General features: G+C 61.6%; 57 protein-coding genes, 1 tRNA gene and 1 riboswitch (2 of these 59 cut by a window edge). Of the genes, 31 read left to right on the top strand and 27 right to left on the bottom strand.

What is annotated here, in order from left to right; translation table 11 throughout:
* Nucleotides 1-243: the end of a GlxA family transcriptional regulator gene (locus EK369_RS14435; RefSeq protein WP_127114971.1), read on the top strand. The gene continues 747 nt to the left of window position 1, outside the view; only the last 243 of its 990 coding nucleotides appear in the window; its start codon lies beyond the left edge, outside the window; the stop codon is at nucleotides 241-243.
* 183 nt (nucleotides 244-426) lie between these two features.
* Here EK369_RS14435 and EK369_RS14430 read toward each other — a convergent pair whose 3' ends face one another.
* Entirely contained in the window at nucleotides 427-807 is a 381-nt protein-coding gene (locus tag EK369_RS14430; protein WP_127114970.1) for a thiol-disulfide oxidoreductase DCC family protein, read from the bottom strand.
* A 299-nt stretch (nucleotides 808-1,106) separates the two neighbouring features.
* Complete coding sequence (rimO, locus tag EK369_RS14425; protein ID WP_127114969.1) at nucleotides 1,107-2,492, bottom strand: 30S ribosomal protein S12 methylthiotransferase RimO; 1,386 nt, start codon at nucleotides 2,490-2,492, stop codon at nucleotides 1,107-1,109.
* Between the two features lie 138 nt (nucleotides 2,493-2,630).
* Between rimO and EK369_RS14420 the strand changes: the two genes are divergently transcribed.
* The 3 genes from EK369_RS14420 (at nucleotide 2,631) to EK369_RS14410 (ending at nucleotide 6,758) form a co-directional block, all read left to right on the top strand.
* Nucleotides 2,631-4,550 carry an AsmA family protein gene (locus tag EK369_RS14420; protein WP_127114968.1) on the top strand — a complete coding sequence of 640 codons (1,920 nt, stop codon included), beginning with the start codon at nucleotides 2,631-2,633 and terminating at the stop codon, nucleotides 4,548-4,550.
* A gap of 16 nt (nucleotides 4,551-4,566) precedes the next feature.
* Entirely contained in the window at nucleotides 4,567-5,766 is a 1,200-nt protein-coding gene (locus tag EK369_RS14415) for a multidrug effflux MFS transporter (protein WP_127114967.1), read from the top strand.
* A gap of 188 nt (nucleotides 5,767-5,954) precedes the next feature.
* Entirely contained in the window at nucleotides 5,955-6,758 is an 804-nt protein-coding gene (locus EK369_RS14410) for a prephenate dehydrogenase/arogenate dehydrogenase family protein (RefSeq protein ID WP_127114966.1), read from the top strand.
* 12 nt (nucleotides 6,759-6,770) lie between these two features.
* Here the strand turns inward: EK369_RS14410 and EK369_RS14405 are convergent, their stop codons facing one another.
* Nucleotides 6,771-7,346, bottom strand: coding sequence for a GcrA family cell cycle regulator (locus EK369_RS14405; RefSeq protein WP_127114965.1), 576 nt, complete (start codon nucleotides 7,344-7,346; stop codon nucleotides 6,771-6,773).
* A 123-nt stretch (nucleotides 7,347-7,469) separates the two neighbouring features.
* Here EK369_RS14405 and EK369_RS14400 point away from each other — a divergent pair, with 123 nt between their 5' ends.
* Nucleotides 7,470-8,270, top strand: coding sequence for an ABC transporter permease (locus tag EK369_RS14400; protein WP_235871430.1), 801 nt, complete (start codon nucleotides 7,470-7,472; stop codon nucleotides 8,268-8,270).
* A gap of 97 nt (nucleotides 8,271-8,367) precedes the next feature.
* Here EK369_RS14400 and EK369_RS14395 read toward each other — a convergent pair whose 3' ends face one another.
* The gene (locus tag EK369_RS14395; protein WP_127114964.1) at nucleotides 8,368-9,246 is read right to left on the bottom strand and encodes a DMT family transporter; all 879 of its coding nucleotides are present in this window, start codon (nucleotides 9,244-9,246) and stop codon (nucleotides 8,368-8,370) included.
* A gap of 304 nt (nucleotides 9,247-9,550) precedes the next feature.
* On the opposite strand from EK369_RS14395, the gene EK369_RS14390 reads away from it, so the two are divergent.
* Both EK369_RS14390 and argF read left to right on the top strand, forming a co-directional pair.
* Complete coding sequence (locus tag EK369_RS14390; RefSeq protein ID WP_127114963.1) at nucleotides 9,551-10,732, top strand: aspartate aminotransferase family protein; 1,182 nt, start codon at nucleotides 9,551-9,553, stop codon at nucleotides 10,730-10,732.
* 4 nt (nucleotides 10,733-10,736) lie between these two features.
* The gene (argF, locus tag EK369_RS14385) at nucleotides 10,737-11,663 is read left to right on the top strand and encodes an ornithine carbamoyltransferase (RefSeq protein WP_127114962.1); all 927 of its coding nucleotides are present in this window, start codon (nucleotides 10,737-10,739) and stop codon (nucleotides 11,661-11,663) included.
* A 2-nt stretch (nucleotides 11,664-11,665) separates the two neighbouring features.
* Here argF and EK369_RS21825 read toward each other — a convergent pair whose 3' ends face one another.
* On the bottom strand, nucleotides 11,666-11,863 hold the full coding sequence (locus EK369_RS21825) for a hypothetical protein (protein WP_164727006.1): 198 nt from the start codon (nucleotides 11,861-11,863) through the stop codon (nucleotides 11,666-11,668).
* 36 nt (nucleotides 11,864-11,899) lie between these two features.
* Here EK369_RS21825 and EK369_RS14380 point away from each other — a divergent pair, with 36 nt between their 5' ends.
* Entirely contained in the window at nucleotides 11,900-12,934 is a 1,035-nt protein-coding gene (locus EK369_RS14380; RefSeq protein WP_127114961.1) for a 2-dehydropantoate 2-reductase, read from the top strand.
* Nucleotides 12,935-13,003: 69 nt separating this feature from the next.
* Entirely contained in the window at nucleotides 13,004-14,410 is a 1,407-nt protein-coding gene (gene gnd / locus EK369_RS14375; protein ID WP_127114960.1) for an NADP-dependent phosphogluconate dehydrogenase, read from the top strand.
* Between the two features lie 9 nt (nucleotides 14,411-14,419).
* On the opposite strand, the gene EK369_RS14370 is transcribed toward gnd, so the two are convergent.
* From EK369_RS14370 to EK369_RS14355, 4 genes are all read right to left on the bottom strand, one after another.
* Nucleotides 14,420-15,904, bottom strand: coding sequence for an inorganic phosphate transporter (locus EK369_RS14370; RefSeq protein WP_127114959.1), 1,485 nt, complete (start codon nucleotides 15,902-15,904; stop codon nucleotides 14,420-14,422).
* A 91-nt stretch (nucleotides 15,905-15,995) separates the two neighbouring features.
* On the bottom strand, nucleotides 15,996-16,454 hold the full coding sequence (locus tag EK369_RS14365) for an NUDIX hydrolase (RefSeq protein WP_127114958.1): 459 nt from the start codon (nucleotides 16,452-16,454) through the stop codon (nucleotides 15,996-15,998).
* Nucleotides 16,455-16,568: 114 nt separating this feature from the next.
* Nucleotides 16,569-19,016: an ATP-dependent helicase HrpB gene (hrpB, locus tag EK369_RS14360; RefSeq protein WP_127114957.1), complete on the bottom strand. Its 2,448-nt coding sequence runs from the start codon at nucleotides 19,014-19,016 to the stop codon at nucleotides 16,569-16,571.
* A gap of 96 nt (nucleotides 19,017-19,112) precedes the next feature.
* On the bottom strand, nucleotides 19,113-19,901 hold the full coding sequence (locus EK369_RS14355) for a DUF3108 domain-containing protein (protein WP_127114956.1): 789 nt from the start codon (nucleotides 19,899-19,901) through the stop codon (nucleotides 19,113-19,115).
* Here EK369_RS14355 and meaB point away from each other — a divergent pair.
* From meaB to EK369_RS14335, 4 genes are all read left to right on the top strand, one after another.
* Nucleotides 19,900-20,883: a methylmalonyl Co-A mutase-associated GTPase MeaB gene (meaB, locus tag EK369_RS14350; protein ID WP_127114955.1), complete on the top strand. Its 984-nt coding sequence runs from the start codon at nucleotides 19,900-19,902 to the stop codon at nucleotides 20,881-20,883. The two genes, EK369_RS14355 and meaB, sit on opposite strands and share 2 nt — an antisense overlap.
* Nucleotides 20,884-21,120: 237 nt before the next feature.
* A complete protein-coding gene (gene rpmB, locus EK369_RS14345; RefSeq protein ID WP_127114954.1) occupies nucleotides 21,121-21,411 on the top strand; it encodes a 50S ribosomal protein L28 in 291 nt (96 codons plus the stop codon).
* A gap of 106 nt (nucleotides 21,412-21,517) precedes the next feature.
* Nucleotides 21,518-21,865 (top strand): hypothetical protein, encoded by a 348-nt coding sequence (locus tag EK369_RS14340; RefSeq protein ID WP_127114953.1) that lies wholly within the window; start codon nucleotides 21,518-21,520, stop codon nucleotides 21,863-21,865.
* Between the two features lie 68 nt (nucleotides 21,866-21,933).
* Nucleotides 21,934-22,401: a copper chaperone PCu(A)C gene (locus tag EK369_RS14335; RefSeq protein ID WP_127114952.1), complete on the top strand. Its 468-nt coding sequence runs from the start codon at nucleotides 21,934-21,936 to the stop codon at nucleotides 22,399-22,401.
* Nucleotides 22,402-22,491: 90 nt separating this feature from the next.
* Here EK369_RS14335 and EK369_RS14330 read toward each other — a convergent pair whose 3' ends face one another.
* Nucleotides 22,492-23,220, bottom strand: a complete 729-nt coding sequence (locus EK369_RS14330; RefSeq protein WP_235871429.1) for an NAD-dependent deacylase — start codon at nucleotides 23,218-23,220, stop codon at nucleotides 22,492-22,494.
* A 106-nt stretch (nucleotides 23,221-23,326) separates the two neighbouring features.
* Here EK369_RS14330 and EK369_RS14325 point away from each other — a divergent pair, with 106 nt between their 5' ends.
* Entirely contained in the window at nucleotides 23,327-23,923 is a 597-nt protein-coding gene (locus tag EK369_RS14325; RefSeq protein WP_164727005.1) for a 2-dehydro-3-deoxygalactonokinase, read from the top strand.
* On the top strand, nucleotides 23,920-24,354 hold the full coding sequence (locus tag EK369_RS14320) for a low molecular weight protein-tyrosine-phosphatase (protein ID WP_127114950.1): 435 nt from the start codon (nucleotides 23,920-23,922) through the stop codon (nucleotides 24,352-24,354). Before EK369_RS14325 ends, EK369_RS14320 begins: the two co-directional genes overlap by 4 nt.
* Before the next feature lie 108 nt (nucleotides 24,355-24,462).
* On the opposite strand, the gene EK369_RS14315 is transcribed toward EK369_RS14320, so the two are convergent.
* On the bottom strand, nucleotides 24,463-26,865 hold the full coding sequence (locus EK369_RS14315) for a GcvT family protein (protein WP_127114949.1): 2,403 nt from the start codon (nucleotides 26,863-26,865) through the stop codon (nucleotides 24,463-24,465).
* A gap of 184 nt (nucleotides 26,866-27,049) precedes the next feature.
* Between EK369_RS14315 and EK369_RS14310 the strand changes: the two genes are divergently transcribed.
* Nucleotides 27,050-28,579, top strand: a complete 1,530-nt coding sequence (locus EK369_RS14310; protein WP_127114948.1) for a trimethylamine methyltransferase family protein — start codon at nucleotides 27,050-27,052, stop codon at nucleotides 28,577-28,579.
* A gap of 14 nt (nucleotides 28,580-28,593) precedes the next feature.
* Here EK369_RS14310 and EK369_RS14305 read toward each other — a convergent pair whose 3' ends face one another.
* Entirely contained in the window at nucleotides 28,594-29,559 is a 966-nt protein-coding gene (locus EK369_RS14305) for a LysR family transcriptional regulator (protein ID WP_127114947.1), read from the bottom strand.
* Nucleotides 29,560-29,648: 89 nt separating this feature from the next.
* Between EK369_RS14305 and hisD the strand changes: the two genes are divergently transcribed.
* A complete protein-coding gene (gene hisD / locus EK369_RS14300) occupies nucleotides 29,649-30,923 on the top strand; it encodes a histidinol dehydrogenase (protein WP_127114946.1) in 1,275 nt (424 codons plus the stop codon).
* A 7-nt stretch (nucleotides 30,924-30,930) separates the two neighbouring features.
* Here hisD and EK369_RS14295 read toward each other — a convergent pair whose 3' ends face one another.
* Together EK369_RS14295 and EK369_RS14290 are read right to left on the bottom strand one after the other, a co-directional pair.
* Nucleotides 30,931-31,251: a hypothetical protein gene (locus tag EK369_RS14295; RefSeq protein WP_127114945.1), complete on the bottom strand. Its 321-nt coding sequence runs from the start codon at nucleotides 31,249-31,251 to the stop codon at nucleotides 30,931-30,933.
* A 134-nt stretch (nucleotides 31,252-31,385) separates the two neighbouring features.
* Nucleotides 31,386-32,045 (bottom strand): hypothetical protein, encoded by a 660-nt coding sequence (locus tag EK369_RS14290; RefSeq protein WP_127114944.1) that lies wholly within the window; start codon nucleotides 32,043-32,045, stop codon nucleotides 31,386-31,388.
* 135 nt (nucleotides 32,046-32,180) lie between these two features.
* Between EK369_RS14290 and EK369_RS14285 the strand changes: the two genes are divergently transcribed.
* From EK369_RS14285 to EK369_RS14265, 5 genes are all read left to right on the top strand, one after another.
* Nucleotides 32,181-32,501: an antibiotic biosynthesis monooxygenase family protein gene (locus EK369_RS14285; RefSeq protein WP_127114943.1), complete on the top strand. Its 321-nt coding sequence runs from the start codon at nucleotides 32,181-32,183 to the stop codon at nucleotides 32,499-32,501.
* A gap of 86 nt (nucleotides 32,502-32,587) precedes the next feature.
* A complete protein-coding gene (locus tag EK369_RS14280) occupies nucleotides 32,588-32,995 on the top strand; it encodes a universal stress protein (RefSeq protein ID WP_127114942.1) in 408 nt (135 codons plus the stop codon).
* A gap of 23 nt (nucleotides 32,996-33,018) precedes the next feature.
* Nucleotides 33,019-33,426 (top strand): universal stress protein, encoded by a 408-nt coding sequence (locus EK369_RS14275; RefSeq protein WP_127114941.1) that lies wholly within the window; start codon nucleotides 33,019-33,021, stop codon nucleotides 33,424-33,426.
* 12 nt (nucleotides 33,427-33,438) lie between these two features.
* On the top strand, nucleotides 33,439-33,948 hold the full coding sequence (locus EK369_RS14270; RefSeq protein WP_127114940.1) for a hypothetical protein: 510 nt from the start codon (nucleotides 33,439-33,441) through the stop codon (nucleotides 33,946-33,948).
* A 21-nt stretch (nucleotides 33,949-33,969) separates the two neighbouring features.
* Complete coding sequence (locus tag EK369_RS14265; protein WP_127114939.1) at nucleotides 33,970-34,785, top strand: sugar phosphate isomerase/epimerase family protein; 816 nt, start codon at nucleotides 33,970-33,972, stop codon at nucleotides 34,783-34,785.
* Nucleotides 34,786-34,861: 76 nt separating this feature from the next.
* Here EK369_RS14265 and EK369_RS14260 read toward each other — a convergent pair whose 3' ends face one another.
* The 4 genes from EK369_RS14260 to uvrB form a co-directional block, all read right to left on the bottom strand.
* A complete protein-coding gene (locus tag EK369_RS14260) occupies nucleotides 34,862-35,125 on the bottom strand; it encodes a hypothetical protein (protein WP_127114938.1) in 264 nt (87 codons plus the stop codon).
* 44 nt (nucleotides 35,126-35,169) lie between these two features.
* The gene (locus EK369_RS14255) at nucleotides 35,170-35,598 is read right to left on the bottom strand and encodes a hypothetical protein (protein WP_127114937.1); all 429 of its coding nucleotides are present in this window, start codon (nucleotides 35,596-35,598) and stop codon (nucleotides 35,170-35,172) included.
* Nucleotides 35,599-36,210: 612 nt separating this feature from the next.
* Nucleotides 36,211-36,432 (bottom strand): hypothetical protein, encoded by a 222-nt coding sequence (locus EK369_RS14250; protein ID WP_127114936.1) that lies wholly within the window; start codon nucleotides 36,430-36,432, stop codon nucleotides 36,211-36,213.
* Nucleotides 36,433-36,545: 113 nt separating this feature from the next.
* The gene (gene uvrB, locus EK369_RS14245; RefSeq protein ID WP_127114935.1) at nucleotides 36,546-38,732 is read right to left on the bottom strand and encodes an excinuclease ABC subunit UvrB; all 2,187 of its coding nucleotides are present in this window, start codon (nucleotides 38,730-38,732) and stop codon (nucleotides 36,546-36,548) included.
* Between the two features lie 107 nt (nucleotides 38,733-38,839).
* Between uvrB and EK369_RS14240 the strand changes: the two genes are divergently transcribed.
* The 4 genes from EK369_RS14240 (at nucleotide 38,840) to EK369_RS14225 (ending at nucleotide 41,013) form a co-directional block, all read left to right on the top strand.
* Complete coding sequence (locus EK369_RS14240) at nucleotides 38,840-39,124, top strand: hypothetical protein (RefSeq protein ID WP_127114934.1); 285 nt, start codon at nucleotides 38,840-38,842, stop codon at nucleotides 39,122-39,124.
* A 457-nt stretch (nucleotides 39,125-39,581) separates the two neighbouring features.
* Nucleotides 39,582-39,893 (top strand): ETC complex I subunit, encoded by a 312-nt coding sequence (locus EK369_RS14235; protein ID WP_127114933.1) that lies wholly within the window; start codon nucleotides 39,582-39,584, stop codon nucleotides 39,891-39,893.
* Between the two features lie 358 nt (nucleotides 39,894-40,251).
* Nucleotides 40,252-40,328 (top strand) — tRNA-Arg (locus tag EK369_RS14230).
* Nucleotides 40,329-40,341: 13 nt separating this feature from the next.
* Nucleotides 40,342-41,013 (top strand): hypothetical protein, encoded by a 672-nt coding sequence (locus tag EK369_RS14225; protein WP_127114932.1) that lies wholly within the window; start codon nucleotides 40,342-40,344, stop codon nucleotides 41,011-41,013.
* Here the strand turns inward: EK369_RS14225 and EK369_RS14220 are convergent.
* From EK369_RS14220 to EK369_RS14210, 3 genes are all read right to left on the bottom strand, one after another.
* Entirely contained in the window at nucleotides 41,010-41,924 is a 915-nt protein-coding gene (locus EK369_RS14220; protein ID WP_127114931.1) for a tyrosine recombinase XerC, read from the bottom strand. The genes EK369_RS14225 and EK369_RS14220 overlap by 4 nt on opposite strands.
* Nucleotides 41,921-42,628, bottom strand: coding sequence for a DUF484 family protein (locus tag EK369_RS14215; RefSeq protein ID WP_127114930.1), 708 nt, complete (start codon nucleotides 42,626-42,628; stop codon nucleotides 41,921-41,923). The genes EK369_RS14220 and EK369_RS14215 overlap by 4 nt, the downstream gene beginning before the upstream one ends.
* A gap of 122 nt (nucleotides 42,629-42,750) precedes the next feature.
* The gene (locus EK369_RS14210) at nucleotides 42,751-43,209 is read right to left on the bottom strand and encodes a GNAT family N-acetyltransferase (RefSeq protein ID WP_127114929.1); all 459 of its coding nucleotides are present in this window, start codon (nucleotides 43,207-43,209) and stop codon (nucleotides 42,751-42,753) included.
* A gap of 76 nt (nucleotides 43,210-43,285) precedes the next feature.
* Here EK369_RS14210 and EK369_RS14205 point away from each other — a divergent pair, with 76 nt between their 5' ends.
* Entirely contained in the window at nucleotides 43,286-43,618 is a 333-nt protein-coding gene (locus EK369_RS14205) for a DUF1636 family protein (RefSeq protein ID WP_127114928.1), read from the top strand.
* 104 nt (nucleotides 43,619-43,722) lie between these two features.
* Here the strand turns inward: EK369_RS14205 and EK369_RS14200 are convergent, their stop codons facing one another.
* Both EK369_RS14200 and EK369_RS14195 read right to left on the bottom strand, forming a co-directional pair.
* A complete protein-coding gene (locus EK369_RS14200) occupies nucleotides 43,723-44,412 on the bottom strand; it encodes a CbtA family protein (protein ID WP_127114927.1) in 690 nt (229 codons plus the stop codon).
* Nucleotides 44,413-44,431: 19 nt separating this feature from the next.
* On the bottom strand, nucleotides 44,432-44,602 hold the full coding sequence (locus tag EK369_RS14195; protein WP_127114926.1) for a CbtB domain-containing protein: 171 nt from the start codon (nucleotides 44,600-44,602) through the stop codon (nucleotides 44,432-44,434).
* Between the two features lie 38 nt (nucleotides 44,603-44,640).
* Nucleotides 44,641-44,845, bottom strand: a riboswitch (cobalamin riboswitch).
* A gap of 208 nt (nucleotides 44,846-45,053) precedes the next feature.
* On the opposite strand from EK369_RS14195, the gene smc reads away from it, so the two are divergent.
* The gene (gene smc / locus EK369_RS14190; protein WP_127115004.1) at nucleotides 45,054-48,509 is read left to right on the top strand and encodes a chromosome segregation protein SMC; all 3,456 of its coding nucleotides are present in this window, start codon (nucleotides 45,054-45,056) and stop codon (nucleotides 48,507-48,509) included.
* Between the two features lie 136 nt (nucleotides 48,510-48,645).
* On the top strand, nucleotides 48,646-48,993 hold the full coding sequence (locus tag EK369_RS14185) for a hypothetical protein (RefSeq protein ID WP_127114925.1): 348 nt from the start codon (nucleotides 48,646-48,648) through the stop codon (nucleotides 48,991-48,993).
* A 314-nt stretch (nucleotides 48,994-49,307) separates the two neighbouring features.
* On the opposite strand, the gene EK369_RS14180 is transcribed toward EK369_RS14185, so the two are convergent.
* The 3 genes from EK369_RS14180 to cobD all read right to left on the bottom strand — a co-directional run bounded on the left by EK369_RS14180 (nucleotide 49,308) and on the right by cobD (nucleotide 52,395).
* Nucleotides 49,308-50,477 (bottom strand): lytic murein transglycosylase, encoded by a 1,170-nt coding sequence (locus EK369_RS14180; RefSeq protein WP_127114924.1) that lies wholly within the window; start codon nucleotides 50,475-50,477, stop codon nucleotides 49,308-49,310.
* A 62-nt stretch (nucleotides 50,478-50,539) separates the two neighbouring features.
* Nucleotides 50,540-51,448 carry an adenosylcobinamide-phosphate synthase CbiB gene (gene cbiB, locus EK369_RS14175; RefSeq protein WP_127114923.1) on the bottom strand — a complete coding sequence of 303 codons (909 nt, stop codon included), beginning with the start codon at nucleotides 51,446-51,448 and terminating at the stop codon, nucleotides 50,540-50,542.
* Entirely contained in the window at nucleotides 51,445-52,395 is a 951-nt protein-coding gene (gene cobD / locus EK369_RS14170) for a threonine-phosphate decarboxylase CobD (protein WP_127114922.1), read from the bottom strand. The genes cbiB and cobD overlap by 4 nt, the downstream gene beginning before the upstream one ends.
* A gap of 172 nt (nucleotides 52,396-52,567) precedes the next feature.
* Between cobD and EK369_RS14165 the strand changes: the two genes are divergently transcribed.
* Complete coding sequence (locus tag EK369_RS14165; protein WP_127114921.1) at nucleotides 52,568-52,930, top strand: response regulator transcription factor; 363 nt, start codon at nucleotides 52,568-52,570, stop codon at nucleotides 52,928-52,930.
* Nucleotides 52,931-52,957: 27 nt separating this feature from the next.
* On the opposite strand, the gene fsa is transcribed toward EK369_RS14165, so the two are convergent.
* Nucleotides 52,958-53,611 (bottom strand): fructose-6-phosphate aldolase, encoded by a 654-nt coding sequence (fsa, locus tag EK369_RS14160; protein ID WP_127114920.1) that lies wholly within the window; start codon nucleotides 53,609-53,611, stop codon nucleotides 52,958-52,960.
* Nucleotides 53,612-53,736: 125 nt separating this feature from the next.
* Between fsa and EK369_RS14155 the strand changes: the two genes are divergently transcribed.
* Nucleotides 53,737-54,156, top strand: the start of a protein-coding gene (locus EK369_RS14155; RefSeq protein ID WP_127114919.1) for a primosomal protein N'. Its footprint extends 1,776 nt past the window's final position; 420 of the gene's 2,196 nt are visible here — the first part of the coding sequence; the start codon lies at nucleotides 53,737-53,739; its stop codon lies beyond the right edge, outside the window.

Below are 54,156 nucleotides of genomic sequence, written 5' to 3'. Positions count from 1 at the left end.
GGGGTCTCGATCCGTCAGCTCGAACGTCTGTTCCAGACCGTGCTCGGCACCTCACCGGCGCGCTACTACAAGGAGCTGCGCGTCAAGAAGGCCCATATCCTGATCACCGGCACCAAGATGCCCCTGATAGATGTCGCGATTGCCTGCGGCTTCGGCTCGACCGGCACCCTGTCCAGCGCCTATAAATCCCACTACGGCCTGTCCCCGAAAATGGTCCGCACCGGGGGCGTGCTGCGCCGCTGAATGCCTGCGCTCTGTGGGCGGTCGGACAAACTGTCCGACCTACGGGGACGGCGTTACGCCAACCGCCAAGACAGCTCTTCCGAGACCTTGGCCGAAGACACACCCGATCCCTTCGGGGGTCCGTCACAAACACGCCCCAAGGGGGAGTTCCCCGACCGGGTAGGGACCTTCCGGGCGATTGAGTTACCGGGGCTGCGAGGCGCGCGCCTGCCGACGCACGTGCCGTCGATAAAGCCAGGGCGCCAAAACGTGGTCATAAAGCGCGCTGAACACCCGGTATAGCCCCGGCACCCCGGTGACCCTGGCCAGCCAGCGATAGCGCGGCATCTGGCCCCAAAGGATGCGAAAGGCATCCAGCCCGGCAAAAACCTCGCCGTTCTGCATCACGTGCAACCGCTTGGCCGCGGTTTCCGTATCGATCCCCCAGTCGTCACGCGCGTCTGTGTTCAGATCGTCATAGCGCACCGGCAGATCACGTTTTGCCGTGTAGGTTTCATAGTGGCAGATTTCTGCATCACATATCGGGCACGCGCCATTGAACAGCACGCGGGTCTCGTCGGGCATGCTTGCACTCCGTAGATAGGGTTGTCAGATTCTGAGATGATGTGGAGAGGCGCAAAATCAAGGCCGCAATTCTGACCTGAAGCCCCGCGCGCCAGCCCTGATCCTGTCGCGCCGGGCAACCTCGGGTGGCGGCATGTAGGTCGGACAGTCTTGTCCGACCTCGCCCCGGGCTTCAACCCGGACTACGGTGCGAAGATCCTTAACAAATCCTTGCCAAAACAGGGACTCTCCATGTTGTACAACATGGAGAAAGCGCCGCAAAAATGTTGTACAACATGGTCATTTCGGCTTTTTGCCACCTAGCCCCGCAAGGCGCCCCACAGGTCGTACTCTCCGGCTTCGTCCACCTCGACCGACACGATTTCGCCCACGGACAAAGCCTCGGTGCCTTCGTCAATGAACAGGTTGCCGTCGATCTCGGGTGCGTCCGCCTTGGTGCGGCAGGTGGCAATGCCGTCGGCGTCAATCTCGTCCACGATGACGTCCATGACCTGCCCGACCTTGGCCGCCAGCTTGGCTTCCGAGATGCCTTGGGCCTTTTCCATGAAACGGTTCCAGCGGTCCTGTTTGACCTCTTGTGGCACATGATCCGGCAGCGCGTTTGACCGCGCGCCATCGACATTTTCGTATTGAAAACAACCCACTCGGTCCAGTTGCGCCTCGTCCATCCAGTCCAGAAGGTGCTGGAATTCTTCCTCGGTCTCGCCGGGGTATCCAACGATAAAGGTCGACCGCAACGTGATCTCCGGGCAGGTCTCGCGCCACTTGGCGATCTCGTCCAGCGTCTTGGCCCCCGCCGCCGGACGCGCCATGCGTTTCAGCACATCCGCGTGTGAATGTTGGAACGGAATGTCGAGATAGGGCAGGATCAGCCCTTCGGCCATCAACGGAATGAGGTCGCGCACATGCGGGTAGGGATAGACATAATGCAGCCGAACCCAGGCCCCGAACTGCCCCAATTCTCGTGCTAAATCAGTGACATGGCTGCGAACTTCGCGGTCTTTCCACGGGTGGGTCGAGTACCTGCGGTCCAGCCCATAGGCCGAGGTATCCTGACTGATCACCAACAGCTCCTTGACGCCGCTCTCAACCAGTTTTTCAGCCTCGCGCAGCACCGCATGCACCGGCCGCGAGGCCAGCTTACCACGCATGTCAGGGATGATACAGAATTTGCAGGCGTGGTTGCAACCCTCTGAAATCTTTAGATAACTATAGTGGCGCGGGGTCAGCGAGACATTGCGCGCGGGCAAGAGGTCGACAAAGGGGTCCGGGTCCGGCGGCACCGCGGCATGCACCGCATCCAGCACCTGTTCATACTGATGCGGGCCTGTGACGGCCAATACCTTGGGATGCACCCCGGTGATATACTCTGGCTCGGCCCCCAGACACCCGGTCACGATCACCTTGCCGTTCTCGTTCAGTGCCTCGCCAATGGCCTCAAGGCTCTCGGCCTTGGCACTGTCAAGAAACCCGCAAGTGTTCACGATCACCGCGTCCGCACCGGTGTAATCCCCTGATATTCCATAACCTTCCGCCCGCAGCCGTGTCAGGATGCGCTCACTGTCCACCAACGCTTTGGGACAGCCAAGGCTGACCATCCCCACGGTCGGCTGACCGGGGCGAGAGGTCTCGGAAACTTGGGCACGGGCGAGGTCGGGGCGCAGATCGGGCGGGTTCTGGGTCATGGGGGGCCGTATAGTGGAACGGCTGAGATTGCGCAAAGGATTTGAAGCTCTGCTCACCGCCCCGTGACCCATCCCCCATTGCCTCTCTGCCCTGCCCGGGGCTAGGCTACGCTTGAGCGGTAAAAGTTGAGGTGCCCCATGCGTTTGATCCGGGTTTTGATTGGTGCGGTCGTTCTGTTGGTGATCGGCCTCGTGGTGTTGGTCATCGCCTTGCCGGGAGAGCGGATCGCCAAGATCGCGGCGGATCAGGTGAAATCCTACACCGGCCGTGATCTGGTGTTTGACGGGGATGTCGGCATCAGCTGGTATCCGGTCTTTGGGGTTTCAACCGGACCGGTGAGCCTGAGCAACGCCGACTGGTCCGACGCAGGCCCGATGTTCAGCGCCAAGAGTGCCGCGATCGGCGTCAATGTCATGAGCCTGATCAGCGGTGACATCCGTGTGACGCGGATCGAGGCGATCAGCCCGGATGTGCTGTTGGAGGTGCATAAGGACGGGCGCGCCAACTGGGACCTGTTTGGCAGCGAAGTTCCTGCGCAAGCGCCTGAAAATGCAGGGAAAAATGAAAGCGGCGGGGCGCTTATCCTGGAAAACCTGATGATCCGCGATGCGCGGTTGCGCTATGTCGATCACGGCGGGGACAGCTTTGAGATTGCTGATGTCGATGCCAGCCTGCAATGGCCTGACCCGCGCAAACCGGCCGATATCGCAATGACCCTGCGGCCTGCCGGCGAGGATGTGGTGCTGACGGCAACGATCAGCGATCTTGAAACGCTCATGGGCGGCAAGGTGTCGGGCGTAAAAGCCGAGGTCGAGACCGCCGGGGCGCGTATCGCCTTTGACGGGCGCGCCGGGATTGCGCCGCAGCTGGGCGGCTTGCTGGATGCGAGCGTGCCTAGCCCGGACAAGCTGATGGCCGCGCTGGGATTGCCAGCTGCCGGGGTCGCGGGGCCTGCCTCGGTGCGGGGGCAGATCACCTATACCAAGGACGGGGTGTTCACGCTGCGCGACGGCAGCCTCACGGCGTTGGGCAATTCGCTGAGTGCACAGGCGGATGTGGCGACGGCGGGGGCCAAGCCAGTTGTGACAGCGCAGTTCGTGGCGGGCAAACTGGACCTCAGCCAGTTCGGCGGCGATGACCCAGAGACCGGCGGCGGTGAGAGTGCGGGCGGCGACACGGGCTGGTCCAAGGCGCCGATTGATGCCAGCGGACTGGCGGCGATAGATGGCGAGATCGTGCTGGCGGCTGAGGCAATTGATCTTGGCAACCTCAAGCTGGGGCGCTCGCGCATGTCGGTGAACATCGACAATGCCCGCGCGGTGTTTTCTCTTAATGAAATCAACGCCTATGACGGTTTGATCACCGGGCAATTCGTCGCCAACAACCGCAGTGGCCTGTCGGTGGGGGGCAAGATGAAAGCTGAAAACATGCAGCTGAAAGGGTTGCTGACCGACACGATGGACATCAGCCGCTTTACCGGCAATGCCGGAGTTCAGTTTTCTTTCCTTGGTGTGGGCCAATCGGTGCATGCGATCATGAATTCGCTCAAGGGCGATGCCGCGGTCACCGTGGGGCAGGGCACGATCTCGGGGATCGATCTCGACAAGCTCCTGCGCGGCAGACCGGGCGGCGGCACCACGGTGTTTGACGCGCTGACCGGCACCGCAGTGATCGAGCAGGGTGTGCTGACCAATGACGACCTGTTGCTGGAACTGCCAAGTGTCGTGGCCAAGGGCGAAGGCACTGTGGGATTGGGGGAACGCCGGATCAACTTTCTCTTCACGCCGCAGATCAAGTCGAGTGATGAACAGGGTCTGGCCGTACCGATCCGCATCAAGGGCAGCTGGGATGATCCTTCGATCCGGCCCGAACTGGCCAAGGCCCTGGGCATTGACGAAAAACAGCTGAAAGAAGACGCGAGCAAAGCCCTGGAAGACTCAGTACGCAAGGAACTGAACCTGTCCGAAGACGATGCGCGGTCCACGGAAGATGCGGTCAAGGACGCCGCAGAGGATGAAGTCAAAAAGCAGCTGTTAAAGCTCTTGGGCGGGAACTGATCGTGACGACCTTTCGATGCTAAGCGCCGCCACCTCACCGCCGCGGCTGACGACGCTGGTGCTTTTGACTGCCGTTTCGGTGCTGTCGACCAATATGTATCTGCCGTCGCTGGGACATATCGCGGCGGATTTTGATGTCAGCTATGCGATGGCGAACCTGTCGATCTCGCTGTACCTCGCCATCACGGCCGTATTGCAGATCCTCATGGGCCCGCTGTCGGATCGCTATGGACGCAGACCCATCCTGATGAGTGGCCTGGTGATCTACGTGGCGGCCTCGGTCGGCTGTTTGTTGGCACAGGACATCGTAGTGTTTCTGGTGTTTCGGATGTTTCAGGGCGCCATCGTGGGCGGCATGGCGCTGAGCCGTGCAGTGGTGCGCGATATGCATGACGAGCGATCTGCCGCATCGCTGATCGGGTATATTTCACTGGCCATGGCAATTGCGCCCATGACCGGGCCGATGATTGGTGGGTTTCTGGATCAGTTGTTCGGCTGGCGCGCGAACTTTGTCTTTTTTACCGTGGTCGGTGCGGCGCTGACGCTGTTGTGCTGGTGGGATCTGGGCGAGACCAATACACAGAAATCAGCCACGATCCGTGATCAGTTCCGCACATATCCCGAGCTTTTGCAGTCCCGTCGCTTTTGGGGTTACGCGATTTGCCAGACGTTCTCTCTTGGGGCGTTTTACGTCTATATCACCGGTGCTGCACTGGTCGGCGCGGATGTTTTCGGGCTGAGCACAACCCAAATCGGGATTGCCATTGGCGCCATCACCGGCGGGTTTGCCATTGGCAGTTTCCTGTCAGGGCGGTTTGCCAGCCGGTTCCCGCTGTTCGTCATGGTCTTGGCCGGACGGGTGGCGGCCATGTTTGGGCTGTGCCTGGGATTGCTGCTGATGGCCTTTGGGATCCTGAACCCGATCACCTACACGGCGGCAATCATGTTTGTGGGTTTCGGCAACGGGCTGACGCTGCCCTCGGCGGCGAGCGGAGCGATGTCGGTGCGGCCCAAACTGGCGGGCAGTGCCTCGGGGCTGTCTGGGGCAATGGCTGTGGCGGGAGGGGCGTTTCTGACCAGTCTGACGGGCGCGCTCCTGGTGCCGGAAAACGCGGCAGAGCGGTTGGTGCTGATCATGCTGGGGTCTGTGCTGGTCTCGTTGCTGGCGGCGCTCTACGTGCGCCGGATTGATCTGCGCGAAGGGGCGACCTATTGACAGGCTCGGTTCAGGCGTGGGAAGAAGCGGCATGAAACGGACCTGCCTCATCGCAAACGTCTATTATACCCTGTCCACATAGGTGGCGGGGCTTTCAACATGTTCAACCGCCGCGTGACGGTCGGTTGAGCAACATCCAAGCACATCATCCCATCTGAAACGCGGCCCTGAAATAGGGAGCCTATGGAATGGGCACACGACACCACCCCACGCTGGGCCTGTTTGGCTTTGGCGCCTTCGGGGCGCTGGCAGCAGGCGTTCTGGCAGACCACTTTGACATCAAGGTGTTTGACCCGGCCTACGGGCAGGCCGCCTTGCCGGATGGCCGGGTGTTGCCGATGGCGTCACTAGAAGAGGTCGCGGCAGCAGAGGTCGTGGTGCTGGCAGTGCCGGTGGCGCGCATGCGACACCTGTGCGGTGAAATCGCGCCGCTTTTGCTGCCCGGAACCGTGGTGGTGGACGTGGGATCGGTAAAGCTGGCCGCGGTAGAGGCGATGGTTGAGAGCCTGCCAGAGCATGTACAGATTGTCGGCACCCATCCCCTGTTCGGCCCGCAGAGCGCAGCAGGCGGTATTCAGGGGCGCAAGCTGGTGATCTGTCCGGTGCGCGGGACGGCCTGGCGGCAGGTGGGGGCCTTTCTGCGTGGACTGGGTTTGGAGGTGATCGTCGAAACCCCCGAAGCCCATGACCGCGAGGCTGCGATGGTGCAGGGGCTGACGCATCTGATTGCCAAGGTACTGGTGGGCATGGGGCCTTTGCCGAAGCGGATGACGACGGCGAGTTTCGATCTCTTGGCCGAGGCCGTGGGCATGGTGCAGGATGACCCGCCAACAGTGCTGCACGCCATCGAGGCCGCCAATCCCTTTGCCGCCGAAGTGCGGGCCGCATTTTTCCAAGGTGCCGAAGAGTTGCGGGCGCGGTTTGAGACCGAGGAGGGTCGGTATCAAAAGGAACCCCCCGCGGTCCAGGGACCACGGGGGGTACAGGTTTAGTGTGTTTTGGTCTTAGCGCTTGCGGTCGCGGCGCGCGCTCATCGGCTGAAAGGCAACGCCGACATGGGCTTCGCAATAGGGTTTGCCAGCTTGAACGGGCAGGCCGCAGAACCAGAAGTCATCCGTCGCCGGATCGCCAACCGGCCACTTGCAGGTGCGCTCGGTCAGTTCCATCAGCGTCAGCTTTTTGGCGGATTTCTCGATCTCGCTGACCTTGGCCAGAGCCTCTGGGCTGATCTCGTTGGCAGACGGTTGCGGTGGCAGCGGTTGGCCAGCCGGAATGATTGCCTTGCGCGCCGGTGACATGGCGGGTTTGGCCGGTGCCGTGGCGACCGGTTCAGGCTTTGGCTCAGGTTTGGGCGCGGCAGGTTTTGCTGCGGCCTTGGGCTTGGGCGCTGGTTTCGGCTTGGCCTCGGCCTTGGGTTTGGTGTCGGTCTTGGTGGCGCGGTTCGACAGGCCAAGGCGATGCACCTTGCCGATCACCGCGTTGCGGGTCACGCCGCCCAACTCTTTGGCGATCTGGCTGGCCGACTGGCCCTCGCCCCACATCTTTTTCAAAAGCTCTACGCGCTCGTCGGTCCAGGACATCGAAAGTTCCCTAAGTAAAAAACGGCCCCCGAGAGCCGCCTGCATTTCTTGGTCAGGGGCCTATTGTAATCACACGGGGCCGAGTTACAAGGCAGAGAATCAGCGAAACGGGGCAGGGACGTCATGAATCAGCGTGAAATGGGGGTGCGTCGCTTTGGGCGGGTGAACTGGCTGGGGCTTTACACCCTTGCCATGCGCGAAATCACGCGGTTTGCCGTTGTGTGGACGCAGACGCTTTTGGCCCCGCTGGTGACGGCGGGCCTGTTCCTGATGATCTTTACCATTGCCGTTGGCGCGCGGCGTGGGGACGTGATGGGCGTGCCCTTTGTCGAGTTTCTGGCGCCTGGCATCCTGATGATGACCGTGATCCAGAACAGCTTTGCCAATACCTCGTCTTCCATCGTGATATCCAAGGTGCAGGGCAATATCGTTGATACGCTGATGCCGCCACTGGCCCCGCTGGAAATGGTGCTGGGATACCTGGCGGGCGGCGTGGTGCGGGGTCTGTTTGTGGCCTTGGCGATTGCGCTGGGGCTCTGGCTGTTTCTTGGTATCGGTGTGGTGCACCCATTGTGGGCCTTCAGCTTTGCCGTGCTTGGGGGCGCGTTGATGGGGGCAGTGGGGGTCATCGCGGGCATCTTTGCCAACAAGTTTGATCAGATGGCAGCGATCACCAACTTTATCGTGACGCCTTTGGCCTTTCTGTCGGGGACGTTTTATTCGGTCACAGCCCTGCCGCCCGTGTTGCAGACAATCACCCATTTCAATCCGATCTTCTACCTGATCGATGGTGCGCGTCATGGGATGATCGGAGTTTCGGACGGGTCGCCCGTTCTGGGTCTGGCGGTTGTTGGAGGGGTGACCCTGGCGTTGATGGCTTTGGCCTGGGGAATGCTGAAGACGGGGTATCGGCTGAAAGGGTGAAGGTGCGGGGGCCAGCCCCCTCTTGGCCGCGTGCGGCCAATTCACCCCCGGGATATTTTTGGCCAAAAGAAGCTGGGGGTGGTTTTCCGCGGTGCGCTCAACGCCTGAGACGGGTTTCGCGCCAGGCGAGGATGGCCGCGCTGGCAAGAACAAGAGCGGCGCCGGCCCAGCTGATCGCGTCAGGGTGAACACCAAAGATGAGGGCATCATACAGGGCGGCAAAGGCCAGGGCGCAATAGAAGAACGGTGAGACGAAGCTCGCGTCAGCCCGGCGCATGGCATTGACAAAGCACACCTGTGCCATCGCCATGAGCCCGCCGATCCCAGCCAAGGCGAGCCACTGCATGGGCTCTGGCGAGTGCCACACAAAGAGCGCGGCAGTGGTGGCTATGACAAGACCGACGGCGTTGTTGATCAGCAGGACCTGAAACGGGCGTTCGCGCCCTGTCAGCAGCTTGATAAAGATCAACTCGGCCCCCATACAGAGGGCCGCGAGCAGGGCAATCAGCGCGCCAACCTGCATTGCGCCAGCCCCCGGGCGCATCAGGATAAGCGCCCCAAGAAAAGCCATGGCAGCCGACCCCCAGCGCCAGGGGCCAATGCGTTCCCCCAGAAAGGGAATTGCCAGCAACATGCCAAAAACCGGATTGAGGAAACTGATCGCCGTGGCGTCGGACAGCGGGATAAACGTTGCGGCGGCAAACATCAGCGACACACCACCCCACCCAAGGCCCGAGCGTCCCACGTGCAGGGTCAGGTTGGGCTTTGTGAACCTCGGGCGCAGGATCAACGCCGCGATGGCAAAGCCGAGAAAGGCAAACAGGAACCGGCCAAAGCTGATTTGCAACGCATGCAATGGCGCGCCCAAAGCGCCGGTGCCAATGGCCTTGGCCAAGAGCGTCGTCCCGGCCGCAAAGCCCGAGGCGGCTACGGTCAACAGGGCGGCCAAAAGTGGGTTCTGCGGAGGCTGATCCATCAGGCGAGCATTGGAGATGCCAGCAGCCGAGATCAAGCGGATTTTTGGCGGGGGCGCGGATTTGGGGTTCTCAAACCGGCAATGACTGGCTAAAGGGGCTGCATGGAAACCACATTCGCATACACGGGCCTCCGACGCCTGCGCACCGACCGCCGCCGATAACCCTCGGCTGCGACAGGTTTGTTGCGCGAAAAGCGCGACGGTTTCCCACAAATTGCGCCTGATGCGCGCATCTCTCTTTCACATTGTTGACTTGATCGCCCGCGTGGGGCAACCACAGGGCTTCCTAAACGAGGACAGGACCATGATCCCATCTGTTTTGCCGACCTATAACCGGGCACCGCTGACCTTTGTCAAAGGCGAAGGCGCGTGGATGATCGAGGCAGATGGCCGACGTTTTCTGGACCTTGGGGCAGGCATTGCCGTGAACGTGCTGGGCCACGCCAACCCGGTGCTGGTCGAGGCGCTGACCGATCAGGCCAATACGCTTTGGCATGTGTCGAACCTCTATAATATCTCACAGCAAGAGGCGCTTGCCGACAAGCTGGTGGATGCGACCTTTGCCGACACTGTGTTCTTTACCAATTCGGGCACCGAGGCCTGCGAACTGGCCGTCAAGATGGCGCGCAAGTACTGGTATGAAAAGGGGCAGCCCGAAAAGGTCGAGATCATCGGCTTTGACGGTGCCTTTCATGGCCGGTCTTCGGCAGGGATTGCGGCCGCTGGCGGTGACAAGCTGACCAAGGGCTTTGGCCCCTTGCTGCCAGGGTTCAAACATCTCACCTGGGGTGATGTTGCCGCAGTCAACGACGCTATCACCCCCGAGACTGCCGCCGTGATCGTCGAGCCTGTTCAGGGCGAGGGCGGCATTCGCCCGATGGATGACGGCGACCTGCAGGAACTGGCGCATATCTGCAAGGAAAACGACGTGCTGCTGATCCTTGACGAGGTGCAATGCGGTGTCGGGCGGACCGGCAAGCTGTTCGCGCACGAATGGGCGGGTGTTGAGCCGGACATCATGATGGTCGCCAAGGGCATTGGCGGGGGCTTTCCTCTGGGCGCGGTCCTGGCGACGGAAGAGGCGGCCAGCGGCATGACAGCAGGCACCCATGGCTCGACCTACGGCGGCAATCCCCTGGCCTGTGCCGTGGGCTGTGCCGTCATGGACACGGTTGCGACACCGGCCTTTCTGGAAGACGTGAACCGCAAGGCGGGCCTGTTCCGTCAGAAACTGGAGGGGTTGGTGGCCACTTATCCGGACCTCTTTGAAGAGGTGCGGGGAACCGGCCTGATGCTGGGCCTCAAGTGTTACACCGCGAACATGGACGTTGTGAACGCAGGCTATGACAATCAGGTCGTGACCGTGCCTGCGGCGGACAATGTGGTGCGTCTGCTGCCCCCGCTGAACATCACCGAAGACGAGATTTCCGAGGCCGTGCAGCGGCTGGAAAAAGCGGCGGCCCAGGTTGCCGCGAAACAGGATTGAGCCAATGAACCATTTTCTTGATATCAATACGACCGGGGTTTCTGATCTCCGGGGCATGATCGACAGTGCATTGGCGATGAAAACCGCACGCAATGGCCGTCCCAAGGGCGCGCTGGACGATGATCAGCCGCTCAAGGACCATATGGTTGCGCTGATTTTTGAAAAACCCTCGACCCGGACCCGTGTCAGCTTTGATGTTGGCGTGCGTCAGATGGGGGGGCAGACCATGGTGCTGTCGGGCAAGGAAATGCAGCTGGGTCATGGCGAAACCATCGCCGACACCGCGCGCGTGCTCAGCCGCTATGTTGATCTGATCATGATCCGGACCTTCGAAGAACAGGTGCTGCATGAGTTGGCGGAATATGCCGACGTGCCAGTGATCAACGGCCTCACCGACCGGTCGCATCCCTGCCAGATCATGGCGGATATCCTGACCTATGAAGAGCACCGCGGCCCGATTGCAGGGAAAAAGGTGGTCTGGTCCGGCGATGGCAACAATGTCTGCGCGTCGTTCCTGCATGCCGCGGGCCAGTTTGGCTTTGACCTGACTTTTACGGGTCCCGAGGTTTTGGATCCCGAAGACGTATTCGTCGCCGAAGCGCGCAGCAAAGGCGTGACCGTCACGCTCGAACGTGACCCGGCCAAGGCTGTCAAAGGGGCTGACCTCGTGGTCACCGACACCTGGGTCAGCATGCATGACGCGCAATCGGCGCGCGAGCGTCGCCATAACCAGCTGCGCCCGTATCAGGTCAACGAAGAGTTGATGGCACATGCCAATCCGGATGCCCTGTTCATGCATTGCCTGCCTGCCCACCGTGACGAGGAAGCCACCAGCACAGTCATGGATGGTCCGCATTCGGTGATCTTTGACGAGGCTGAAAATCGCCTGCATGCGCAAAAAGCAGTCATGCGCTGGTGCCTTGGCAAGTAAGGTCAGGTATTTCTGCAAGACACCCCAAACGCCTCGCCCACAGCGGGGCGTTTTTCATTTTGCGGAAATGTTGGTGTCAGAGCCAAAAAATCGTCGAAAAAGCCACATTTTTGCCCCAATCTCTTCCCATTCTGCGGCTTGCTGGGCTGCCAACCCGTCTGTTTCTTTTGACCAGTGTCCTGTTTCTTGGTTTTCTGCATGTGAGTAGCCGGTGATCCGGACTTTGGGGGAGCACGATGGGTGACACGCCTAAGAACAGGCACGGGGGGCCGCAGATTGTTGTGGCCGGCGCGGGCAGCGTAGGCTGTTTCGTGGGCGGCCTCTTGGCGCGCGGCGCCTATGACGTCACGCTGCTGCTGCGCCCACGGTTGGCCGAAGAGCTGTCCCGCCAGGGCCTGAATCTCACCGATTTCAATGGCATGGATGAAGAGCTGTCACCGGACATGTTCGGGCTGGACACTGAACCGTCGTGTCTGACGCAGGCCGATATTATCCTGGTCACGGTCAAAAGCGGCGCCACCGAAGAAATGGGGCGCCTGATCCGGCGCAATGCCAAGGAAGACGCGGTGGTCATCAGTCTGCAAAACGGCGTTGGCAATGCGGGTATTCTGAAAGACTTGCTGCCTGGGCGCGATGTGCGCGCGGGCATGGTGCCGTTCAACGTGGTCAACATGGGCGGAGGCCGGTTTCATCGCGGCACCAGTGGTGACATTCTGATCGAAAAGGGGCCAAAACACATTGCCCGCACGCTCAGCGTCACCGATCTTGCCTTTCACGAGCGTGCCTCCATGACCCCTGTGCAATGGGGCAAGCTCTTGATCAACCTCAACAATGCGCTCAATGCCCTGTCGGGGCTGACCCTGCGCGAGCAGTTGGACAGCATGCCATGGCGGCGCCTGATGTCGGACCAGATGGCCGAGGCCATAATGGTTCTTGAAAAAGCCGAGATCGAGATAAAGCCGCCGCTTGGCACACCGATCCCGATGCGCTTTGTGCCCAAAATTCTCCGCTTGCCCTCGCTTCTGTTCAACCGCGTGGCGCGATCCATGCTGACCATTGATCCCCGCGCCCGCAGCTCAATGTGGGAAGATCTGGAATTGGGGCGGCCCACCGAGATCGATGAGCTGCAAGGGCTGATCGTTGAACTGGCGCGGGAAAAAGGCATCAAGGCCCCCCTGAACCTGGCTGTCGCCAACCTGATCCGGGATGCCGAGGGACGCGGCGAAGGATCGCCGGGCCTGACCCCGCGAGACATCCGCCGCATCGGCTGAGCTTGCGCTTGCAGCCCCCGGCATTCCGACGCAAACTTGGCCTGTGGAAACAACGGGCGGGACAACGGGATGACCAAGGCGGATATCGGGGTCTATGGCCTTGGCACGATGGGCAGCGCTCTGGCGCTAAATCTTGCGGAACAGGGCTTTGACGTCGCCGTCAGCAATCGCGAACCCGAGTGGATACCGGAGTTTGTGAAAGAGGCCGGGGCGCTTGCCGCGCAGATACACCCCTCGGAGACATTGCAAGACTTCGTGGCCGCGCTGAAAGCGCCGCGGGTTGTGTTGTTCCTGATCCCTTCTGGCGCGCCAATGGATCAGATGATTGACCAGATATCACCGCTCTTGGCCGAGGGTGACACGATCATTGATGCGGGCAATGCTGACTTCAACGACACCCGCCGCCGCGCTGCCGCACTCGAGGCTCAGGGCCTGCATTTTGTCGGCATGGGGGTCTCGGGAGGGGAAGAGGGCGCGCGCCATGGTCCCAGCATGATGGTTGGTGGCACCCCCCACAGCTGGTCGCGATTGCGTCCGATGGCGGAAGCCATCGCCGCAAAGTTCGAGGGCACCCCATGTGTTGCCCATCTGGGGTCGGACGGGGCCGGGCATTTCGTGAAAACGGTGCACAACGGCATCGAATATGCCGACATGCAGGCCATCGCCGAAATCTACGGGCTGCTGCGCGATGGCGGTGGCTGGGAGGCTCCGCGTATCGCGGGCGTGTTCGAGCGTTGGAATGCCGGTCCCCTGCAAAGCTATCTGGTGGACATCACGGCTCAGGCGCTGCAGGCGGTTGATCCGCAGACTGGCCTGCCGGTTGTGGATGTGATCGAAGACCGCGCCGGGCAAAAAGGCACCGGGCGCTGGACCGTGATTGAGGCGCTGAAACTGGGCCAATCCGCCAGCGGGATCGAAGCCGCCGTAGGTGCGCGCGGCTGGTCATCGGACAAAGCCCTGCGGCTTGCGGCCTCTGACATCCTGGGCGCCGGGACGCAGCACTATGACAAACCCTCTCTGGATGACATGGAACAAGCTTTTGTCGCGGTGCGTATTCTGGCCCATGCACAGGGGTTTGCCGTGATGCAGGCCGCATCTGAAGAGTTTGACTGGGCATTGGATCTGGCCCGCGTGGCCGAGATCTGGCGCGCAGGCTGCATCATCCGCTCGGCCCTGCTGGATGATCTTGCCGAGGCAATTCGATCAAAGCCCCCGCAAGGTGCGCTGGTTCTGGCTCCGGACATTGCTGCGCGCCTGAACGCTGCGATCCCGGCACTGCGCCGGGTTGTCGCGTCGGCGGTTCTGGCGGGGCTGCCAGTCCCTGTGATGAGCGCATCGCTCACATGGTACGACAGCCTGCGCCATGCCCGCGGTACGGCCAACCTGATCCAGGCGCAGCGCGACTTTTTCGGACGTCATGGGTTTTTGCGGGTGGATAAGCCCGGGGCCCATCACGGCCCCTGGGCGGAAAGCTAACGCCGTGGGTCAGACGACGATCGAGTTGAGAAGCAGGAAGATAACGCCCGACATGATCGCCGCGGCGGGCACGGTGATGACCCAGGCGGCTACAATCGTCATAAAGTGACTGCGGCGCACCAGTTTACGACGGCGACGCTCCTCAGGCGCGATACGCTTGGTTTCGGGCCGTGTGGCGGCAGATTTGCGCAGGCGACGCTCGGCGTCCCACTCCCGGAAGAACCCAACACCAAAGACGCCACCAACCGCAATATGCGTGGACGATACCGGCAGACCCAGCCAAGAGGCGACGATCACGGTGATGGCCGCTGACAGGGCCACACAATAGGCGCGCATCGGGTTCAGCTTGGTGATCTGCTCACCCACCATGCGGATCAGCTTGGGGCCAAACAGGAACAGGCCAAACGAAATCCCGAAGGCACCGATGATCATCACCCAGGTCGGGATGGCCACCTTGGCGGCAAAGTCTCCGAACTCCGAAGCATGCACGATAGCGGCCAGCGGACCCACGGCATTGGCCACGTCATTGGCACCATGGGCAAAGGACAGCATGGCGGCCGAGAAAACCAGCGGCAGGCCAAACAGGACCTTGAGCGACTTGTTGCGGTTCTCAAGACCTTCGGACTGTTTCTTGATCAGCGGAGCGGTGATCACATAGGTGATTGCGCCCACCACGATGCCAATCATCAGCGCCGTGGTAATGTCGATCTTGATGATACGTTTCAGACCCTTCAGCGCCAGATAAGACGCAAATGCGGCGGCCATGATGCCCACCAGCACCGGCACCCATTTGCGCGCGGCAGCGATCTTGTCGTCCTGATAGATGATCTTGACCTTGATAAAGGCAAGGAACCCCGCAGCAATCGCGCCACCCAGAACCGGCGAAATCACCCAAGAGGCGGCGATCTTGCCCATCGTGGGCCAGTTCACGGCAGCAAAGCCCGCCGCGGCGATGCCCGCACCCATGACGCCCCCCACAACCGAGTGGGTTGTCGACACCGGCGCGCCAAACACAGTGGCAAGGTTCACCCAAAGCGCGGATGAAATCAGCGCTGCCATCATGGCCCAGATGAAAACCTGCGCATCGGCAATGCCCGCAGGGTCAATAATGCCCTTGGAAATCGTCGACACCACGTCACCGCCCGCCAACAGCGCACCAGCGCTCTCACACAGGGCGGCAATGACAATGGCGCCCCCCATGGTCAGCGCATTTGCACCAACTGCAGGCCCCATGTTGTTGGCGACGTCATTGGCGCCGATGTTGATCGCCATATAGGCGCCAAAGGCCGCGGCCGTGACCACAATCAAATTCGAGGGGTAGTCGCCGTAGAACATGCCAGCAACCAGCCCGGCGATGACAATGAACACCAGCGCGATGCCCAGGCCCACCAGAGGGCGTGACACGTATTGGGTTGCGGTTTCCAGATGCGAAAAGCGGTGCAGGTCGCGATCAAGTGTTTCCAGATGATCGGCGTCGTTGGATGGGTTGCTCACCAGATGTCCCCCTTGGCAGCCTAGTTGCGCTCGCACTAGGCGAGCCGCCCCGGCATATCAAGCGGGTTGTCATAAAATTTTTACGAAAGTGTCACAAACCGCGCAGCAGTTCCTGCAGTTCCGGTTCCTGAACCATGTTGGCAGCAGCCTGGGGTGTGACCCATTTGCGATCCCGCTCGTCCGCTTCGGGATACCGGTCGCTAAGCTTGTTGACCTTCACAGGGAAAACCACGGTCTCAACCCGCACGGGCAAGCCGCTCTTGAGTTCCTTGTCGTAATCATAGGTGCCCAACGCTTCGTCCGTGATCTCGCCCTGTTTGACGCCAGCCTCTTCCCAGGCCTCTTGCAGCGCAGCCTCGGCGGCATCCTTGCCATCAATCGGCCAGCCCTTGGGCAGAACCCAACGGCGTGTATCCCGGCTGGTGACCAGCAGGACCTTTTTCTGTGCACCCTCTTGGCGAAAGCACAAAGCGGCCACCTGAAGTCGCTTCGGGCGTCGCAAAAGAGGGCCGACCACATTGGTCAGCGCGGATTTTAGAGCGTTTGTCATTGTCTTATGAGGGGGCTTCTGCTCGCCGTCCTTTTTTTGTCTGTGCAATGTATATACATATTTTCAGGAGCGAGTTCAACCCCATACCTGAAGATCTCTGCTTGAACGGTGTTTTTACGGCGCTTTGCGTCGCTTGGCACGCAAAGTGGGGTCGGCTTTTGTCGGGTCTTCGGGCCAGGGGTGTTTGGGATAGCGGCCGCGCATGTCCTTGCGCACATCTGCATATGAGGTGGCCCAGAAACCGGGGATATCCATGGTAGTTTGAACCGGGCGACCGGCCGGGGACAACAGCGTCACGCGCAAAGGTGTCTTGCCAACCATCGGGTGCGTGGTCTGCCCAAAGAGCTCTTGCAGGCGCAACGAGATTTCCGGGTGCTCACCGGAATAGTCGATCGGAATGCGCCGATCCAGCGGCGTGGTGAAATGCGCCGGGGCCAGCCGGTCCACCAGTTGCATCTGGGTCCAGTCCAGGCGCGCGCGCAGGGCCTCTAACACGTCAAAGCGTTTCCAGTGGTCTGCGGTCTTTACGCCTTGGAGATGCGGCAAAAGCCAGGTTTCAATGCTGTCCGTCAGGGCTTCGACAGTCATATCGGGAAGATCGTGCCCGGCATCTCGGATCAGCTCGACCCGCGCCACAAAGCGCCGCGCTGCATCTGAGAAACTGAGGCCCAAATCACGCACCCCATCCAACATGGCCATGGACACAGACTCTTTGGGGGCGTCCTTCCAGATGCGGTCATCCAGAGCGATGGCGCCAAGCATTTCCTGCCTGCGCGCCACCACGCGACGCTCGCGTTTGGACCATATACACCTGTCCGCCCAAATGATCTGGTCACCAAACAGATTGCGCACCTCACCTTCGGTGATCTGGATCGCCTGACGAATACGGGCCTCGCGCGGGTTGCCGTCGGTATCGGTGACAACAATCAGTCGTGCGCCTGCCAGCGGATCCGCCTCGTCCAGAATGCCGCCCTTGCCACCCGACAACAAAAAGCGCGGCGTGTCGCCCTTGCGCCGTAAACCAATGCGGTCGGGATAGGCCAGTGCGGCCATCTCCGCCACGCTCAATCCGCCCCTCGCGGGCGTCTTCGCGGCCCGGGCAAGGCGTTTGGCCTCGTCACGTATGGTGTGCAGTGCCGCGCGGTTGATGCCATAGGGGCGGCGCTGGGCAAACAGGCGGGCATCCTGCACGGCCTCAAGCCGCAGCGACAGGTCCACCGGTGCGCCCCGGTGCAGCGGATCGCGCGCCGCCAGAAGGGCTGCCAGCGGGGCTGCATCCGGTCCGGCAACCTGCAGCATATGCGCCAGACGCGGGTGTAACGGCAGGGCGGCCAGCTGGCGGCCATGGGCGGTGATGCGGTCCTGGGTGTCCAGGGCGCCCAGCATTTTCAGCACGGTTTGCGCCTCGCGATAGGCACCGGGATTGGGCGGCGTCAACAGCCCGAGGTCCGCGGGGCCTGTGCCCCAGAGCGCCAGTTCCAATGCCAGCCCTGTGAGATCGGCGGCTTCGATCTCGGCAGGCGGGTAGGGCAGCATGGCGCCGTCCTCTCCCTTGCTCCAAAGCCGGTAACACAGACCTTCAGCGACACGACCAGCGCGGCCTTGCCGTTGTATCGCCTCGGCGCGTGTCACGCGCTCGGTCACCAGCCGTGACATGCCTGATCCGGGGTCAAACCGCGCCCGCCGCGCCCGACCGGCATCCACGACAACGCGGATGTCCTGAATGGTGAGCGAGGTTTCCGCGATGGAGGTGGCCAACACCACCTTGCGCCCCTGTTCCGCAGGGCGAATGGCGGCCTGTTGCTCCTTGAAGGGCAGGGCGCCGTACAGCGGGCGGATATCGCAGGTCTGCGGCAACTTCAGCAAGGATTGCACGCGGCAGATTTCACCTTCGCCGGGCAGGAACACCAGAATGCCCCCCTCGGTTTCGTCAACAGCCTGTGTGATCAGACGCGCGGTGGCCTCTTCCAGCCGATCCTCTTTGCGCAGGGGCTTGTCCAGCCAGCGGGTCTCGACCGGGTAGCTGCGCCCCTCAGAGGTGATGACGGGGGCGTCTCCCATCAGGGCGGCCACCGGCTCAGCGTCCAACGTGGCCGACATCGCCAGCAGGATCAGGTCATCCCGCAGAGCCTCGGCAATTTCCAAGCACAAAGCGAGCCCCAGGTCCGCATTCAGCGAACGCTCGTGAAATTCGTCAAAGATCACCGCGCCAATGCCCGTCAGCTCGGCGTCGGATTGAATCATGCGCGTCAGAATGCCCTCGGTCACCACTTCGATCCGCGTGGATTTGCCAACGCGTGACTCGCCGCGGACCCGGTAACCTACGGTATCTCCCACGTTCTGACCCAGCGTATCTGCCATCCGCTCAGCGGCCGCGCGCGCCGCAAGGCGCCGGGGTTCCAGCATCAGGATACGCCCCTGACACAGCCCCGCCTTGAGCATTTCCAACGGCACCACCGTGGTCTTGCCCGCACCGGGCGGTGCCTGCAGCACGGCGCGGCCCCGGTGTTTCAACGCGTCGAGCAGGGGCGCAATGGCGTCATGGATGGGCAGGCTGGTCATGTTGTCCTTATCCGGCAGGAGACGCGCAAGGTCCAGAGCCGGGCGATCAAGCGGTTTGGAAACCGCTTGCCAAGGCGTTTTCAAACGCCTTGATCCTCACGGCTGGGTGTCGCGGCGTTTGAGCGTCGCAGGTCCGTGGCGTGTTTTGACCCAGACTTTCTCTGCGCGCCACACTTCCCCCGAGCGCACAAAAGTCACCTCGAGCGGCGTCACCGTGATCTCATCCAACTCTTCCTGTGTATATCCGCCCAGGCGATGGTATGCGCCTTCGCAGACCAGATTTTCACCCTCTTGGCGCGATCGAAGCAAGCGGATCGCGACGAGGCGTGTTCCGTCATACTGCCTGCCATCTACCCGGCACGGTGTGGCCCGGCTGCGCAGCACCTGCCACATCATCGTCATCGGATCGACGGCCCCTCTCAGCGCCGCATCGTCAATCGGTACTGCCGGGGCGTCGTCGCCTTCTGTCTTGCGCGGCACCGCGCCTGAGAAATCCAGCGCCGTGACCGATTGCCGGCGCCCGGTGTGGATGTTGCCCCGGTAGAGGGCCGGATCAAAAACATCGCCCGAGCGCGCGCCCGAGACTTGGATGTCAAATCGGATTGTGGCCACAACCCCTGCCAGCCCGGTTGTCTTGAACTGGCTCTTGGCCCTGTAGCGGGCGCCGCTTTCCTGCATATCCACCGTCAATTCACCGACACGCAGGCCAAAGGCATGCACCGACCACAGCTGATCGGCCTGTGCCAAAAGCGGCAAAAGCGCCAAAACAGCCGCAATCAGCACCATGCGACCGTGATGCACTGGACTTTTGCGAGGCAGGCAAGGCATGTAATCACCGCGGAAACGATTTGGCGCGCGCGCCGGGACAGTATGGATTTTGCTCATGAATATTGCAGAGCTGCGTGACAGGATATTGAAACAGGAGCGGCGGGCGCTGGCAAGGGCGATCACGCTCGTGGAAAGCGGTCGAGCGGACCACCGCGCACAGGCGGCCGAGCTGCTCGAAGCGTTGCGCAGCGCGGGCAAACAGGCGCTGCGTATCGGCCTGTCGGGCACGCCGGGGGTGGGTAAGTCCACGTTTATCGAAAGCTTTGGCATGATGCTGACCGCCCGGGGTTTGCGCGTCGCGGTGCTGGCCGTGGATCCCTCGTCGGCGCGCTCGGGCGGCTCGATCCTCGGGGACAAGACACGGATGGAACGCCTCAGCCGCGACCCCAACGCCTTTATCCGCCCATCGCCCAGCCAGTCACATCTCGGCGGCGTGGCGCGCCGCACCCGCGAGGCGGTCGCCCTGTGCGAAGCAGCGGGCTTTGACGTGGTGTTGATCGAAACGGTCGGCGTTGGGCAATCCGAAACCGTCGTGGCCGAAATGTCCGATTTGTTCCTGCTGCTGCTGGCCCCGGCCGGCGGTGACGAATTGCAGGGCGTCAAGCGTGGCATCATGGAGATGGCTGACATCATCCTCGTCAACAAGGCCGACGGAGACCTCAAACCCACGGCGATGCGGACCTGCGCCGATTATGCCGGTGCGCTGCGCCTGTTGCGCAAACGCCCGCAGGATCCACAGGGGTTCCCCAAGGCGATGACGGTCTCAGCGGTCGAAGAGCATGGGCTGCAAGAGGCCTGGGAAGAGATGAACACCCTGACCGACTGGCGCCGCGAAAATGGCCACTGGGAGGCCCGCCGCACCCAGCAGGCGCAATTCTGGTTCCACGAAGAGGTCAAGCAGGGCCTCTTGGCGCGGCTCAACCAGGGGCGTGTGAAAGACGCGCTGACGCGGCTCGAGACGCGCGTGGCCTCGGGCGAAGTGACACCTTCAAGTGCCGCTGATGAGGTTCTGTCGATTCTGGATATCTCAGCGCAATAACGCGCCATCTTTCCGGAAATACTCCGGGGTGCCTGGCCTTTGGCTGCGAGGGGCAGGGCCTCTGAATGCAAAATGAGAAAACGGCAGGGTCCTGCCAAAAACCTTGCCTTGAATCACTTGACGCCCCCTCAAATTCGGCCTAATGACCGCGAACGAAATTCCGGGCGCTGCCACGGCGGCGCCCTTTTGCATTGACGGGGCAAAAGTCCCCGTGGACCGAAGAACGAGGATGAACCCATGTCGCGCCGTTGCGAACTGACCGGAAAAGGCCCGATGACTGGCAACAATGTCAGCCACGCCAAAAACAGAACCCGCCGTCGTTTTCTGCCAAACCTGAACGACGTGACCCTGCAGTCTGAGTCGCTGGGCCGTGGCGTTAAGCTGCGCATCTCGGCAGCCGCCCTGCGCTCGGTCGATCACCGCGGTGGCCTGGACGCGTTCCTGGCCAAAGCCAAGGACGACGAACTGTCGGCCAACGCGCTGAAAGTGAAAAAAGAGATTGCCAAGGCACAGGCCGCAAGCGCCTGAATACTTTGACGATCGGACAGTGAAGACAGCCCCGCGCGGATCATCCGCCGGGGCTGTTTCCTTTTGTCGCTATGGCTTCCCGTGCAGGAAGGTTTATCTTGCGCCCATGACGTGGATGCATCGGCAAATCGCGATTCTCTTGGTGGCTGTGCTGGTCCTGACCGGGCACAGTATGGCCATTGCGCGCGGTATGCAGACCAATGCGGGCCTGATGGAGCTGTGCACCGGCACGGGCCCTGTCATGATCGCGGTCGACGCCGACGGCAATCCAACGGGTCACTCCCATATTTGTCCGGAATTCAGCCTCTCGCTTTTGGATGCGGTCGCGCCCGTCCCTGCGCTGGCCGTGCCCGTCGAGATGCGTGGACAAAAAATCTCCAGCCTGCATGAGGTGTCGCTTGGTGTGATTCGAGCCATCGAGACCTCGGCCCGTGCGCCTCCTTCGGTATCCTGAGCCCACCCAGGGCTCCTGTTTCTACTCTTCGACAAAATACAGACCAGATACCACTCCGGAGTGACAAGATGTCCCTGAAATCCCTCGCCGCTGTTGCGGCTGCCACCGTCGCCTTTGCCTTGCCTGCCTTTGCCAATGACATGATCATGGTCAAAGACCCCTATGCGCGCAGCGCGACCGCGAACGCCAAAACCGGCGCCGCCTTCATGATGCTGATGAACACGGGCGCCGAAGATGACCAGCTGATTGATGCGCGGTCCGACGTTGCCAAGAAAGTGGAACTGCACACCCACAAAGAGAATGCCGACGGCGTCATGCAGATGATGCACGTGCCCGAAGGGTTTGCCATTCCCGCCGGAGAGTCTCACATGCTGATGCGGGGCGGTGACCATGTGATGTTCATGGGGCTGAACCGCCCGCTGGAACATGGCGATACCGTCGACGTGATCCTGGTGTTCGAAAAGGCGGGTGACGTCAAAGTATCGATCCCTGTCGATCTCGAGCGCAAGCCGAAGCATGGTCAGATGAACCACTAAGGGGCGCGTTCCGCCTCAGGCTCCCCAAGGGAGCCCTCGCCAAAACGCAGGCCGGGGGAAACCCCGGCCTGTTTGCCGTTGTGCCAGTGCTTAGCGTTTCAGTTCCTGTTCCACCCAGCGGGGCACGATCTCTGTCGCTGGGCCAAAACAGGTCTCGGCAAAATCGGACACGCGGGACGAGGGGGCAAGGTTCAGCTCGATCGTATGGGCGCCAGCACGCTGGGCCTCTTGCACGAAGGCCGCTGCGGGGTAAACCTCGCCCGAGGTGCCGATGGCGACAAACAGATCGGCGCTGTCGAGGTGATCCCAAATCACATCCATGAAATAGGGAATTTCGCCGAACCAGACGATATCGGGCCGTGTGGACTGATGACTGCACTTTGGGCATCTGTCGGCCTTGTGCATCCTGTCCGGGGCCTCCCACCGGTGATCGCAAGCCGCGCATAAGGCGCCGTCAAGACGTCCGTGCATGTGCAGAACGTTTTTCGAGCCCGCCTGTTCGTGCAGGCCATCCACGTTCTGGGTCACGATGATCACCTCGCCCGGGTGATCCTGTTCGAGGGTTGCCAGGGCCTTGTGGGCGGCATTGGCCCGGGCCTCAGCCGCCTGCACGCGACGCGCGTTGTAGAAATCATGCACTAGATCGGGGTTCCTGTGAAAGCCTTCCGGGGTGGCGACATCCTCGATCCGGTGCTGCGCCCACAGGCCGCCTTCGTCGCGAAACGTGCCAAGGCCGCTTTCAGCAGATATCCCTGCGCCGGTCAGGATGACGATCTTGTCATGGGCCATGGCTGATGTCTCCGCTGCGGTGTTGGACATTGGGCCAAGAAAGCGCTGATTGGATGGAAAAGGCAAGGGCCGGGTTCGGGAACATTCTTGACCCGTGGGCGCTGCTTGCCCAAACAAGGACCAAAGGAGAAACGCGTTGAGCATATTGCAGACAGCCAGACTATCGGGGCCGGTGCGAAAGGTCCCGTGTAAAGTGATTGTGCCCTTCACAGGCGACGTGCCGGGGTTGATTCAGGACAGTCCGGCCAGCCGCGCCACCGGTGCGCAGGTGGTTCAGATCGCGGGTGTGATTGCGGGTCGGCCCAATTGGGACGGTGTGATCTGTGTTGTTGGGTCACGCACGGTTTGGGCACATGTGAGTGTGGGCGAGGTTGTGAGCTTTGCCAGCTTTGTCAGCGTTGAAGTGGCAGAGGGCCTGCGCGCCATGGCTGAAGAGGGCTTTGAGGACGGGTTGCAGGCGACCCTCTCGCGGCCTGAACGGCTGGCGGGGGAACTGGCTGAGGCGGATGTGACGCCGGGGCGGGCCTGGGGGGCGCTCCTGGGGGCAGAACTGGCAGCGGCGCGGCCCTATTGGCTGGGGCAAGAGGTTATTCTTGTCGGCGACTGGCCTGTGCAAGGGTTCTATGCACAGGCCCTGCAGAGCCAGGGGGCAATGCTGCAGCAGGTGGAAAGAGACGTGGCGTTTGATCAGGGACAGGCTGCGCTGATCGCGGAAAAAGGAACCTTGTCATGAAGGTCTTGTTTGTGTGTCTCGGCAATATCTGCCGCTCGCCTGCGGCCGAAGGCGTGTTTCGCGCCATGGCGCCCGGGGTTCAGACCGACAGCGCAGGCACCGGCAGCTGGCACGTAGGAGAGCCGCCTTATGGCCCCATGCAGACCGCAGCGCGGGATCGCGGCTATGATCTTTCGGATTTGCGCGCACGTCAGTTCACGGCGGCGGATTTTGCGCGCTTTGATCTGATCATCGGCATGGATGACAGCAATATCGCCAATATTGAGCGTTTGCGCCCGGCGGGGAGTGCCACGCCGGTGCGGCTGTTCACGGCGTATGCGCCTGAGAGTGGGGTCAGCGAGGTGCCGGACCCCTATTACACGCGGGACTTTGACGGCGCGCTGACCCTGGTTGAAGCCTGCGCGCGGGGCTTGCTGGCCGAGATCGGCTAGGGGCTGCGCCCGAGGCCCGGGCAGGAGCCTCCGGCGGGAGTATTTTTGGCAATACGAAGCCTGATGCGGTTGGAGAAAAACCTGAACCACCATGTTTTTCGGAACGCTTTAGATGCGCACCCTTGTTCCGTCGGGATCATAGCGACAGGCCGGAACACTCTCGGCAGGGACGGTCTGGCCAAGGATATCGATGCTAAGCGCACCGTCGGTCTGGTCCAGGAACCCCATGGCGAGGTTCTCGCCAACTCTATGGCCCCAGTCGGCCGAGGTCACCGTACCGATGATCCGCCCATCTGCGCGGATCGAGGCGCCGGGCTGGGCCGGGGCGTCGGTGGTGGCGATCTTCAGCGTGGCAAAGGTCTTTCCAGACGGGGTCTCCAACCGCTTTTGCAGGGCCGTCTTGCCGATGAACGTGGGTTTGTCCAGTTTCACAAACCGCGCCAGATCGGATTCGAAAGGGTCAAACTCGGTGATTAGGTCGGCCTTCCAGTGGCGATAGCCCTTTTCGATCCGCATCGACTCGACCGCGCGCGCGCCAAACAGGCTGAGGCCATGGTCCGCCCCCGCCGCCCGCAACGCGTTCCATGCGGCAAAGAGCGCCGTATTGAGGACGTGGATTTCATAAGCCAGCTCGCCTGAGAAACTCACCGCCATGACAACGGCTGGGGCGATGCCGATAAAGGCCTCGCGCACCGAGAGCCAGGGGAAGGCCGCGGCCGACCAATCGCCACGCGAAACCGCCGACAGCACGTCGCGCGATTTTGGCCCTGCAAGCACCAGAATGGTCATGTCGTTTGTGAGGCTCTTGATCGTGACCCCTTTGGGCGCATGGGCGGTGAGCCAATCCATGTCGTGAAATTCTGAGGCGGCGGCAGAGCCGTACCAGATGCGCCCGTCGGGCAGGTTGGCGATGGTGGCCTCGGATTTGATACAGCCGTGGTGGTTCAACAGATACCCCAGCCCCACGCGCCCGGGTTTGCGGGTGACAGAGCCGCAAAACATGGTGTCGAGCCAATCGCGCGCACCATCACCCGAAACCTCGAACCGGTTGAACCCGTTGACCTCGGTCAGGCCAACGCCGCTCTGCACCGCCCGCACCTCGGCGCCAACGACGTCAAAGGCCTCGTTGAACCGGTAGCCGTGGGTTTCGTGAAAATCCGGCGATGGCTTGATGTAATCGGTGCGTTCCCAGCCGTTGACCGGGGTGAACGCGGCCCCTTCGGCCTGCAGCACCGCCGTGAGTGGTGTGGTTTTCGCAAATCGCCCCGCAGGCCGGTGTTCGTGGGGAAAGTGAAAGCGAAACTCGTTCTGGTAATCTTCGATAGCCTTCAGCGCGGTCAGTTCCACATTTGCATGGCCCGTAAAACGGCGTGGATCCAGACACCAGGTGTCATAACAGGCCTCGCCATGTACGATCTGTTGCGCCAGCAGCCAACCGTGACCGCCGCCTTCGCCAAGTCCGGCGCGCAGGCCGATGATACAAAAGGCGTTGCGTTTGCCCGGAATCGGCCCCACCAGCGGCGCGCCGTCAATCGTATAGGTGATTGGCCCGTTCACAATGGCACGAATGCCGGTTTCACTGAGCGCGGGCATCCGGGCAAAGGCCCCTTCGAGCACGTCCATCACCCGCTCCAGATCATCCGGGCACAGCGCGTTGACAAAGTTCGGATCGATCCCGTCCATGCCCCATGTCTTGCAGTCCTGCTCGTAGAACCCCACCAGCAGCCCGTTCTTTTCCTGACGGCAGTAATAATCGCTGATCGGGCACCGCAAGAGCGGCATGCGGTGACCGGCTTCGACAATGCCGGGGATGTCTTCGGTCAGAAAATACTGATGCTCCATCGAGGTCACCGGATGCTGTACCCCCATCATCGCACCGACCTCGTTCACCCGGTAACCACAGGCGTTCACCACGATTTCGCAATCGATGTCGCCATGTTCGGTATGCACCGTCCAGCTGTCATCGGCATGTTGAGTCAGGCTCGTGACCGGCGTGTTGCGATAGACTTCGGCGCCTGCCTTGCGGGCGTGATAGGCCAGCGCCTGACACAGTTGCGCCGGGTCAATGTCGCCATCATGCGGATCCCAGAGACCGCCCACCAGGTTCTCGGTCGAGATCAGCGGATGACGGCGCGCGCATTCCGCGGCGTCGATGACTTCGAATTCGACCCCCATGCCCGCAGCCTGACTGACGAAGTGGTGATAGCCGTCCATCTGCGCCTGCGTGTTGGCCAGTCGAATGCCGCCGTCACCATAGTGGTAGCCCACCGGATAATCGGGATTCGCTGCCAACTCGCGGTAGAGTTTGATCGAATGCGACTTTAGCCCCAGCATGGTCTGGTTCATGCCAAAGTTCGTGACCTGCGCGGCGGAATGCCAGGTCGTGCCGCTGGTCAGCTCATTGCGCTCGACCAGCACCACATCGCTCCATCCCTCTTGTGTGAGGTGATAGAGCGTCGAGCAGCCGGCAATGCCGCCGCCGATAACAACAACCCGTGTGGTGGACTTCATGGGAGCCTCCGAAAAACCAGTTTGACATGACATCACGGCAACCGGGGCGGTGCCGCAACGAAGATTTTGTGAATTAAGAAAAATGAAAAAGGCTGATTTGTGATCCTGAAACAAAAGAAACCCTCTTGCCGGAACGGGCGGCGCAGTCTCTCTGGGAAGAGAAACGCAGGATTCGGATTGTTTGATGACCACCACTGGCCGCAAAAATCGCCGTTCAGGCCGCAAGGAAAAGCTGGCGCAACGCGCCGCGCCCGTGGCTGTGAACCCCTGTCCGCCGGGACAGCCGGGGGGGCACTACACGCCGCTGAGTGACGCCGAGTGCCGCGCCATCTATGATACCGCGCTGCGTTTGCTGGATGATCTCGGCATGGGCGAAGTGCCTCAGGCCTTGCGCGATCAGCTTGTGTCACAAGGTGCGCGCGTCAGTGGCGACCGGGTGCAACTGCCGCCTGCGCTGGTCGAGGCTGCCATTGCGGCGGCGCCGTCGTCCTTTACGCTCTATGGCCGCGATCCGTCGCGGTCGATCCGTGTCGGCGACGACCGGGTGCATTTCGGCACCGGAGGTGCTGCGGTGCAGGTGCTGGATCTGGACACTGGCGACTACCGCCCGACAACCCTGCGCGACCTCTATGATTTCACCCGGTTGCAGGACGGTCTGGACAACGTCAGCTGGTTCACCCGCTGTTGTGTGGCAGGCGATATGCCGGATGAATGGACGCTCGACGTCAACACTGTCTTTGCATTGTTGAAAGGTACGACCAAACCGGTGGCAACGTCCTTTACGCTGGCCGAGCATGTCGCGCCGATCATCGAGATGGTCGAAATGGCCGATGGCGCAGGCAGTTTCGCCCGCAATCCGTGGATCAAGGCGCATATCTCGCCGGTCATTTCTCCGATGCGCTATGGCGAAGACGCGGTAGAGGTCACGCTGGAATGCATCCGGCGCGGCATCCCGATGAGTTGCATCACCGCGGCCCAATCCGGCGCCACCGCGCCTGCGACCCTGGCGGGGTTTCTGGCGCAGTCGCTCGCAGAAACCCTGGCCAGCCTTGTCATGGTGCATGTCTATCAACCGGGCTACCCGATGGTGTTTTCCAACTGGCCGTTGGTCATTGATCTGCGCACCGGGGCCTTTTGCGGCGGTGGCGGCGAGATCAGCGTGATGAACGCGGCTTCGGCGCAGCTGATCAACGGTTTGGGGCTGGTGTCGGGTGTGGCCTCATCCATGACCGATGCCAAGGCGCTCGATGCGCAATACGGCATGGAAAAGGGCATCTCGGCCATGGCGGCCGGGCTGGCGGGCGGCAACCTGATCTATGAAAGCGCAGGTATGACCGCCTCGCTCCTCGGGGCCTCTTTCGAGGCCTTCCTGTTGGACAATGAGATGCTGGCCCATATCTACCGGGCCCTGCGCGGGGTCGAGGTGACCGAGGACACGCTTGGCTACGACGCCATCGTCGAGGCGGTGACCGGAGAGGGGCATTTCCTCGGGGGCGCGCAGACCATGGCGGCAATGGAGCGGGACTACTTTTATCCCGATCTTGCGGATCGCGACGCGCCGATCACCTGGTCGGAAAAGGGCCGGAAACAGGCCTGGCAGCGGGCCAATGCCCGGGTGCGTGACATCCTGTCCCAACCCGATCCCGGCTATCTGGACAGTACGGCTGAGCGCGCCATCCGCGCACGTTTTGATATCCGGTTGGATGCATCATGAACCCCTTGTCCACCTCAGCCGTCGAGCACCCTCAAATCCCCTTCCAGCCAGGGCAAAGAGCGCAGCGCCGGGTCAATCATCTGGGTCTGCACCAACCGGCGCACCGTGCCCGCCACATCGCGCGGCACCCGGTCGGCCCAGTCAGAACTGGCATAAAGCGAGATGTTGCGGCTAAAGGGATTGAACGGCAGGCGATGCGCCTCGATCTGCTCGTGAAAGCGGGCCGCGCGCATGTACCCCAGCGGCGTGGTCACCGCCCAACCGATGCCGCGCGCCACCAGCGCCATCAACGACAGGTGGCTGCCAATTTCAAACCGCTCTACAAAGCTGAGCTTTTGCCGGGCCAGATGGGCTTCGATCTGGCGGCTGATCAACTGTTCCTTTTCATAGCGCAGCAACGGCAGTTCGTTCAGCGCGGATTTGTCGAACCCGCCCTTGGGCAAGCGTCCGCGCGGCGCGACAATGATGAACGGGTCCCGCACCAGCGGGTATTCGGTCACCCCGTCCAGCATTTCTCCGGTCGAGGCCGACACGCCGATATGCAGCCGACGTTCCTTCATCGCCTCGGTGATCTCGTGGCTGGGGGCGGTGATCAGCTTGAACCGGCAGCGCGTCAGGCTCTCGGCCAGGATGGTGACAAGCCGCGGCGTCAGGTCGTTGTCGAAATCGTCAATGATGCCGATGCTGAGTGTGCTGAGGTGCGTCAGATCCATCACCGTCAGCTCGGATTGCGCCAGCCGCAACTCAGACAGCACGCCCGCCGTCCGCGTCAGGAAACTGCGCCCCGCCGGGGTCAGCTGCATCGGCCGCTTCCCATGGTCCAAGAGGTCGGTGCCCAATGCGGTCTCGAGGTTGCGGATCTGCTGGCTGACCGCCGGTTGCGACAGGCCGGTCACCTCGGCAGCCTGCGCCACCGAACCGGACGCCGCCAACGCTTCGAACACTTCCAGACCCCGCAAGGTCACGCCTTTCATCAACATGACAGATCCCTCTCTATATTTGCCTTTTGTGAATGTAGGGCGTCATCAGGTCAAGCTCAGAATTCACCCTTCGCACAGGATAATCCGCCATGCCAGTAACGTACCTCAAGCAATCAACCGGGTTGCCGCCACAGGAAAATACCGAAACCAGCGCCCGTGTTCAGGAGATCCTGACAGAGATCCGACAGGGCAAAGAGGCCGCAGCCGAGGGGTTTGCCCGCCAATTCGACGGGTGGGACGGTCCCTTTGTCGTGCCTCAGGCCGAGGTCGAGGCCGCCGTACAAAAGGTGCCTCAGGCGCTTCAGGACGACATCCGCTACGCCCATGACAACATTCGCCGATTTGCCGAGGCTCAGCTGGACAGTATTTCAGAGTTTGAAATGGAGCTGAAACCGGGCCTGGTGACCGGTCAAAAGCAGATCCCCCTTAGGGCGGCAGGCTGTTACGTGCCCGGCGGGCGCTACAGTCACATCGCCAGCGCCCTGATGACCATCACCACCGCGCGGGTGGCGGGCGTGTCTCATGTGGCGGCCTGCTCGCCGCCAAATGCCGAGACCGGCCTGCCGCCCGCCATCCTGTTTGCCATGCATCTGGCCGGGGCGGATCGCATCCTCGCCATGGGCGGTGTACAGGCGGTTGCGGCCATGAAGCACGGCTTGTTCGGCACCGAACCCGTCGACATTCTCGTCGGCCCCGGCAATCAGTTCGTCGCCGAGGCCAAGCGGCAGTTGTTCGGCGAAGTGGGGATCGACATGTTTGCAGGCCCCACCGATTGCATGGTGCTGGCCGACGCCACCGCAGACCCCGAGATCGTCGCCTGGGACCTTGTGGGGCAGGCCGAACATGGGCCAAACTCGCCGGTCTGGCTGGCCACGGACCACGACCCCCTGGCGCGCGCAGTGATGGCGCAGGTGCACCAGTGCATCGCAGAACTGCCCGAACCCAACCGCTCCAGCGCCGCCGAAGCCTGGGCCACCTTGGGCGAAGTCATCCTGTGCGACACGCGCGAAGAAATGGCGCAGGTGGCCGATGACTACGGTCCCGAACACCTTCAGGTGCAGGCGGAAGACCTCGATTGGTGGAAGGCGCGGCTGCGTTCCTATGGCTCGCTGTTTCTGGGCGAACACAGCACGGTCACCTTTGGCGACAAGGCCTCAGGCCCGAACCACGTGCTGCCCACCTCTGGCGCGGCGCGCTATACCGGGGGGCTTTCGGTGCACAAGTTCCTCAAGACCGTGACCTGGCAGACCGCCACCCCCGAAGCGCTGCCCGAAATTGCTGGCGTCAGCGCCTCGATCTCGCGCCACGAGGGCATGATCGGGCATGCCCGCAGCGCCGAGATGCGGTTGGAGAAGTTCTGCTAGGCGTGGTTCAGCTCACGTTCTTGCAGGACGCGGCAAACTTGGAGCCAAACGTCTTGTAGCGCTTCCAGAATTGTTCGTGACTTGCGCGGTCAGACTGGCGGATGTCCTGCGCCTTTTGCGGGTCACTGAAAAACGACGCGGCGAGCTTTTGATCGCGCCGCGACAATTCCTTGTTGGCGACCGATTGCATGCAGCGGCACAGCTTGCGCGACTTGGCCTTGCGATCCGATTTCAGACAGGCGCTGGACATCGGTCCGGCCTGTGCCGGCGCAGGGTCAACAGATATCAAAAGGGACGCTGCCAGCAGCGCATAGACCAGGGTTTTCATTGATCTGCCTCGATCAGATTGGTGCCACACGCCCCGATTGGCCGGGATCTTTTTGTGGCCTGCTACCCCTTAGCATACCCCGTCCGCCGGTGTGGTCAATTTCAAATCCCGGTGAACACGGGCTGACGGGGCGCTCAGAACTCGCGCCAAAGCCCAAGTTTCAAGGCGGTGCTGCCGTCGCTGCGCAGGATCACCCCGCCCAATAGGTGCGAGGTTTGGCCGATGCGCCACGCCACACCGGGGGTGGCAGTGAACAGGTCGTCCTGTTTCTTGGGCTTTTCGGCCGTGACCTGGAGCAACAGTTTCATCTGCTCGCCACGATTCAGGCCCAGGGTGCCTTCAACCTTGGCAAGCGCCTGTTTTGTTTTTGGGACATAGTCATAAGTGGCCGTCAGCGACAGCCACCCTCCCTGACCAAAATGCAACGGGCGCCCCCAGGACAGGCCGGGGCGAATGGCAAATTCGGTGTCCGAGCCGTTGCCGTAGCTGCCCATAGCCATCTCTGCGGCCATCCGCGAGCCCGAGTCATGGACCATCAGCGGTATGCGCGCAAAGGCCAGCGCCGTTGACTGCCCCCAGCTATCGCGCCCCGCGTCAAGCCCAAGGGTCAGATTGGGTCGCAGGCCGTACTCATAATAAATCGACCCATAGGCGCTGGGGCGTGTATCCTCTTGGCCCCATTCAACACTCAGCGACAGGAACTGAGACCCCGGCGCGCGCAGCCATGGGCCCGCATGGCCGGGTCGGCCCATGAAGCTCAGAACAATCACGATAAGGGCCACCACATACGACATGCACAAACCTCTGAACAAACCCTTCAGAAGTTTCGTAAAAATCTCGTTAATTCTTATACTCTGCGGCTTTCTTTCTGCTGCCCCTAGCCAGTTTGCAAGTCGCTGGTCTAAGCTGGACCAACGAAGGAGAAAGCCATGCCCAGTATTTCCAAGGACGCAAAGCTGCAAACCGTGATCACCACCTTTGAGATGACCCCCGGAACCTGTCAGGATCTGATGGACGCGCTGACGGTGGCCTATGAAGAGTTCATTTCCAAACAACCCGGGTTCATTGCCGCCGGGCTGCATGTGAACGATGCCCAGACCCGCATCGCCAACTATTCGCAATGGGAGCGCCGCGAAGATTTTCAGGCCATGCTGCGCACCCCCGAAATGCGCGAACGCAACCGCAATATCAACGCGCTCTGCCGCAGCTTCGAGCCGGTGATGTACGAGGTCGAAGCCGCCTTTGATTAGGCTGATCTGCCTCTGCGGTCTGACCTGAATCAAGGCCCGGCCGCGCAACTGACCCTAGGATACCCCCAAGTGTCAGGAGGCTTTTGATGTATAAACATATCCTTGTTCCGGTGTCTTTTGAGGACGACCGAAACGCACCGCAATCGGTATCGGTTGCCAAGAAGCTGATCGCCCAGGGCGGGCAAATCACCTTGCTGCATGTGATGGAGCAAATTCCCGCCTATGCGGTGAATTACGTGCCCGAGGGCTTTCACGACGAAGCCAAAAGGGCAATTACCGCGTCGTTAAGCGATATGGTGCAAGATGTTGAGGGCGCGAGGGCCCTGGTGGTTGAAGGTCACTCGGGTCGCACTATCCTTGATTGGGCAGAACAGAACGGCGCGGATCTGATCGTGATCGCCTCGCACCGGCCCGGCCTTCAGGACTATTTTCTGGGCAGCACGGCCGCACAGGTGGTGCGGCACGCGCAATGCTCGGTTCATGTGCTGCGCTAAGGGCGCGGCGAAAGGAGAGAAAGATGTACAAGAACATTTTGATTCCCGTGGCCTCTGACCACGATCCGGAAACCGAAAAAGCCCTGACCGTGGCCCGCCTGTTGGCGGATGAGGGGGCAAAAATCACCGCACTGACCGTGGTCGAGGCGATCCCGGAATACATCGTGCAACAACTGCCCGAAGGTCAGATTGAAAAGAACATCAAGGCGGTCGAAGGCGGTTTGCATGACGAGCTGGACAATGCAGGTGACGTTGACGTCGCCGTGGTTTCCGGGCATTCCGGTCGGACCATCCTTGACTGGGCCGAGGATCACGGTGTTGACTGCATTGTAATGGCTTCGCACCGACCTGATCTCAGCAATTATTTCCTCGGGTCGACGGCAAGCCGTGTGGTGCGCCACGCCCAGTGCGCGGTGCATGTTTTGAGGTAAGGAGACGCGCGCTTGAAATTCGCGAAAAAATCATTGCACGGGGCTGCTTTGGTGGCCCTGATCGCTACATCCAGTAGCGTGATTGCCCAAGGAGACGGCATGGGGCTGTCTGACGCCCAGACCAGCCAGGTGACCGAGATCATGGGACCGGGGCTGGACGCCTGTTCAAAGGTTGATGTGGTCTATCGTCCGGATTGCTTCCAGCAGGTCTATCGCAACGCCTCGCGGCAGCTGGGCAGCAATGCGGGCTATTGGGAGGCCGAGGTGGCGCTGACCCGAGTGGGGCGCAACCTCTACAATTTTGTACGCAGCAACACCGATCGCAACGGCGACAAGATCAAGGCTGGCGGCTTTCGGTTGAAACCGGTGACAGCCGAGAGCCTGCCCGAAGCCGGGCAAATCTATCAGGACAACGTGGCCAAGGCCGAACAGATCCTGCGTGGCGGTTCGTCTGCCGAGCAGAGATACTTCAAGCCCATTGCCGACCTGGTTTCCAAATACGCCACGGCGATCCCGCGCTAGGGGCAGATTTCAGGGGGTGTGATGAGCGAACTACCTGTAGTCGGCGCGCAATTGACGGTGTTGGACCTGGACCGGCACCGCGATTGGCTGTTCGAGAAGAACCGCGATCTGGAGCTGCCGGAGTTTGCCATGGCGGACATCCTGCGCAACCCGGATGTCTTTGTGGATATGGCCCGCCAAAAGCTGGACGGCTGGGACGGGCGGCTGGGCATTCACGGGCCGTTTTCGGGGTTCGAATTGCACACTGCCGACCGCGATATTCAGGCCATTGTGCAGGCCCGGATGGAGCAGGCGTTGGATGTCTGCGATGCCCTGGGTGCGGTGCAGATGGTGATCCATTCATCGTTTGACCCTTGGGATCGGGACAATCTGGATCAGCGCGCCAAGGGGCGGGAGAACCGCGCTGCGGCGATTGTGAAAACCCTTGCGCCTGCGTTGAAACGTGCGGAAGATCAAGGGGTTACCCTGGTTCTGGAGAACATCAAGGATTGTGACCCCCGCGACCGTATGATGGTGGTCGAGGCCGCTGACAGCCCGGCCTTGCGGCTGTCTGTCGACACAGGCCACGCCAACTGGGCGCATCACATTCAGGGCGCACCGCCGCCGGATCGCTTTATTGCGCTGGCGGGCGACAAGCTGGCGCATGTGCATTTGCAGGACACGGATGGGTACGCCGACCGGCACTGGCATCTGGGGGCGGGGAACATCCCCTGGCTTGCGGTGATGGAGGCGATTGCCGGAACCAAGGCTGACCCGCATCTGATCGTGGAGATCAATGACTTCGACCGGGTGGTGCAGAGCGTGAAGTACCTCGAGGACTTGGGGCTGGCGCAATAGGTTTCGCCGCGAAACCTTGTTTATTAACAAAGGGTTAACATTTTTTGAGCGGGTGGGGTGGTCTCCATCCGGTGCCTCAGACCATGCCCGTGGCAAAGACCAGAGCCAACAGTACCGCCGGGGCGAGCGCGAGGCCAAGCGCGAATTTCGGCAGCCTGTCGAGCATGGCCAGACCCAGCGCCGGGATCAGGAAAACCGCCGAGGCACCGGCGCCGATGGCAATGAAGCCCAGGGCCATGCCGCGCCCCGCCGCATCGCCTCCGCCATTGAGCGTGGTGATCCATGTCCAGCCAAACAGGGCGACATAAGCGAGGGCGAGGAGAAAAACGGCAATACGCATGGGCGCAGGTTAGGGGATGTGCACAGGCTTGTCGAACGCATGTTTCAGGACAGGGCGGCCCCGGCGCAATCGCGGAACTTTTTCACCTCGGGGGCGGCACCGATGAGGGGCAGGGTGACCTGCTGGCTGTCGGTAAAGGCGCGGGCGGTGGTGTTGCGGGCAAGGCCGTCGAGCACATTGCCAAAACCGCTGTCAGCAACGTGCAGGGTTTGGGTGTTGTCCGAAAGCGCGTGGCGCTGGGTGGAGATGGTGATCTCTTGCCCGCCGAGGAAGTGCATGGCGAACCAGTCCGAGGGCCGCCACGGCGTGTCCTTGCGGGTGATGGCGAGGGTGTAGAGCGGTTTTGTGGGGTCGTAGGTCAGGTGGATGAGTGCCGCGTCGGTGTCGTGAGAGAGGGTGCAAATTTCGCCCACGGTGGCCTGCCACGCATGGGCCGGGGTTGTGAGGGTGAGGGCGAGGAGCAAGGTGCGCATGGAGAGGGAGGATAGGGTGGTGCGGGGAGATGTCGAGCACCGTAGGGTGCTCATTCATGTGCACCGGTGGTGGTGGGGTGGTCAGGCGAGGGTCGAGGCGATGGCGGTGCTCTCTGTTGTCTCAGGCGGGTAAGTTCGAGTGAGCCATAGTGTTGGGATAGTTCACGGGTTGCGTGAGGAAGTGGGTTGGAAACTGCTAGGAGGCACATTTCCCCGCGAAATTGACTCCGTGGAGACATTCAAAAACTACTGAATTGGCGTCACTACCCACTCATGCTGTGGATCTGGTAGAAACGTCATGCCAATCCCAACTCCTAGCGATTTCCCCATCCCCAAAGCCATTGAACCCCGAGGTGTGTCTTCCGCAAATTCTATGTCTCCCTTACTGGAATGCTGCCTAAAAACTAGGATCCATCCACCTGGCACCTTTGCGCGAGATAGACTTTCACAATCGGATGAAGTTGCAGGCCCATTGTACTCACTGTAGCTGCTACAATAACCCTCCCAGATTCGTTCAAAGACTAATTGCTCAGCCGAAGCCGATCTGGCCGCTGAAACACCCAGTGCGATCACAACGACTAAAGAGAGCTTTACGACTGCCACTCTAAAAACTCACTTTCTATAAACTGTGGTGTTATGACCATATGTCCGAGAGTGATGGCTGGCGCGGTTATTAATCACCGTCAAATCCCCACTGTACCCTCCAATGCGTTTCTTCTCATAGTCGCACCAGACATAGTAAATGGCGGCAGCAGGTTCACCTTTCGAGAACTCTGCTATGAGAAGATCCGATTCTTCTACTTCGTGGTCAAAATGTGTGTCGTCAGACGTCAACTTACACTCTCCTTTGGGTGGTGGTTGTGGGATTTAGTTACACCAAGAGTGGTCATTTGGCAATATTTTCGATCTTGGCACTTTGCTAGGTCGCGAAAAGGACCATTGTGAAATTACCGCCCCCGCCTCTTCACATTCCCCCCACGCTGCCCAGCCCGTCCGGCTGACGATCGGCCACTGGCCTTCTTCGCGGCGTCACTTGCGGCCTGAACCGCATATTGCCGGGCCATGGGGTCGTCGGCGACCACCAGATCGACCGCTTCCAGTCGTTTGACCTCGTCCCGCAGGCGGGCGGCTTCTTCGAACTCCAGGTTCTCTGCCGCTTTGCGCATGTCGGCGCGGAGGCCGTCGAGGACGGCTTCGAGATTGGCGCCGTGCAGGGGTTTTTCGACCTGGGCGGTGACGCGGTTCATGTCGGTGTCGCCCTTGTAGAGACCGGCCAGCACGTCTTCGACGTTCTTTTTCACGGTCTCGGGCGTGATGCCGTGTTCCTCGTTATAGGCGATCTGGCGGGCGCGGCGGCGGTCGGTTTCGTTCAGCGCGCGCTCCATCGAGCCGGTGATGCGGTCGGCGTACATGATGACGCGGCCTTCGGCGTTGCGGGCGGCGCGGCCGATGGTCTGAATGAGCGAGGTTTCAGAGCGCAGGAAGCCCTCTTTATCCGCATCCAGAATGGCGACAAGCCCGCATTCGGGGATGTCGAGACCTTCGCGCAACAGGTTGATGCCGACCAGCACGTCAAACGCCCCGAGGCGCAGGTCGCGCAGGATTTCGATGCGTTCCAGCGTGTCGATGTCCGAGTGCATGTAGCGCACGCGGATGCCCTGTTCGTGCAGGTATTCGGTGAGATCCTCGGCCATGCGTTTGGTGAGGGTGGTGACCAGCGTGCGGAAGCCCTGATCGGCCATCTTGCGCACCTCGTCGAGGAGGTCGTCGACCTGCATGTCAACGGGGCGGATTTCGACCTGTGGGTCGAGGAGGCCGGTGGGGCGGATCACCTGTTCGGTGAAGACGCCGCCGGCCTGTTCCAGCTCCCATTTGGCGGGGGTGGCGCTGACAAAGACGGACTGCGGGCGCATGGCATCCCATTCCTCAAACTTGAGGGGGCGGTTGTCCATGCAGGAGGGCAGGCGGAAGCCATGTTCGGCGAGGGTGAATTTGCGGCGGTGGTCGCCCTTGTACATGCCGCCGATCTGGGGGACGGAGACGTGGCATTCATCGGCAAAGACAATCGCGTTGTCGGGGATGAATTCGAACAGGGTGGGGGGCGGCTCACCCGGGGCGCGGCCGGTGAGGTAGCGCGAGTAGTTTTCGATGCCGTTGCAGTGGCCGGTGGCCTCGAGCATCTCGATGTCGAAGTTGCAGCGCTGTTCCAGGCGCTGGGCCTCGAGCAGCTTGGCTTCGCTGACAAGGATGTCGAGGCGCTGGCGCAGTTCTTCTTTGATGGAAATCACCGCCTGATTGAGCGTCGGCTTGGGCGTCACATAGTGCGAGTTGGCGTAGACGCGGATTTTCTCCATCGTGCCGGTGCGCTCGCCGGTGAGGGGATCGAATTCGGTGATGGCTTCGAGCTCTTCGCCAAAGAACGACAGCTTCCAGGCGCGGTCTTCGAGGTGGGCGGGGAAGATTTCGAGACTGTCGCCGCGCACCCGGAACGAGCCGCGCTGGAAGGCCTGATCATTGCGGCGGTATTGTTGCGAGACCAGTTCGGCCATGATGGCGCGCTGGTCGTACTCTTTGCCGACCTCAAGATCCTGTGTCATCGCCGAGTAGGTCTCGACCGAGCCGATGCCGTAGATGCAGGACACCGAGGCGACGATGATCACGTCGTCACGCTCCAAAAGCGCCCGCGTGGCCGAGTGGCGCATGCGGTCGATCTGTTCGTTGATCTGGCTTTCTTTCTCGATATAGGTGTCCGAGCGCGGGACGTAGGCTTCGGGCTGGTAGTAGTCGTAGAAGCTGACAAAGTATTCGACGGCGTTGTCAGGAAAGAACCCCTTCATCTCGCCATAAAGCTGGGCCGCCAGGGTCTTGTTGGGGGCGAGGATGATGGCGGGGCGCTGGGTCTCTTCGATAACCTTGGCCATGGTAAAGGTCTTGCCCGTACCGGTGGCACCAAGCAGGACCTGATTACGCTCGCCTTCGTTGATGGCCTGGGCAAGTTCGGCGATGGCGGTGGGCTGATCGCCTGCGGGCTCGAATTCGGTTTCCATGACGAACCGCTTGCCGCCTTCCAGCTTGGGGCGGGCCGGGATCGGCTGGGTCATGGGCAATGACGTGTCGGTGTGAACATGCGGCATCGGGGGGATTCCTTTGGTTGCCCTAGATTTGATCTCTTTTTGTTCTTGTTCAAGCCCTGTTTGGCGATGCTGCTGACTGTGGTAGTCAGGAGAGGGGGATAATTGGCATGGCCGACAAGACTGCATCAGAGCGTTCCTGGCAGAGGTGCGGCGAACATGGTGGATTGGTGCTTGAAAAGCGCCAGAGACGCCATGAGGTCACCGGAGACCACGAGGGGTCCACGTCTCAGGACATTCGCGTGCGCGACGCACAGGGCCGCGTGGTGCTGAAGAAAGAGGTGACGATCCGCTGGTCACATTTTGGCCAGATCAATGCGGGTTTTTCGGATGACGGACGCGCGGTTGTGGTCACCACGTCGGACGGGCGGGACCGGGTTTGGAAACTGCCCTGATCGCGCCGGTTTTGGCCCAAATCCGAATGTCCCGGGCGATGAGATTTCTGCAGTGCAGAAGGTTAACGCACCGAATCTCCTTGACCTAGGGTCAAGAGAATTGGGCCGTATCGGGCATACTGACTGTTGATAATAACAGCTTCCGTTGCGTAAACATTCAAAATTGGTCAAGCAATCTGTCCGGTTGGGAAATTTTCGGAAAGAAAATTTGGCAGTTGCGAAATAAATGTACTTGCGCGCTTGCTATTTAAAACAATTGCTCAGTATCTTTCCTGTGCAAGCAGCAGACTTGGCGGCTGACTGGGCCGCACTTACACCCCTCGCTCCCCGTGGTTTGTTTGGTCGCCAAGGCTGCTTGCGGCACTTTTTCCCAGTCAAAACGCCAGCATTTTGTCACTGAGCCCTTGCCCGGACAGGGTGAATCCCGGATAAGGTCTCCGAGACCAAGGAGATTGCCATGATCGCCCGCATTTATCAGCCCGCCCGCAACGCCATGACGTCAGGTCAGGGCAAGACCAAGATCTGGGTTCTGGAATACGTCGCTGCAGAGGCGCGCGAAGTTGATCCGTTGATGGGCTGGACCGGCTCGGGTGATACGCAAAGCCAGGTCAAGATGCGCTTTGCCACCAAGGAAGCGGCGATGGAGTATGCCAAGGACAAAGGCATCGAAGCGCAGGTGATGGACCCAAACAAGCGCAAGCCCAACATCCGCGCCGGTGGCTATGGTGAGAACTTTGCCACCAGCCGCAAGGGGCCCTGGACGCACTAATCACCGCTTTGATTTCGGTGAAGGGAAGGCCCGCCAACAGGTGGGCCTTGTTGTTTTGGCCCGTGAGTCGCGCCGGGCCGTTCCGACGGCAAGCGTCCGGACCGCGGGTCAGTCAGGTACATCGAACAAGGGCGCGTCCGCTGCACAGATGCGAGGCGCCAAACCGCCTGAGGATAACAGGGGCAGCGCCAGGTGATTGACCACATACCGCTGGCCCAAAGCCGGATGGTGCTGTGATGGCGCATTGAGGTGCTGAGCGACAGTGAAACGCGAGTTTTCCGCGACCGGGTCCTGCCGGAAATTGACGAAGAAAGCCTCTGGGCAAAACCTGCGGCTTCGATTAGGTAATCCCCCAAGCGGTCCCGTAGCTCAACTGGATAGAGCACCTGACTTCTAATCAGGGGGTTGAGGGTTCGAGTCCTTCCGGGATCGCCAGTACCCTTTTTCGATGACACGCTACTCTGGTCTTGGATCAGAACCTGCTCTGGGTCAGTATGGCGGTGTCGAATGGCTTGGGGGACAGGCGGTGAAAGCTCTTTATAACACAATGATCCGGGGCGTCTTCTTTCTGGTGCCCGTGGTGATCCTGGCGTTTGTGGCGTTTCAGGTGTTCAAAGTCACCTCGCAGGTTGGCGAGATCGTCGGGCAATATGTACCGATTGAGCGCGTCGCCGGGGTGGCGGTTGCCAATGTTCTGATGATCGTTTTGGCGCTGTTGTTGTGTCTGGTTGCCGGGCTGATTTCCTATCTGAGCATCATCAATGACAAGGTAGAGGCGCTGGACCGCATCCTGTCGGAAAACGTGCCCGGGTACACTTTGGTCAAGGGGGTTTTTGGCAGCGCCACCAAGTCTGAGCATCTGATGGACGCGCTGTTGCCGGTTCTGGTGCAATACGAGGACTTTGAGGGTCTGGCCTTTGAGGTGGAGCGCACCGAGAGCAAGGTGACGCTGTACCGGCCGCATATCCCCAACGTGTTGTCCGGCGAGGTCGTGGTGGTGGATGTGGCGCGGGTGACGGCGATCCCGTTGCCGGCGCATCAGGTGCTGGGGATTTTGCAGGCCAATGGGCGCAAGATGTCGAAAGTGCATGACGCAATTGCGGCGGCTGCAGGCGACTAAGCCTTGGGGTGGGTCTTGTTGTAGACCTCCATCAGGCGGGCGGTGTCCACGGCAGTATAGGCCTGTGTCGTCGAGAGCGACGCATGGCCCAAGAGTTCCTGAATCGCGCGCAGGTCGCCGCCGGCTTCCAGGAGGTGCGTGGCAAAGCTGTGGCGCATCGCGTGGGGCGTGGCGGTGGCGGGCAGGCCAAGTTGCATGCGCGTGGCCTGCATCGCACCGGACACAAGGCGCGGAGACAGGCGGCCCCCGCGCGCGCCGCGAAACAGCGGGCCATCCGGTTCCTGGATCATCGGGCAGAGGTCGAGATAGGCGTCAACAGCATCGCGGGCGACGTCGATCACCGGCACGATGCGTTCCTTGCCACCTTTGCCGTGGATGCGCAGCACCGGCGGCAGCGGCGCGTCTGCGCCATTCAGCGCCAGTGCCTCGGAAATGCGCAGACCACAGCCGTAGAGCAGGGTGATCACGGCGACATCGCGGGCGGCAATCCACGGGGTTTCATGTTGCAGTTCGATCGTGTCGATCACCGCTTTGGCCGAGTCGGTGTCGAGGGGGCGCGGCAGTTTGCGCTGGAACTTGGGCGATCGGGTCGACAGAACGGCGGTGGCGTCAAAGCCTTCGCGCTCTGACAGCCAGCGGAAAAAGCTTTTCACGGCGGAAAGCTTTCTGGCAAGAGACCGGGCGCCAACGTCTTTACCACGGGTGCGGGCCATCCAGGCGCGCATGTCGGGCACCCTGATGTCCTTTAGGGCGTTGAGGCCCTGTGCGTCGCCCTTGTGCTCGGTCATGAAGGCCAGGAAGTCGACGAGGTCGGCGTGATAGGCCCTGATCGTGTTTTCGGAAACACCGCCGAGGGCCGAGCGGCTGGCCAGCCAGGTTTGCAAGGACGCGGCGGCTGCCGGGGTGATCACGACAGCCAGCGCCGCATGGCGCGTTCAAAGACGCCCGCAAAAAACGCCAGGAGATCAGTGCCCTGTTGCGGAGTAAAGTGGTGCGGATCCTCGGCGCCCATCACCAGAAGGCCGGGCAGGCGCCCTTGGCCAAAATCGAGCTTGAGGCAGGCTTCGGAGCGGATGTAATCAGCGGTATCGCCATAGATGCGCCCGTCGCCGGATTGCAGCTGGCGCAGGGTGACCTGGCGCAGGGGCACGTTGCGGCCACCGGTCAGGTAGCCGTCGATAAAGCCGGGCTCGGCCACCGAGAGCACGTCGCCGAGGCGTTGGACAGCCGGATCGTCGTCAGATTGTACCGACTCCAGAACCAGACGCACCGCATCGACGCGCAGGATTTCCGCCACTTCGCCGCCGAGATCGTGCAGGAAGGATTCGAACTCGACCGGATCGAGCATGCGCAGGATGGCACGGTGCACCTGATTGGTGCCCGCGAGGTTTTCATAGGCCGCGGCGATGACGCTGCGATGGGTGTCCTCGAGCCGGTCCAGCCGGGCCTCGAGACGTTCCATGGCAATGCCACGCAGGTCGACAATATTGCCGCCCATGGTTTTTTCATTGGCGGCGATCAGCGCTTGCATCAGATCCTGATCCTCGAGGATCACATCCGGTTCCGAGATGATCTTTTCGCGCAATGCGTCGTCGATTTTGGGCGAGCTGCTCATGCGTGCCTCATGTTTGATTGGCGTGACTTTATCAGAGCCGCGCGGGGAATTCTTCTGTTTTTTTGTATTGGCGCCGAAAGCGGCGCGTCGTGTCTTGTGCAGGCCTGAAGCCGGAGAGGGCCTCAGGTCAGATCCTTGGTCATGAAAAGAGACGTTTGATTGGCTTCATAGTCCCCAAAGGGGCCGCAATCGGTGTAACCGTGCGCCTTGTAGAGGCTGTGGGCCTGGGTCAGCTTGTCGCCGGTTTCCAGTTTGACGCAGGCCAGCCCCTGGGCGCGGGCCTCGGTCTCGACCTGGCGCATCAGGTGGTGGGCAATGCCTTTGCCACGGGCACGCGGATCGACGAACATGGATTTGATCTCGCCGTAGGTGCCTTTGTTGGCCAGGGCGACACAGCCCAGCGTGGTTTGATCCTCGCGGGCGACAAAGAACCGAATCGATGGCACGCAAAGCTCGTCAATGTCGAGGAAATGGTTTTCCGACGGGTCGAACAGCTGTTGCATCAGCGCGTGGCTTTGGCGCAGGAGCGTCGTGGCTTGGGGGTCACGCGGGTCGCCGGGACTCACTTTGATATCGGGCATGGCAGGCTCCTTTGCGGTTCGGCTGCTTGTGTGGCAGGCACGGGCGGGTTAGTCCAGTCTGACGGAAGGGCGAAGTATGACCCACAAGCTGTTCATTTGCGAAACCTGTCTGGATGCGGCGGGAGAAACGCCGGGCCCGGCGTTGGCTATGGCCGTCCGCGCGCGGGTTGCCGCCGACGTCGAGGTTGTTCTGACGCCCTGCATGAACCTGTGTGATGAGCCTGTGTCCCTGGCGCTGCGGGCGCCGGGCAAGATGGCCTATTTGTTTGCCGGTGTAGAGGCGGGGGATGTGGGCGACATCGCGGCCTTGGCAGAGCTTTATGTCAACGCGGCAGGTGGGGTGATCGAAGATGCCCGGCCTGCGGGGCGGTTGCGGTTCTGTCTGAAAGGGCGCGTTCCGGCAGCCTAGGGGCCTTGCCCCTCTTGGCCGCAAGCGGCCAATTCACCCCAGAGTATTTCCGGCAATACGAAGTGTATTGTGCGCGCCCCCCGGGGGAGGGAGGCGCGAGGGTTTCAGGTTTCTTCGCCAGTGGCGAGGAAATAGGCGCAGAAGTAGCCCAGGATTGCCCAGCCGACCATGGCGAGGCCCATGCTGATGGTGGCGAATTCGGCAGAAAGCTCGGGCGGGGCCACACCATAGTAGGTGTCGAGGTGGGGCGCGCCGATCAGATGCGGCAGCAGGATCAGCAAGAGGCCGAAGGCCTGTTTCCACATGGCACCGGCAAAGGCGATGAGGGCGAGACCGGCGGCGGTGACAAGGATCGTCGAGAGCCACCAGATCTGGCGTGGCGCCAGTTCTGCGGCCGGGGTGCCGGGGAGTTCCGGAGGCAGGCCGGCGGCAGGTGCCAGTTGCACGGCGACAAAGCCGCACAAGCCCCAGATCAAGCCGTTGCGGGCGGTGATCGCGGTGCCCGCGCGTTCGCGGGCGAACCCCATGGCGGCCGCCAGCAGCAGGCCGTAGCCTGCGTAGGTCACCACGTTGAAGCCAACGGTCATCAGGTGGCGACCCCAGTCAGAGCCGAGCCCCGGCGTAAAGCGATCCGATTGAGACGTGCCATCGAGGACAAAATGCACACGTTCCCCGGTTTCGTAGAGCTCGCCCTCAAGAAGCAGCGGGATCACGAACACGAACTGAAGCAGGGCGGCAATCAGCCCTGCTATCAGGCCAGCGAACACAGCGCTGGACAGCAAATTTTTGGTCATTGTGCCGTGCGGCGCGTGCTTAGTGGCAGGGGAATGCCATGGCGTGGCGCTGGTCGTGGGCCGCGTCATGCAGAACCGTGGCCTGGGCCATGCCGGACACGGTCAAGAGGCCGAGACCAACGAGGGTCACCAGGATAAAGGCGGCGGTGTTGCTGCGGACTGCGGTGATCTGTGCAGTTTGGGTCGTCATGATCTAAGTCTCCTTTTCCCGTCACACCCGACGGGGGGGTTACGTTGCTTTGTGTGGCCGGTCTCCTGGCTTGCGGGTCGAGGCGGTGCGTTCCCTTCCCAGAGGAGACCCTCCAGTGGATTTGAACGCCCGCTCGCCGCGTACAGTCGCGGGGGCGGCTGTGGCACAGGATCACATGATCCCTTCCACATTCCCGTGAATCCGTCGGTTACCCGATCAGACACCACACAAGACCTTGTTTGGACGCGATGGCGGCGCAGGTCAAGGCGGATTGCGACGTCCTGATGTCATGTGGCGTCGCAGGGGTAAATTGTTCCCGGCGGGCGAAATATCAATATCTTGTGGATAAGTCGCGGATTTCGGCCACATTCTGTGGATCATCGTTGACTCGTGGCCAATGCCTTGGGCAACCTTTCTGAATAGCGAGAATCAACAGGACCTTGGGCAGCACTTGCGTTTTTCGAAACTCAGACTGACGGGCTTTAAGAGCTTTGTGGATCCGACCGACCTGATCATTGCCGATGGGCTGACGGGAGTGGTGGGGCCAAACGGCTGTGGCAAATCCAATCTTCTGGAAGCACTGCGCTGGGTCATGGGCGAGAACCGGCCCACCGCGATGCGCGGCGGCGGCATGGAGGACGTGATCTTTGCCGGGGCGGCGACGCGGCCTGCGAGGAACTTTGCCGAAGTGCAGCTGATGCTGGACAATTCGGAGCGGCTGGCGCCTGCGGGGTTCAACGAAGACGACAGCCTTGAGATCGTGCGGCGGATCACGCGGGATGTGGGCAGCGCCTATAAGGTCAACACCAAGGATGTGCGCGCGCGCGATGTGCAGATGCTGTTTGCCGATGCCTCGACCGGGGCGCATTCTCCGGCGCTGGTGCGGCAGGGGCAGATCTCGGAGCTGATCAACGCCAAACCCAAATCGCGCCGCCGTATTCTGGAGGAAGCGGCGGGGATTTCCGGCCTGTACCAGCGGCGCCATGAGGCCGAGCTGAAGCTGAAGGGGGCCGAGACCAACCTTGCCCGCGTCGATGACGTGATCGAGCAGTTGGCGAGCCAGTTGGCGCAATTGGCGCGGCAGGCCCGACAGGCCGCGCGCTATCGGGCCATCGGGGATGAGTTGCGGCAGGCTGAGGGGCTGTTGCTGTATCGCCGCTGGCGAGAGGCGGATGAGGCGCGCGCCACGGCGGATGAAGAGCTGCGCAACCGTACGACGGCAGCGGCGCAGGCCGAGGGTGCGGCGCGGGCTGCGGCGAAAGAGCGGGTGGCGCGGGACGATGCCTTGCCCCCCTTGCGCGAGGAAGAGGCGATTGCGGCGGCTGTCTTGCAGCGGTTGCAGGTGCAGCGCGATACGCTGAACGATCAAGAGGCCCATGCGCGCCAGATCATTGAGACGCTGACGAGCCGGATTGACCAGTTGGCCAAGGATATGGAGCGCGAAAGCGGGTTGAACCGCGATGCGGGCGAGACCATTGAGCGGCTGGAGTGGGAAGCCAAGGAGCTGGCCAAGGCTGGCGAAGGACATGAGGCCAAGCTCGAGGCGGCCTCGGAGGCGGCGCGCGAGGCCGCAAGTGTGTTGCAGGATCGCGAAACCGACCTGGCACAGCTGACCGAGGACGTGGCGCGGCTGGCGGCGCGGCACCAGTCGGCGCATCGTCTGCTGGAAGACAGCCGCAAGACACAAGCCAAGAACGAGGCCGAGGCAGGCAAGGCGCGTGACGCGGTGGATGTCTCCAAGGCGGCGCTGGTCAAGGCGTCCGAGGATTTTGAGATCGCAAAAACCGCCGAAGCTGGTGCGGTTCAGGCCGCGCAGGATGCTGACGAGGCGCTGACCAAGGCCGAGCAGGATCGCGCCGAGACACAGTCGCGCGAGGCCGATGCGCGGGCGGAACGCTCCGAGGCCGAGGGCGAGTTGAACGCGCTTCGGGCCGAGGTGACGGCGCTGGCCAAGCTGGTCGAACGCGACACCGCCGAAGGCGGGCAGATCCTCGACCGGTTGCAGGTGCAGCAGGGCTTTGAAAAGGCGCTTGGCGCAGCGATGGCGGATGATCTGCGGGCCCCAGAGGTGGACGAGGACGGGCCGTCGGGCTGGCATGTGTTGCCGCCTTATGATGTGGATCAGCCCTTGCCCGAGGGCGTGACCTCGTTGGTGGCGCATGTGTCAGTGCCCGAGGTGCTGGAACGCCGGATGAGCCAGATCGGGCTGGTGGCGACCGAAGATGCGATGCGGTTGCAGCCCTTGTTGAAGCCGGGTCAGCGGTTGGTGTCGCTCGAGGGTGACCTGTGGCGCTGGGACGGATATCGCGCCTGGGCCGAGGATGCGCCAAGTGCGGCGGCCTTGCGACTGCAGCAGCTGAACCGGTTGGAAGAGCTGAAGCAACAGATGGCCCGCGCCACGGCACGGGCAGATGGGGCGGTGCAGGCGCATGAAACCCTGCAGGCGCGGTTGCGCGAGTTGTCCGAAGTGGACAAGGCGGCGCGTCTGGCGCGGCGGGACGCGGACCGGGCCGTGGCGGATGCCAACCGGGCGCTGAGCCGGGCCGAGGCGGATCGCAACCTTGCCGAGGGACGGCTGGAATCGCTGGGTCTTGCCGTGGCGCGCCACGAGGAAGAGGCGATGGCGGCGCGGTCACAGGTTCTGGAGGCCGAGCGCGGTGTTGCGGATCTTGGCGACTTGGATGCGGCGCGGGCCGGGGTCGAGGACGTCAAGATGACGGTCGAGGCGGCCCGGATCACCATGATGACCAAGCGCTCGGGCCAAGACGAATTGCGCCGCGAGGGCGAAGCACGGCTGCGGCGCGCGCAGGAGGTCACCAAGGAAGTCAGCGGCTGGCGTCACCGGTTGGAAACCGCCGAAAAACGCATTGGCGAGCTGGCTGAACGCAAGGTGACCTCGGAACAGGAGCTGAAAGAAGCATCCTCGGCCCCGGAAGAGATTGCCGCCAAGCGTGAAGAATTGACCGGCGCGATTGAGGATGCTGAGGCACGGCGGCGCAAGGCGGCGGACGTGCTGGCCGAGGGAGAGACCGCGCTGCGCGAGGCTGAGAACGCAGAGCGCGAAGCGGAGCGCGCGGCCAGTGAGGCGCGCGAGGCAAGGGCGCGGTCCGAGGCGCGGGCGGATGCGGCGCGCGAGACGGTGTCCTATGCCGCCGAGCGGATTTACGAAGAGCAGCAGGTGTCGCCAGCTGCCCTGTTGGAGCGCTTGGATGTGGTGCCGGACCAGATGCCGGACAGCCATGCGATCGAGGCGGATGTGAACCGGCTGAAGCGTCAGCGGGATGCCTTGGGCGCGGTCAACCTGCGCGCCGAGGAAGACGCCAAGGAAGTTCAGGAAGAACACGACACTCTGGTCACTGAAAAGGCTGATCTGGAAGAGGCGATCAAGACCCTGCGCAATGGCATTGCCAGCCTGAACCGCGAAGGGCGCGAGCGGCTGTTGACGGCGTTCGAGCAGGTCAATTCGAACTTCACCATGCTGTTTCGCCATCTGTTTGGTGGCGGTGAAGCCAATCTGGTCTTGGTGGAAAGTGATGATCCGCTTGAGGCCGGGCTGGAGATCATGTGCCAGCCGCCGGGCAAGAAGCTGTCAACGCTGTCCTTGCTGTCAGGCGGAGAGCAGACCCTGACCGCGCTGGCGCTGATTTTTGCGGTGTTCCTGGCCAACCCGGCGCCGATCTGTGTGCTCGACGAGGTTGATGCGCCGCTGGATGATGCCAACGTCACGCGGTTCTGTGATCTGTTGGACGAGATGTGCCGCCAGACCAACACGCGGTTCCTGATCATCACCCACCACGCGGTGACCATGGCGCGGATGGATCGGCTGTTTGGGGTGACGATGGCTGAACAGGGCGTGTCTCAGCTGGTGTCGGTCGACCTGAAAGCAGCCGAGACTCTGGTGGCCTGATCAGGTGAGGGGGCGCTGCCCCCGCCGCCTGCGGCGACTCCCCCGGGATATTTTTGGCCAAAAGAAGCAGGGCCTCGCGGCAATGTGAGGCGGCGTGTTCCCCTTGCGCGTTAGGGTGCGGGGAGGAGGCGGTGATATGCGGATATTGATGGTGGCCTTGCTGATGGCAGGGCCGGTTTCAGCTGAGGGCTGGAAGATGCGCGCAGGGGATGAGCTGTTTGATGTTGCGGGTTTGCAAGCGGCCCTGTCGGGGCAGGAGCTGGTTTTCTATGACGAGGGGCGCTCGGTCTATGGGGAAGACGGCTATTATAGCTATACCTATGGCGGTGGGGGACTCTGGGAAGGCACGTGGCGCGCCGAGGCTGATAGTGTTGTCTGTGTGACCTTTGTGACCGAAGTCTCACGATGTGACCGGATCGTCAGGAATGACGACCGGTTGGTTGTGTTGACTGAAGGCGGCGAGCGGTTTCCGGTTCGGGAGTAGATCTTAACGCTACTCCGAGTTTAATAAGTTTTAACAAGTTGTGTCTAACTCTCCTTTTCGTCGGGCAACCGGCCCGGCGTAAGGAGGTGAGGCAACTGCATCCAAACGTGTATTACAAATGGATGGTGATCATTGCAGCATTGACGCTGCTCGTAACAATCATCCGACTTTTCGCGGGGCTGTAAACTAGCTTCAAGAAGAGAAGCCCGGCAGAGCGGCAACTCTGCCGGGCACTTGTTTCGGTGAAGAAACTGAGTCGTGTATTACTTTGCTCAATTCATATCACAAACCCTAAGAAACCGTAAAGCGCCCCATCAGAGCTTGGTTAACAGCGCTGGCGTTGGCCAGGCGTCGGCGGGCAGGCCGAGGCGTTTCTGTTCCTTTTGCACGGCGGCGCGGGTTTTGGCGCCGAGGATGCCGTCAACCTTGCCGACATCGTGGCCGCGGGCTTTCAGTTTCTTTTGCAACTGTTTCATCTGACTGCCGCTCAGGCCCTGGTCGGGCTTGCCCGCGTTATAGGGTTTGGCGCCTTCGAGGCGGGTGGCGAAATAGGCGGCGGTGGTCACATAGACAAAACTTTTGTTCCACTCGAAATAGACGCGGTAGTTGGGGTAGGCCAGAAAGGCCGGACCATTGCGCCCCTGGGGCAGGAGCAGTGAGGCGTCGAGATTGGCGAGATTGCCCTGACGTGGCTTCACGCCCAGCTTGGCCCATTCAGAGGCTTTCATGCTGTGATCCAGACCGGATTTCGACCAGTCGAGGTTTTTCGGCACGGTGACTTCCTGCAACCAGGGCTGGCCCTTGCGCCAGCCGAGGTGGCTGAGCATCTTGCCGCCGGACATCAGCGCATCCTGTGGCGAGGTCTTGAGCCGCACCTTACCATCGCCATCGCCGTCCACACCGTTTTCGATGATGTCTTCGGGCAGCATCTGCACCATGCCGATCTCGCCGGCCCAGGCGCCGGTGGTCTTGGTAGGGCTGAAATCGCCGCGTTCATAAAGCTCAAGCGCGGCAAAGACCTGTGGACGGAACAGTTCGGGGCGGCGGCAGTCGTGAGACAGCGTGACCAGTGAGTTCAGAGTGTTGAAGTCACCCTGAAAGGCGCCATAGTCGGTCTCGAACGCCCAGAAGGCCAACAGCACGCCGCGGGACACGCCATAGTCACGCTCGATCCGGTCAAAGGTGGATTTGTAGGTTTTTGCCTTGGATTTGCCGACGTTGATGCGGTTCTGGCTGATCAGGCGTTGGGAAAAATCGAAGAAGGGCATCTGAAAGACGCCTTGCGAGCGGTCAGCCTTGAGCGTTTTCGGGTCCTGACGCACGTTGGCGAAGAATGTGTTGACCGTGGATTTCTTGTGGCCCTTGGCGATGGCCTCTTTCTTGAGCCCGTCAACAAACCCCGAAAACGACCCCCCGCAGGGCACATTGGCCAGTGCAGTTGGGGCGCTGAGGGACAGGACGGCGAGAATTAGGGGCAGACGCATCGGGAAACCTCGGGAAATCACTTTGGCCAGAGGTTAACAGGTCAGAGCAAAGGGGCAAGCGATCAGAACAGGGCCAACAGGAATGTGAGGGCCAAAAACGCGGCCCATGTCCGCCAGAGGGCACGACATGCGGCGTCGATGTCGTCAGGCCCCAGGGTTTTGCGGCCCTTTTCGTGGACAAATGGAAACGCCCGCATCGCGCCGTCATAGGCGCGTGGGCCTGCAATGGCGGCGTTCAGGGCGCGGGCCATGGCGGATTCGGGCCAGCCTGCGTTGGGCGAGCGGTGTTTGGCGGCGTCCCTGCGGATGGCGGACCAAGCGGACAGCCCCCCGTGAGTCGCCGCGATCAGGGCAGCGGTGAGGCGGGCGGGCACCCAGTTCAGCACGTCATCCAGCCGCGCGGCGGCCCAGCCAAAGTCCTGGTGGCGCGGGGTGCGGTAGCCAATCATGCTGTCGGCGGTGTTGACGATCTTGTAGACCAGAAGACCCGGCAGGCCCGCCACAAGGAACCAGAACGCCGGAGCTATGACGCCATCCGACAGGTTCTCGGCGGCGCTTTCGATGGCGGACCGTGTGACCGCGCTCTGATCCATGGCGGCGGTGTCGCGGCTGACGATCATGGCGACGGCGCGACGTCCCTCGCCGAGGGACAGGCGCAGGGCGTCGCCCACCGCCTGAACGTGATCCACCAGCGAGCGCTGGGCCAGAAGGATGGCGGCCAACAGCAGCTGGGGAAGCCAGCCAAAGAGCGCAATGGCCTTACCGAGGATAACCATGGTTAACGTCAGCAGAGCGATCAGCAGGGCTCCGCGCAGCTTGCGAGCCGGGCCTGTGTTGAAGGTTTTGTCGGCCCATCCGATCAGCCGGCCCATGAGAACTGCGGGGTGGGGCCAGCGGGTCCAGAGCCAACGCGGCTCTCCCAAGGCGGCATCGAGCACCAGAGCGACACAGAGGATTGCGGCGGTGCTCATAGAGCGCCCTCAAGGTGAGACCAGCGGTCCGGGGCGGGCAGGCCGAGACGCAGGTAGGTTTTGGAATAGGGAAAGATGCGCGACCAGACGTGTTTGCGGGCAAGCCTGTCCTGCCAGGCGGCCGCGTCGTCGACCTCGTAAAGCCGGAAAAGCGTCGTGCCCCCAACAAGGTTTGCACCCCGTGCCGTCATCATCGAGTCGAGGCGCGCCGCATCTGTGGCAAGTCGGGTGCGGGTGGCGTCTGCCCAGGCGGTGTCCGACAGCGCCCGCGCACCGATGTGCAGGGCCGGACCAGAGACCGCCCAGGGGCCGGTGAGGTCGTTCAGGCGTGCAATCGTGTCCGGTGACGAGATCGCAAATCCCAGGCGCAAACCGGCAAGGCCCCAGAATTTTCCAAAACTTTTCAGGATGATGCGACCCGGATGAGATGCGGTGTGGATCAGGCTGGCCTCTGGCGTCACGTCGCAGAAACTCTCGTCTATGATGGTGAGCGGCGCTGTCAGATCCTGTGCGGTCCACAGCCGGCCAGTGGGGTTATTGGGGTGCACCACGACCCGGGCGTCGGGGCTGTCTTGGCTCACGTCCCACCCTTGCGCGACAAAGGCGGCGGCGTGTTCGTTGTAGGTGGGGGTCGGGATATCGACACGTCCTGCAGGCATGAGGGCGGGGATGGCGGCAATGGGTGCAGACGCCCCGTGCGTGGCCAGAACCGCCGCCTCTTCGGGCACGTTCCAGACCTTCCGGGCGGCTGAGATCAAGGCATTCAACGCCCCCTTGTCGGGCAGGGCAGTCCAGGCGTCGGCGGGAATATCGCCGGTTGGATAGGGCACGGGATTGATGCCGGTCGAGAGGTCCAGCCAGTCACTGCGCGCGCCGCCATAGCGGTGTCGCGCGGCGTCCAGCCCGCCGCCATGATCGCGGGAATCGGCAGATGGAGAAGCGGACATGGGGGGCTCCGGTTTACCAGTCGCCTGTCTTCAAGCGGAAAACAGCGCATTTGGCAAGCAGCCGCGCGTTGTTTACCAGTGTTAAGTGTTCATTAACCTTTTGTTAGGATTTTGGGCAGATTACCTGAAATATCGAGTCAAATTGTTAATGAGTGAGCACGTGAGGGGAGTTATGCGTGTATTGATCGTCGAAAGCGATCCCGATCTTGGACGGATCTGGAGCCGCCACATGCAGCGCACGGGCGCTGAAGTTGACCTGGCTTCTGATCAGACCGGCGCCATCCATGCGCTGCGAATGCAAGACTACGAGATCATCGTACTGGATCTTGTGCTGGAAGACGGCGCAGCCTTGGCGATTGCCGATTTCGCCAGCTATCGTCGCCCCGGGGCGCGGGTAATCTTTGTCACCAACACCTCGTTTTTTTCCGATGGGTCAATCTTTAACATCAGCGCCAATGCCTGCGCATTTGTGCAATCAGGTACGCCGCCAGAAGATCTGGCGGCGATGGTCGAGCACTACGCCGAAGCGCGGTGAATCCGGGTCGGATGACCCGGTGATGGCTTAGAGGATCTTGATGCCCGCGGCCTTGATGTCGGCCAGAAAGGCGTCGAGACCTTTGTCTGTCAGCGGGTGGTTCACCATGGCTTTGATGACATTCGGCGGCGCGGTCATCACGTCGGCGCCGATCAGGGCACTTTGGGTCACGTGATTCACGGTGCGGATCGACGCGGCGAGGATCTGGGTTTCGTAACCATAGTTGTCATAGATCGCGCGGATGTCACCGATCAGGTCCATACCATCAATGTTGATATCGTCCAGCCGCCCGATAAAGGGCGAGATAAAAGTCGCGCCAGCCTTGGCGGCCAAAAGCGCCTGATTGGCCGAAAAGCACAGGGTCACGTTGACCATGTGGCCGTCGTCGCTGAGCGCCTTGCAGGCCTTGAGGCCATCCCAGGTCAGCGGCACTTTGACGGCGATGTTCTCGGCGATCTCGACCAGCTTGCGGCCCTCGGCGATCATCTCGTCGGCGTCCGTGGCGGTGACTTCGGCGGACACGGGGCCGGACACGAGGTCACAGATTTCCTTGGTGACTTCGATGATGTCACGGCCGGATTTCTTGATCAGCGAGGGGTTGGTGGTGACGCCGTCGACCATGCCGAGGTCATTCAACTCGGCAATGGCGTCGATTTCGGCGGTATCTACGAAGAATTTCATCTGGCAGCATCCTTTGGTGGCTTGTTGTGGCTTGGCCTAACTCTGGCTTGCCTTTAGCGCATAGTTTGAGATGCTGGAACCCCCGTCACAATTCGGGATGGCAATGAGCGGCGGCAGGAATAGGCGTGAGCGATCCGGACTTCTTTCAACAGGGACAACTGGTGGCGGTGTTGACGACACAGCCGCTGGATCGGTTTCTGGATTACAAGGCGCCCGAGGGCGGATGCTTTCGCGGGGCCTTTGTCGAGGTGCCGCTGGGGCCGCGCAAGGTATTGGGCGTGGTCTGGGGGCCGGGGCGCGGGGATTTCGACATCTCCAAGATTCGGCCCGTGAACCGGGTGCTCGAGGTGGCGCCGATGCGCGACGAGATGCGCAGCTTTCTCGAGCGCGCCGCGGATTACACCCTGACGCCGCTGCACGCGATGGTGCGGCTGGCGACACGGGCACCGGGGCTGTCGGACCCGCCTTCGATGCGCAAGATCTATCGGTTGGGCGACGGTGAACCGGATCGCCAGACCGATGCGCGCCGCCGGGTGCTGGAAACG

Origin of the sequence: Shimia sediminis (assembly GCF_003990645.1) — a bacterium.
Classification (GTDB): Bacteria; Pseudomonadota; Alphaproteobacteria; order Rhodobacterales; family Rhodobacteraceae; genus Shimia; species Shimia sediminis.
Note: the sequence above shows the minus strand (reverse complement) of the source record. Positions and strands in the feature narration are given on the sequence as shown.

Bases quoted from the DNA above. Each gene is read 5' to 3' on its own strand.
- EK369_RS14280 (WP_127114942.1), top strand. From the start codon at position 32,588: ATGTATAAACATATCCTTGTTCCGGTGTCTTTTGAGGACGACCGAAAC.
- EK369_RS14430 (WP_127114970.1), bottom strand. From the start codon at position 807: ATGCCCGACGAGACCCGCGTGCTGTTCAATGGCGCGTGCCCGATATGT.
- EK369_RS14285 (WP_127114943.1), top strand. From the start codon at position 32,181: ATGCCCAGTATTTCCAAGGACGCAAAGCTGCAAACCGTGATCACCACC.
- EK369_RS14405 (WP_127114965.1), bottom strand. From the start codon at position 7,346: ATGTCCTGGACCGACGAGCGCGTAGAGCTTTTGAAAAAGATGTGGGGC.
- EK369_RS14255 (WP_127114937.1), bottom strand. From the start codon at position 35,598: ATGCGCACCTTGCTCCTCGCCCTCACCCTCACAACCCCGGCCCATGCG.
- EK369_RS14330 (WP_235871429.1), bottom strand. From the start codon at position 23,220: ATGTCCAACACCGCAGCGGAGACATCAGCCATGGCCCATGACAAGATC.
- EK369_RS14320 (WP_127114950.1), top strand. From the start codon at position 23,920: ATGAAGGTCTTGTTTGTGTGTCTCGGCAATATCTGCCGCTCGCCTGCG.
- EK369_RS14185 (WP_127114925.1), top strand. From the start codon at position 48,646: ATGCGGATATTGATGGTGGCCTTGCTGATGGCAGGGCCGGTTTCAGCT.
- EK369_RS14260 (WP_127114938.1), bottom strand. From the start codon at position 35,125: ATGCGTATTGCCGTTTTTCTCCTCGCCCTCGCTTATGTCGCCCTGTTT.
- EK369_RS14420 (WP_127114968.1), top strand. From the start codon at position 2,631: ATGCGTTTGATCCGGGTTTTGATTGGTGCGGTCGTTCTGTTGGTGATC.
- EK369_RS14165 (WP_127114921.1), top strand. From the start codon at position 52,568: ATGCGTGTATTGATCGTCGAAAGCGATCCCGATCTTGGACGGATCTGG.
- EK369_RS14365 (WP_127114958.1), bottom strand. From the start codon at position 16,454: ATGACAAACGCTCTAAAATCCGCGCTGACCAATGTGGTCGGCCCTCTT.
- EK369_RS14410 (WP_127114966.1), top strand. From the start codon at position 5,955: ATGGGCACACGACACCACCCCACGCTGGGCCTGTTTGGCTTTGGCGCC.
- EK369_RS14225 (WP_127114932.1), top strand. From the start codon at position 40,342: ATGACACGCTACTCTGGTCTTGGATCAGAACCTGCTCTGGGTCAGTAT.
- EK369_RS14290 (WP_127114944.1), bottom strand. From the start codon at position 32,045: ATGTCGTATGTGGTGGCCCTTATCGTGATTGTTCTGAGCTTCATGGGC.
- EK369_RS14415 (WP_127114967.1), top strand. From the start codon at position 4,567: ATGCTAAGCGCCGCCACCTCACCGCCGCGGCTGACGACGCTGGTGCTT.
- EK369_RS14275 (WP_127114941.1), top strand. From the start codon at position 33,019: ATGTACAAGAACATTTTGATTCCCGTGGCCTCTGACCACGATCCGGAA.
- cbiB (WP_127114923.1), bottom strand. From the start codon at position 51,448: ATGAGCACCGCCGCAATCCTCTGTGTCGCTCTGGTGCTCGATGCCGCC.
- EK369_RS14235 (WP_127114933.1), top strand. From the start codon at position 39,582: ATGATCGCCCGCATTTATCAGCCCGCCCGCAACGCCATGACGTCAGGT.
- EK369_RS14215 (WP_127114930.1), bottom strand. From the start codon at position 42,628: ATGAGCAGCTCGCCCAAAATCGACGACGCATTGCGCGAAAAGATCATC.
- meaB (WP_127114955.1), top strand. From the start codon at position 19,900: ATGAATATTGCAGAGCTGCGTGACAGGATATTGAAACAGGAGCGGCGG.
- EK369_RS14200 (WP_127114927.1), bottom strand. From the start codon at position 44,412: ATGACCAAAAATTTGCTGTCCAGCGCTGTGTTCGCTGGCCTGATAGCA.
- hisD (WP_127114946.1), top strand. From the start codon at position 29,649: ATGCCAGTAACGTACCTCAAGCAATCAACCGGGTTGCCGCCACAGGAA.
- EK369_RS14240 (WP_127114934.1), top strand. From the start codon at position 38,840: ATGGCCGACAAGACTGCATCAGAGCGTTCCTGGCAGAGGTGCGGCGAA.
- rpmB (WP_127114954.1), top strand. From the start codon at position 21,121: ATGTCGCGCCGTTGCGAACTGACCGGAAAAGGCCCGATGACTGGCAAC.
- argF (WP_127114962.1), top strand. From the start codon at position 10,737: ATGAACCATTTTCTTGATATCAATACGACCGGGGTTTCTGATCTCCGG.
- EK369_RS14355 (WP_127114956.1), bottom strand. From the start codon at position 19,901: ATGAGCAAAATCCATACTGTCCCGGCGCGCGCGCCAAATCGTTTCCGC.
- uvrB (WP_127114935.1), bottom strand. From the start codon at position 38,732: ATGCCGCATGTTCACACCGACACGTCATTGCCCATGACCCAGCCGATC.
- EK369_RS14180 (WP_127114924.1), bottom strand. From the start codon at position 50,477: ATGCGTCTGCCCCTAATTCTCGCCGTCCTGTCCCTCAGCGCCCCAACT.
- EK369_RS14390 (WP_127114963.1), top strand. From the start codon at position 9,551: ATGATCCCATCTGTTTTGCCGACCTATAACCGGGCACCGCTGACCTTT.
- EK369_RS14400 (WP_235871430.1), top strand. From the start codon at position 7,470: ATGAATCAGCGTGAAATGGGGGTGCGTCGCTTTGGGCGGGTGAACTGG.
- gnd (WP_127114960.1), top strand. From the start codon at position 13,004: ATGACCAAGGCGGATATCGGGGTCTATGGCCTTGGCACGATGGGCAGC.
- EK369_RS21825 (WP_164727006.1), bottom strand. From the start codon at position 11,863: ATGCAGAAAACCAAGAAACAGGACACTGGTCAAAAGAAACAGACGGGT.
- EK369_RS14295 (WP_127114945.1), bottom strand. From the start codon at position 31,251: ATGAAAACCCTGGTCTATGCGCTGCTGGCAGCGTCCCTTTTGATATCT.
- fsa (WP_127114920.1), bottom strand. From the start codon at position 53,611: ATGAAATTCTTCGTAGATACCGCCGAAATCGACGCCATTGCCGAGTTG.
- EK369_RS14335 (WP_127114952.1), top strand. From the start codon at position 21,934: ATGTCCCTGAAATCCCTCGCCGCTGTTGCGGCTGCCACCGTCGCCTTT.
- EK369_RS14340 (WP_127114953.1), top strand. From the start codon at position 21,518: ATGACGTGGATGCATCGGCAAATCGCGATTCTCTTGGTGGCTGTGCTG.
- EK369_RS14205 (WP_127114928.1), top strand. From the start codon at position 43,286: ATGACCCACAAGCTGTTCATTTGCGAAACCTGTCTGGATGCGGCGGGA.
- EK369_RS14305 (WP_127114947.1), bottom strand. From the start codon at position 29,559: ATGTTGATGAAAGGCGTGACCTTGCGGGGTCTGGAAGTGTTCGAAGCG.
- EK369_RS14210 (WP_127114929.1), bottom strand. From the start codon at position 43,209: ATGCCCGATATCAAAGTGAGTCCCGGCGACCCGCGTGACCCCCAAGCC.
- cobD (WP_127114922.1), bottom strand. From the start codon at position 52,395: ATGTCCGCTTCTCCATCTGCCGATTCCCGCGATCATGGCGGCGGGCTG.
- EK369_RS14195 (WP_127114926.1), bottom strand. From the start codon at position 44,602: ATGACGACCCAAACTGCACAGATCACCGCAGTCCGCAGCAACACCGCC.
- rimO (WP_127114969.1), bottom strand. From the start codon at position 2,492: ATGACCCAGAACCCGCCCGATCTGCGCCCCGACCTCGCCCGTGCCCAA.
- EK369_RS14395 (WP_127114964.1), bottom strand. From the start codon at position 9,246: ATGGATCAGCCTCCGCAGAACCCACTTTTGGCCGCCCTGTTGACCGTA.
- hrpB (WP_127114957.1), bottom strand. From the start codon at position 19,016: ATGACCAGCCTGCCCATCCATGACGCCATTGCGCCCCTGCTCGACGCG.
- EK369_RS14310 (WP_127114948.1), top strand. From the start codon at position 27,050: ATGACCACCACTGGCCGCAAAAATCGCCGTTCAGGCCGCAAGGAAAAG.
- EK369_RS14265 (WP_127114939.1), top strand. From the start codon at position 33,970: ATGAGCGAACTACCTGTAGTCGGCGCGCAATTGACGGTGTTGGACCTG.
- EK369_RS14315 (WP_127114949.1), bottom strand. From the start codon at position 26,865: ATGAAGTCCACCACACGGGTTGTTGTTATCGGCGGCGGCATTGCCGGC.
- EK369_RS14380 (WP_127114961.1), top strand. From the start codon at position 11,900: ATGGGTGACACGCCTAAGAACAGGCACGGGGGGCCGCAGATTGTTGTG.